Below are 57,671 nucleotides of genomic sequence, written 5' to 3' on the forward strand. Positions count from 1 at the left end.
CTCGGCGGAGTGCTGGCTCACCGCCGGCGGACCACACCACACGGTCATGACCCACGCCGTGGGATCCGAGACGCTGCGGGACTTCGCCACCATGGCGGCCACCGAACTGGTGCTGATCGACGCCGACACCACGCCGGCGTCCTTCCTCGACCGGTTGCGCTGGAATTCGGCGTACCACCGCCTGGCAAACGGAATCAACTGACTCGAATTAGGACGCAGCAGTCCACTCCGAACGGTCGATTCCACAGGCCGCCTGAACCCCTATTGTCGTTCAAGATTCAACGACAATAGGGGTTAGTGGTGTCACGCAGGCAGTTGCTCGTGGTTGTGGTCCTGCTCACCGGAGCGTGTACCGGAGGACCGCCGGAATCGGCACCGTCCACCCGCATGCCCGTGAAGCAGCCTTCGCTCATCGCCGAGGACACACGGCCCGAGAACGTCCTCCACTTCGTGCGTGACGTGCTCGACGCACGGACCGTTGAGCTCGCCGACGGCACCACGGTGCGTGTGGCTCAGCTCGCGGCGCCGCCGGACTGCTGGTCGGCCGGTGCGCTCGCGTTCGCCAGGACGACCCTGCTGGCCCGCGCCGTCCGGATCAACCGGTTCCTGTCCGGCGAAGTGAACCTGACGCTGGAGGACGGCACCGACTACGCGTTGCTCGCGGTGCAACGAGGTGTGCTGCGTGCGGAAGGCGCCGACGGCGGACCGCTGATCAGCGCGGAGACGGAGGCGGCCGCCGCCAACAGGGGACTGTGGGGCCCGCCCTGCAACGGGCTCGACGCCTCCCCGCCCCTCGCGGCTCCGCCGAACCCCAACGCACCGGGAACGCCGGGAACACCAGGGACGACCACGAGGGCGGCGCTCCCGCCCCAGTCGCCGACCACGACGGAGCCCCGTCCCACCACGACACAGCCCCGCCCGACGACTACGACGCAGGCGCGCCCGCCCGCACGCGTCTGCGCCGTCGCGTACCGCGTCACCAACCAGTGGCCCGGCGGCTTCCAGGCCAACGTGACCGTGCGCAACACCGGCACGTCGACGATCAACGGCTGGACCCTGCGGTGGAGCTTCGCCGACGGCCAGACCGTCGACGGCATGTGGAACGCCACGGCGCGCCAGTCCGGTGCGACCGTCAACGCCGTGAACGCGAACTACAACCCGCAGATCCCGCCCGGCGGCTCGGTGCAGATCGGGTTCAACGGCTCGATGCGCGGCAGGAACTCCGCACCCGGCGTGTTCGCGCTCAACGGCGAGGCCTGCACGGTGGAGTGATCAGGCGCTGTCCCGGACGACGAGCCGGGACGGGAAGAACGTGGCTCGGCCGGTGTTGTGCCGGTCGAGCACGGCCTGCGCCGCCGCGGTGGCGATCTCCTCCACCGGGTGCGTGCTCGTGGTGAGCGCCGGGCGGCTGAGGCCGGCGAACGCGATGTCGTCGAACCCGGCCACCGCCACGTCGCCCGGCACCTGGGCGCCGAGCGCGTGCAGTCCGTCCAGGACCCCGAGCGCGGTGAGGTCGCTCAACGCGAACACCGCGTCGGTGTCCGGCCACCGCGCCATGATCTCGGCCGCCGCGCGGGCACCGCGGGCGGCGGTGAAGTCACCGGACACGACCCTGGGTTCGCCGCCGCAGTCGTGCAGCACCTGCTGGTAGGCCTCGACGGCACGGTCCCCGCACGGCAGCCAGGCAGGACCCGTGACCATGGCGATCCTGCGCCGGCCGGTGCGCACCAGGTGCCGCACCACCCCCTCGGTCCCCGCCCGGTTGTCGACGTCGAACGACGGCACGTCACGTGCGCCGACGCCGATCGCGACCACCCGGCCACGCAGGTCCCGCGGCACGGTCTCGAGCGCCGGCCGTGTCGGGTTGACGACCACCAGGCCGCCGAGCCCGCGGCCGTCGGCGAGCCTCGCGAGTGAGCCGGGGTCGTTCAGGGGCAACCAGTGCAGCGAGACTCCGACCTCGCGCTCGGCTGCGACGTGCGCGGCCGTGGTCAGCACGCGGCCGACGTACGGATCGTCGAGCACCGCGGCGGTGTGGCCGATGACCGCGATGGCGAGGCGAGTACCCGTGCGGGTGACCAGAGCGCGGGCGGCGGCGTCCGGCACGTAGCCGAGCGCGGCCACGGCTGCGGCGACGCGGTCGCGTGCGTGTTGTGATGCCGGGCCCTGGCCGGTGACCACACGTGAGGCGGTCGCCCGTGACACGCCTGCGGCCCTTGCCACGTCGTCCAGCGTGGCGGTGCGTTCTGCCGTCATCTCCGCAGTATTGCGGTGGAAGCGCTCTCATGTGTGGGGTATGTACTTTGTGTATCGAGAAAGGGGTACCGGAATGGCCGTCACCGCGTCACGCGATCAGGTCCGAGCCGCCGCCGCGGGCGTCGCGGTGACCTTCGGGCTCAACGGCGTGGCCGTGGCGACCTGGTTCGCCCGCGTGCCCGCCGCCCGCGACGCGCTCGGGCTGACGCCGGGTGCGCTGGGGTTGCTGCTGCTGTCCATGTCCGCGGGCGCGTTCCTGGCGATGCTCACCGCCGGAGAGGTCACGCACCGGCTCGGACCCAAGCGCACGGTGTACGTGTCGGCGGTGATCGTCTCCGCGGGGCTCGCCACAGCGGGCGTCGGGATCGGGGCGTTCCCGTCGGTGCTGCTGACGGGGATCGGGATCTTCGTGCTCGGGTACGGCTCGGGCACGTGCGACGTGGCGATGAACGTGGAAGCGGCGGAGGTGGAACGCGCTCTCGGTCGTACGGTCATGCCGCGGTTCCACGCCATGTGGAGCCTCGGCACCGTGGCCGCAGCCGGTCTCGCTTCCCTTGCCGCGTGGGCGCTCCTGCCGGTGACCACGCACCTGGCCGTGGTGGCGGCGATCGTCGCGGCCGGCACGCTGCTCGCGGCACGCGCTTACAAGCTGGCCGGTGAGGCGGAACAGGGGCAGAGCAGTGGGGTCATGGCCGCCTGGCGGGAGCCGCGCACGCTGCTGATCGGGTTGCTCGTGCTGGTGCTCGCGTTCACCGAGGGCACCGCGAACGACTGGGTGGCGGTGGCGTTCATCGACGGCTACCAGGTCGATCCCGCGACGGGCGCGATCGTGTTCGGTGTGTTCGTCACGACGATGACGTTCGGCCGGATCTTCGGCACGATCGCGCTGGACCGCTGGGGTCGCGTGCCGGTGCTCGTCACGACGATGCTGCTGGCCGCGTCCGGGGTGGCGCTGGCGGTGTTCGGCGGATCTCCGCTCGTGGCGGTGGCCGGTGTGGCCGTGTGGGGGCTCGGCACCGCGCTGGGCTTCCCGGTCGGAATGAGCGCCGCCGCGGACGAGCCCGAACGCGCGGCCGCCCGCGTGAGCGTCGTCGCGGTCATCGGCTACACGGCATTTCTGGCGGGACCGCCGCTCGTCGGCCTGCTCGGCGACCACGTCGGCGTCCTGCGCGGCCTGCTGGTGGTGCCGTTGCTCCTGCTGCCCGCACTGGCGCTCGTGCCGGCGATGCGCAGGCCTGCCAAGTCCTGAACTCGGCAATTCGACGGCATTCGACTCGATGATTCATCGAATGCCGTGCTGAATTGTCGAATGAATTCGCTCCGTTGACGCACGGCGGACACATTCGTAATATCCGTTTCACGATCGTGGACGGTGTTCAAGAATGTGAATCCTTTCTGAAGGGTATTCCGTCATGCGGCTTTTCGTTGGCGCGCTGGTTTTGGCGTGCGCAGGTGCAGCGGTGGTGAGCCTCCCCGCGCACGCCGGCCACGACCCGGCCAGGGAGGTGTTGCCCGCGGGGGACGGGTGGGCCTCCAGCGGGCCGGGCACGACCGGCGGTGCGGCCGCCCCCGCGAGCAACGTGCACGAGGTGCGCACGCGCGCCGAACTGGTCGCGGCACTGGCCTCCCCGGCCCCGCGGATCGTCAAGGTCAGAGCAGTGATCGACGCGAACACCGACGACACCGGGAAACCGTTGTCGTGCAAGGACTACGCGACCGACGGCTACACCCTGCCCGGCTATCTCGCCGCGTACGACCCCGCGGTCTGGGGCTGGGAGCGAGAACCCGAGGGGCCGCTGGAGGACGCCAGGGCCGCGTCGGCGAAGCGGCAGGAGGCGACCATCGCGCTGAACGTCGGCTCGGACACCACGATCATCGGGGCAGGGCCCGGCGCCGGGATCACCGGCGGCAGCCTGCGGATCCACGGGGTGCGCAACGTGATCGTGCGCAACCTGACGTTCCGCGACACCCGCGACTGCTTCCCGCAGTGGGATCCCACGGACAACAGCCCCGGTTCGCCGCCCGGCAACTGGAACTCGCTCTACGACTCGGTGTCCGTGCAGAAGTCCGAGCACGTGTGGGTCGACCACAACACGTTCACCGACGAACCGAACGTCGACAGCACCCAGCCGCTGCACTTCGGGCGGCCGTACCAGGTGCACGACGGCCAGCTCGACATCACCTCGGCCGCAGACCTGGTCACGGTGTCCCGCAACATCTTCAGCGAGCACGGCAAGACGATGTTGATCGGTTCGTCGAACAGCTCCACGACCGACCCCGGCAAGCTGCGCGTCTCAGTGCACCACAACGTGTTCCGCAACGTCCAGGAACGCGCGCCCCGAGTGCGGTTCGGACAGGTGCACGTCTACAACAACCTGTACGAGGGCTCGCAGGTGTACAGCTGGGGCGTCGGCGTGAAGTCCCAGATCCACGCGCAGAACAACCTCATCCGCGGCATCGCGCCCGAGAAGATCGTCTACAACTGGGGCGGCACGGCGATCACCGACACCGGCAACCTGGTCGACGGCAGGCCCACGAGCCTGGTGGACGCGTTCAACACCGCGAACCCGGAGAAGAAGCTCGGCACGGACGCGGGCTGGACGCCGGTGCTCCACCGCGGGCTCGAACCCGCGCACCGGATCAGGAGCCTGAAGGCCGGCGCGCAACCGGCAGGCCGGCATCTGGTGGTGGGCAAGGGTTTCGCCAGCGTCCAGGCCGCGATCGACGCCGCACCGGCCGGTGCCGTGATCACGATTCCGAAGGGCGTGTACCGCGAGGTCGTCAAGATCCCGGCGAGCAAGCGCGGCCTGACCCTGCGCGGTGCCACCGGACGCGCGCAGGACGTCGTGATCGACTACGACAACGCGAACGGCACCAGGAAACCCGACGGCACCACGTACGGCACGTCCGGCAGCGCCACCGCGACCATCGCCGCGGACGACTTCAAAGCGCGCGACCTCACGTTCCGGAACTCCTTCGACCGCAAGCGGCACCCGGAGATCACGAACACCCAGGCCGTCGCCGTGAAGGCCACCGGTGACCGGATGTTCTTCGACCGCGTGCACTTCGAGGGCCACCAGGACACGCTGTACGCCGACAGCCCGGACGTGACCACGAGGTCCCGCCAGTACTACCGGGACTGTGCGATCACCGGTGACGTCGACTTCATCTTCGGCCGTGCCACCGCAGTCTTCGACCGGGCGACGATCACCGCGCTCACCCGCGGCAGCGACCCGAACGGGTACGTGACCGCGGCCAGCACCCAGCGGGCCAACTCCCACGGCTTCCTGATCGTCAACTCGAAGATCCGCAGCGAGGCCCCCGCCGGCACGTACTTCCTCGGCAGGCCGTGGCACCCCGGCGGCGACCCGGAGGCGATCGCCCAGGTCGTCGTCCGCAACACCGAACTGCCCGCCGCGATCAAGCCCGTGCCGTGGACGGACATGTCCGGATTCCCCTGGCGTGGAGCCAGGTTCGCGGAGTACCGCAACACCGGACCCGGCGCGGGTACGGGCACGGACCGGCCGCAGCTCACCGACGAGCAGGCGAAGCAGTACACGAAGAGCGCCTATCTGAGTGGGTGGAACCCCGCGTGAGGACTCGCACCTGGGCGCCGTACGCGCTCATCGCTCCCACCCTGGTGCTGATGGCGGTGTTCCTGGTCTACCCGATCGCGAGCGTCGGGTGGTTCAGCCTCCGCCAGCACACCGTCACGCAGCCGTGGAAGAACGGCTTCATCGGCTTCGAGAACTTCCGCCGCATGCTGTTCGAGGACCAGCTCTTCTGGCAGAGCCTCGCGTTCAGCGCCAAGTGGGTCGTCGTCGAGGTGGGCCTGCAACTGGTGCTGGGCCTGGTCCTCGCGTTGATCGTCAACGAGACGTTCGTCGGCCGTGCGCTGGCGCGGTCGCTGGTGTTCTCGCCGTGGGCGGTGTCCGGTGTGCTCACCACGGGCATCTGGATCCTGCTCTACAACCCGTCGACAGGCATCTTCCAGCAGCTCGCGCAGTGGGGCATCGGCGATCCCGGCACCTCGGTGCTCGGCGACCCGGCCACGGTGTTCCCGGCGACCGTCGTCACCGAACTGTGGCGCGGCGTGCCGTTCTTCGCGATCCTGCTGCTCGCCGACCTGCAGACCATCCCGAACGACCTGTACGAGGCGGCGTCGGTCGACGGCGCCGGGCGGTGGCGCCGGTTCGTCAGCGTCACCCTGCCGCACCTGCGCGACGCGATCGTGCTGTCGACGTTGCTGCGCGCGGTGTGGGAGTTCAACAACGTCGACCTGATCTACACGCTCACCGGCGGCGGCCCGGCGAACCAGACCACCACGCTGCCGCTCTACGTGGCGCGCAAGGCCGTCGACTCGCACGACTTCGGCTACGGCTCGGCGCTCACGATGGCGGGCTTCGTGATCCTGCTGTTCTTCTCGATCCTCTACCTGAGGCTGTCCAAGTTCGGGAGCCGAGCGTGACCCAGACCCTCACCCGTCCGGCGACCGTCTCGCCGCCACCACCGGTGCCGCCGCGGCGCAAGAAGCACCGCGATCCCGGCCGGTACCTCCGCCTGCACCTTCCGTTGCTGCTCTACTTGCTGTTCACGCTCATCCCGTTCTACTGGATGCTCGTCTTCGCGCTGCGGCCGGCGGGGGAGACCGCGCTCGTGCCGTGGCCGATCACGTTCGAGCACTTCGACACCGTGTGGAACGGCATCGGGTTCGGGTTGTTCTTCCAGAACAGCCTGATCATCGCGCTCGGCACGCTCGTCGTGGTCACCGTGTTCGCTCTGATGGGCGGCTATGCCCTGGCTCGCTTCAGGTTCCGCGGCCAGCGGGTGTTCCTGCTCGCGTTGCTGTGCACGCAGTTCATCCCCGGCGCGATGCTGCTGATCCCGTTGTTCGTGATCTTCAAGTCCGCCGGGCTGCTGAACAGCCTCACCGGGCTCGTCATCGCGGACACCGCGTTCCAGCTGCCGCTCGCGCTGATCCTGATGAGCGGGTTCGTCCGCAACGTGCCGGTCGAGCTCGAAGAAGCGGCGATGGTCGACGGCTGTTCACGGCTGCGCGCGTTCTTCGCGGTGACGCTGCCGCAGCTGCGACCCGCGCTCGTGGCCGTCGGGTCGTTCGCGTTCATCGGTGCCTGGAACAACTTCCTGTTCGCGCTGATGTTCGCGAGCAAGCAGGACAAGTTCACTCTGCCCGTCGGCCTCAGCTACGCGCTGGGGGAGTTCAACACCGACTTCGGGGCGCTCGCGGCCGGCGGTGTCGTCGCCGCGGTGCCGGTCGTGCTGGTTTTCGCCGTGGTGCAGAGGTTCCTGGTCCAGGGACTGAGCGCCGGTGCGGTCAAGGGATAGGGGAGAAGCATGAGAAGAATGCTGGTCGCACTGGCGCTCGTGCTGAGCGCGTGTTCCGCCGGAGGACAGGACGGGCCCACGACGATCACGTTCTGGGACAACAACGGTGGCCCCGGCCGCACGCCCATCTACGAAGAACTGATCAAGCGGTTCGAGGCGGCGAACCCGAACATCGAGGTGGAGTACGTCGGCATTCCGAGCTCGTCCGTGCAGCAGAAGTACGACACGGCCATCGCGGGCGGATCGACGCCGGACGTCGGCGGCGTCACGACGTCGTACCTGGCGCACCTGGTGGGGCAGGAGGCGCTGGAGCCGCTGGACGAGCGGGTGGAGTCGGGCCCGCTGAAGGGGAAGCTGCTGCCCGGTCTGCTGGAGACGGTGCGGCAGACCTCGATGGACGGCAAGCTCTACGCCGCGCCCGCGTCGGGCAACCTCGACGTCGTCTGGTACCGCTCGGACCTGTTCGCCGAGCAGAAGATCGCCGCGCCGGAGACCTGGGACCAGTTGGTCGACGCGGCCGCGAAGCTCACCAAACCCGCCGACAACAAGTACGGGTTCACCATCCGCGGTGGTGCCGGCTCGATCTTCCAGCTGCTCGCCGAGGCATACTCCTACTCGGGCGTCGACAAGTTCTACGACGGCGGCAAGAGCACGGTCTCGGACCCGCGCAACGCCGAGCTGGTCGGCAAGATCGCGGGAATCTACAAGAAGTCCACGCCGGAAGCGGACGTCAACAACAACTACACGCAGATGGTCGCCCAGTTCACCGGCGGCACGGTGGCGATGATGCACCACAACCTGGGCTCCACCGCCGACGTCATGAAGGCGCTCGGCCCGCAGAAGGTCGCCGCCGTGCCGTTGCCGAAGGGGCCGTCCGGCAAGCGGACCGTCGTGCCGAACCCGACCGACGGCTTCGCGGTGTTCAAAGGCAGCAAGAACACCGACGCGGCCTGGAAGTTCGTCGAGTTCCTGACCTCCGCGGAGAGCAACGGGTACTGGAACGAGAAGGTCGGCCAGATCCCGGCCAACACCGACGTGCGCGGTGCCGAGTGGATCCAGAAGAACCCGGCCGTGAAGATGGCGCTCGGCGTGCTGGAGGACCCGGCGACCGTGCTCGTGCCCGCGCCGGTCTACCTGCCGGAGTACTCGTCGATCACCAAGACCGACACCGAACCGCTGTACCAGAAGGTGCTGCTGGGCCAGATGCCCGCGCAGGAGTTCCTGAACCAGCTCGCGGCCAAGCTCACGACCGCCCAGCAGGAGTGGGAGAAGCGGAAGTGATCGAACGGGTGGCCGTGCGCACGTTCACCACGACCGCGTGCACGGCGGTCGACCCCGAGGGCCACCGGCATCCGGCGCCCGAGCACGAGGTCACCGAGGCGCTGCTGGAGATCACCGACGCCGACGGCGCCACCGGGTACTGCCCGATCCAGCCGGACCACCTCCGGCCGTCCGTGCTCGACAAGCACGTGCGGCCGGTGCTGACCGGGCAGGACCCGTGGGACCGCGAACGCCTGTGGCGGCTCATGGCCCGGCGGCAACGGGGTTCGGGCGGCGGGTTCACGGACCGTGCGCTCGGGTTCGTCGACACGGCGTTGTGGGACCTCGTCGCGCGCAAGGCCGGGCTGCCCGCGTGGAAGCTCGCCGGCGGTGCCCGCGACCGGATCCCCGCCTACGCCAGCACCATGTGCGGCGACACCGACGGGCTCGGGACGCCGGGCGACTACGCCGACTTCGCCAAGCACCTGGTCTCGGTGGGCTACCGGGCGATCAAGCTGCACACGTGGATGCCGCCGGTGCCGGGTGCGCCCAGCGTCACCCGTGACGTCGAGGCGTGCCGGGCAGTGCGGGAGGCGGTCGGGCCGGACGTCGCGCTGATGCTCGACGCGAGCCACTGGTACTCGCGGACCGAGGCGCTGCGGCTCGGGAAAGCGTTGCAGGAGCTGGACTTCTACTGGTTCGAGGAACCGATGGAGGAGGCGTCGATCAGCTCCTACCGGTGGCTCGCGGACCAGCTCGACATCCCGGTGATCGGCCCGGAGGTGGCGTGGGGAAAGCACCACACGCGCGCCGAGTGGATCACCGCGGGAGCGTGCGACGTCCTGCGGGTCGGGCCGGTCGGTGCCGGTGGCATCACGCCGGTGCTCAAAACCGTGCACCTCGCGGAGGCGTTCAACGTGGACTGCGAGATCCACGGCAACGGCTCGGCCAGCCTCACCGTACTGGGCGCGACCGACGCCGGCCGGTGGTACGAACGGGGCCTGCTGCACCCGCACGTCGACTTCGACAGGGTTCCGCCGCACCGCCTGAGCATCGCCGATCCGCTCGACGAGAACGGGAACGTGACACTGTCTTCTCGTCCCGGAATCGGTGACGACTGGAATTTCGAGCACATCGGAGTTCACACACTTGAAGTGTGGTGAGAGATGAACGGCGCTTTTGTTCACCTCAGGTGGACAAAAGCGCCGTTCATCGTGGGCTAGCGGTAGGTGATGTCTGAGGACTTGTAAAGGCAGTTGGTGTTGTCGGGGCCGGTGCCGATTTTCTTCGGTTCACCGCTGGTGACGCCCTGGTACTTGTCGCAGATCGCAATCTTCTTGCTGCTGTCACCGACGACCGTGATCCGCGAGAACCGCGCGGTGTCGCCGTAGTTGGTGTTGATGCCCACCAGCGCCTTGCCGGGGGAGAACGCGGTGATGTTCTCCAGCACGACGTTCCGCTTGTGCTGCGTCTTGCAGTTGCCGCAGGACCGGTAGAGCTTGCCGAAGTCGTCCACCTGGAAGTTGCGGACGACCATCGTGCCGGGCCCGTTGTGCTGGAACACCTTGTCGGCGGCCTTGCGCGCGCCACCACCGTTGATGGTCATGGTCTGCGACGACGACGTGCCCTTGAACGTGGCCGCGTCCTCGCCGACGTCCTCCCACCACACGTTGGTGAGCGTGCAGGTGCCGAGACAGTGGACGCCGTCCGCAGCCGGTGCGCCGAGCACGACGTTCTTGAGCGACGCGCCGTCGGCCAGCTGGAAGATCGGGTCCTGGTTCTCGTTCTGGCCTCCGGAACCCAGGCTCCCGGTGCCGTAGAACCGTTTCATGCCACCGTCGTAGGTGCCCGACGGCACCTTGACGGTGGCGCTGACCGGCTTCGGGCCGGTCGGGGTGGGAAAGGTGCTGCCCGCTGCCTGTGCCGGTGGTGCGAGAAACAGGGCCAAGGCCGCTGCCAACACCGTTGTTGCCAGTTTCTTCATGTGCGCTCCGCATGCAGGGGATGCGCGGCGGTAAATCGATGGTAGGCCTTTGCTGTTTCTTGTCAACCATTGTCGATGTGTTCGACTCGAATACCTTCGAAATGGTTGACCGGAATGTTGCGAGCTGCTTCCGTGGATGCACCGCCGCTCACTCACAGGAGCGTGGAATGATTCCAAAACGCGCAGCAATTGTTTCGGTGGCCGCTCTGGTCGCCGGTGTGATCTCCGCCCCGCAGGCCTGGGCCGCACCGTTCGGTCTGGTCGGCTGGGCCACTCAGGGCGGTGGCACGACCGGTGGTGGCAGCGCCTCCCCGGTCACCGTCACCACCGCGGCGGCGTTCGTTGCGGCCGTCGGGTCGTCGAGCCCGGCGGTGGTGCGGGTGTCCGGCACCATCTCGCTGTCGAGCATGACGAAGATCGCCTCGAACAAGACGGTCGAGGGTGTCGGTTCTGGCGCGACGATCACCGGTCAGGGCCTCAACATCAGCAACGCGTCGAACGTGATCGTGCGCAACCTCAACTTCCGCAACTGGGGTGACGACGCGATCAACGTGCAGTACTCCACCCGCGTGTGGGTCGACCACAACAGCTTCTCCGACGGCTACGACGGCGCGGTCGACGTCAAGCGGGCGTCCGACTACGTCACCGTGTCCTGGAACAAGTTCTCCAGTCACAACAAGACGATGCTGCTCGGTCACAGCGACGGCAACGGCTCGGAGGACAGGGGCAAGCTGCGGGTGACCTACCACCACAACTGGTTCGCCGGCACGCAGCAACGGCACCCGCGGGTGCGCTTCGGCAACCCGGTGCACGTCTACAACAACTATTACGGCGGTGTGACCGACTACGGCGTCGCGTCGACCGTCGAGGCCGGTGTACTCGTCGAAAGCAACTACTTCGAGAACACGAAGGATCCGTTCCACCGCGGTGAGGGCAGCTCGCCCGGTGGCGCGCTCGTCGCGCGCAACAACCACTTCGTCAACTCGGGCGCGGGCGACCAGGGCGGCTCGGTGAAGAGCCTTCCCTATTCGTACCCGCTCGACGGCGCGAGCAGCGTGAAGAGCGTGGTCACGGCCGGGGCGGGAGCCGGTCGCGGCTGATGAGACCAGGGGGCGCCCTTCGTGGTGAGGGCGCCCCCACCCTCCTCTGGGACCGCTCCCAGAATTCCACTCGAAGAGAGCAGTAAGAGGATCTCGCAGACGAACCGGTGTTGCGCTGAAAGGCGTACCGGACAGGGCTTTTCGGGGCAGATTCGGCTGCACCGGGGGCCAGTTGGCCGATGTGGCCCACGTTACAGTGCCGTGAACTCTGGGAGCGCTCCCAGTTGTCGAGAGGGCGGCGGCATGACTCGACGAACAGTGGCGTTGGCGGTTGCGGCGGTGGTGCTGACCGGCGGGGTACCCGCCGTGGCGGCACCGGCCGCAGTGGCCTGCAGCGTCACCTACCAAGTCACCAACGAGTGGAACAACGGATTCGGCGCCGCGGTGTCGATCCGCAACGACGGCGACGCGTTGAACGGCTGGAACCTGACGTGGACGTTCCCCGACGGGCAACGCGTCACGCAGGGCTGGAACGGCAACTTCACGCAGAACGGCGCGGTCGTGACCGTGACCAACCCGGACTGGGCACGCACGATCCCGTCCGGCGGCACGGCGCAGGTCGGCTTCAACGGCAGCAAGGGTGCGACCAACCGGCCACCCACGGACTTCGCGGTCAACGGTGTGTCCTGCACCGGTCCGAACAAGGCTCCCGCGGTCGCGCTGACCGCGCCCGCGTCGGGCAGCACCTACACCCTGCCCGCGCAGATCCCGCTGGCGGCGACCGCGACGGACGACGGCGCGGTGGCGAAGGTCGACTTCTACGCGGGCGACCAGCTGATCGCGACGGACACCAGCTCGCCGTACACCGGCACCTGGACCTCGCCGACGGCGGGCGACCACGTCATCACCGCGCGGGCCACCGACGACAAGGGCCTGGCGAGCACGTCCGCGCCGGCCTCCGTCAAGGTGCTGGCCGGACCCGCGGTGCTGGCGACGCCCAGCACGGTCTCGGTCAAGCAGGGGCAGTCGGCGACGTTCGACGTCTCCCTGGCCACGGCACCGAGCCAGCCGGTCACCGTCACCATCGCCCGCAGCGGCAGCACGGACCTGACGGCGACCCCGGCGACGCTCACGTTCTCCAGCACCGCCAAGCAGACGGTGACGGTGACCTCGGCGAACAACGGTGGTGAGCTCGCGACCGCCACGTTCACGGCGTCGGCACCGGGCCACAGCCCGGCGAGCGTCACGGCCAAGGAGATCGATCCGTCCACCTCGGACTTCAGCAAGGCCTTCCTGGATCAGTACAACAAGATCAAGGACCCGGCCAGCGGCTACTTCCGCAAGTTCGGCGACCTGCTCGTGCCGTACCACTCGATCGAGACGCTGATGGTGGAAGCGCCGGACCACGGTCACCAGACGACGTCCGAGGCCTACAGCTACTACCTGTGGCTGGAAGCGAGCTACGGCCGCGTCACCGGTGACTGGGCGCCGTTCAAGTCCGCGTTCGCCTCGATGGAGAAGTTCATCATCCCGGCGAAGGCCGACCAGCCGACGAACGACTCGTACAACGCCTCGAAGCCCGCGACCTACGCGCCGGAGCACCCGAGGATGGACCGGTACCCGGCGGTGCTCGACAGCAGCGTCCCGGTGGGAGCCGACCCGATCGCGGGAGAACTGAAGTCCGCGTACGGCACGTCGGACATCTACGGCATGCACTGGCTGATCGACGTCGACAACACCTACGGCTTCGGCCGGTGCGGCGACGGCACCACGGCACCGTCGTACATCAACACCTACCAGCGCGGCTCGTCGGAGTCGGTGTGGGAGACCATCCCGCAGCCCTCCTGCGACACGTTCAAGCACGGCGGCCCCAACGGCTTCCTGGACCTGTTCACCAAGGACGCCTCCTACGCCAAGCAGTGGAAGTACACCAACGCTCCCGACGCGGACGCCCGCGTGGTGCAGGTGGCGCTGCTCGCCCAGCAGTGGGCCACGGCGCAGGGCAAGGCCGGTGACATCGCGAACGAGATCGGCAAGTCGGCCAAGATGGGCGACTACCTGCGGTACGCGATGTTCGACAAGTACTTCAAGAAGATCGGCAACTGCTCCAGCCCGTCCTGCCCTGCCGGGACCGGGAAGAACAGTGCGCACTACCTGATGTCCTGGTACTACGCCTGGGGCGGCGCGTACGACACGTCGGCCGGCTGGTCGTGGCGCATCGGTGACGGCGCCTCGCACCAGGGCTACCAGAACCCGTTGGCAGCGCACGCTCTCGCGAACGTGCCGGCGCTCAAGCCGAAGTCGGCCACCGGGCAGCAGGACTGGGCGACGAGCCTGAGCAGGCAGCTCGAGATGCTGCAGTGGCTGCAGTCCGCGGACGGCGGCATCGCCGGCGGTGTCACGAACAGCTGGGAGGGCCAGTACGCCTCGCCTCCCCCCGGCACCCCGACGTTCTACGGCATGTACTACGACGCCCACCCGGTGTGGCGCGACCCGCCGTCGAACCGGTGGTTCGGCTTCCAGGTGTGGGGGATCGAGCGCACGGCCGCGCTGTACCGGCTGACCGGTGACGCGCGGGCCAAGAAGATCCTCGACAAGTGGGTGCCGTGGGCGATCGCGAACACCACGACCGGCACGAACTTCCAGATCCCCGCGGACCTGGAGTGGACCGGCTCGCCGGACACGTGGAACGCCACCAACCCCGGCGCGAACGCGAACCTGCGGGTCCGCGTCCTCAACCGCAACCAGGACGTCGGCACGGCCGCGTCGCTGGCCAAGGTGCTGCTGAACTACGCGGCGAAGTCGGGCGACGCGGCGGCCAAGACGACGGGTGAGGGACTGCTGACCTCGTTGCTGGCGCACCAGGACAGCCTCGGCATCGCGACGCCGGAGGTCCGCGAGGACTACAAGCGGTTCGACGACACGTACAACGCCACCACCGGTGAGGGACCGTACGTGCCGCCGGGCTGGACCGGGAAGATGCCGAACGGCGACCAGATCGGGCAGAACTCGTCGTTCCTGTCGATGAGGTCCATGTTCCGCAACGACCCGCAGTGGCCGAAGGTCCAGTCCTATCTGGACGGTGGACCGGCGCCGACGTTCACCTACCACCGCTTCTGGGCGCAGACCGAGATCGCCACCGCGTTCTCCCTGCACGCAGAGATCTACGGGTGAGGAGGATCGACATGAGAAAACCAATCGCACTCCTGGCGATCGCTGCCGCGGTCGGCGCTCTCCTCGTGCAGACCAGCGCTCCCGCGCTCGCACACGGTTCGATGGTCTGGCCGGGCAGCCGCACGTACCTCTGCTACCAGGACGGTCGCGCCGGCAGTGGTGGCGGTGACCTGCAGCCCACCAACCCGGCGTGTGTCGCCGCGGTGGCCCAGGGCGGGAAGCAGCCGTTGTGGGACTGGTACGGCAACCTGATCAGCAACGCCGCCGGGCGGCACCGCGAGATCATCCCCGACGGCGACCTGTGCGGGCCCACCACGAAGTACGACGCCTACAACCTGGCGCGGGCGGACTGGCCTGTCACCCAGGTGACGGCGAACGCCTCGGTGACGTTCAAGTACAACGCCTGGGCGCCGCACCCCGGCACGTGGGAGCAGTACGTCACGAAGGACGGCTTCGACGTGACGAAGCCGCTCAAGTGGTCGGACCTGGAACCCGTGCCGTTCGACAAGATCACCAACCCGCCACTGGGCAACGGCGAGTACAGCTGGCCGGCCAAGCTCCCCAACAAGTCCGGCCGGCACATCATCTACTCGCTCTGGCAGCGCTCCGACAGCCCGGAGGCGTTCTACAGCTGCTCGGACGTGGTGTTCGGGGGCGGCGTGCCGGACACGCAGCCGCCGACCGCTCCCGGTACGCCGGTGGCGTCGTCGATCACCGGCAGCTCCGCGCGGCTGGACTGGGCGGCGTCGTCGGACAACTTCGGTGTGTCCGAGTACCGCGTCTACCGCGGTGACCAGGTCGTGGCCACCTCGACCACGAACTCCGCCACCGTCAGGGGCCTGACCGCGAACACCGACTACACCTTCCGCGTGGTCGCGGTCGACTCGGCGGGCAACGCCTCGCCGTCGTCGGCGGGTGTCGCGGTGCGCACCGGCACCGGATCCGGCGCGTGCACGGTCACCTACACCAAGCCGAGCACCTGGAACGGCGGCTTCACGGCGAACGTGAAGATCGCCAACGGCAGCTCGGAAGCCGTGCGCGCGTGGCAGCTCGAATGGGACTTCCCCAGCGGGCAGCAGCTCTCGTCGTCCTGGTCGTCCACGGTCACCGTGGCGAGCGGGAAGGCGACGGCCAAGGGCGCGTCGTGGAACCCGGACATCGCGGCCGGTGGCACGACGGAGTTCGGGTTCAACGCGACGACGACAGGTGCTGTGACGGATCCCGTGAACTTCACGCTCAACGGCGTGAGTTGCGCCATCCCGTGATGAGGGTCCTCCTCGCCCTCTTCGTGGCCGGTTCGGTCGTGTGCGCCGTCTTGGTCGCACGCGCCGGACCGGCCCCGGACCTGGGCAAGGGCGTCGACGGCATCGCCGCGTGGCTCAACGACGTCACCGGCGAATGCACCGACGTGCGCAAGGGCGAGGACTTCGCCGCGTTCGCGGGTTCGGTGCGGGCGAAGGTCTACGGGCCGTACATCGCGGAGTGGGGCACCTGCGTGAAGCCGCCCTACGAACGCCTGGGGCTGCTCGTTCTCCGTCCTGGGCTGGAGGAGGCGTGGCGTGCCGCGCTGGTGCGGGGCGAGGTGCGGGGTGACCCGGACCTCGTGTTCGGCGAGGGGTTCGCGATCACCGGGTCGACCGGCATGGAGCACCTCGGCCTGAAAAGACTCGAGTGCACGCCCACCGCGTGCTCGCTCATCGCGATCAAACACCATTGAGAGAGACAGGAGATCCTGAGCAATGAGGCTCAACGGACAGAGGCGGTGGGCCGCGGCGGGTGTCGTGGTCGCCTGCGCCGTGGCGACGTTCGGGGTGGCGCTCAGCGCACCCGCGGGCGCGGCACCGGGTTGCCGTGTGGACTACACGGCGAACAACTGGGGCGGCGGCGGGTTCGGCGGCAAGGTGAAGATCACCAACCTGGGTGACGCGCTGTCGAACTGGACCCTGAAGTTCAGCTTCCCCGGCAGCCAGCGCGTGACGCAGGGCTGGAGCGCGAACTGGACGCAGTCGGGCGCGGACGTGACCGCGACCAGCATGTCGTGGAACGGCAGCCTGGGCACCGGAGCGGCGACCGAGATCGGGTTCAACGGCAGCTACAGCGGCACGAACACCGACCCGGCGACGTTCACCCTGAACGGAACGACGTGCACGGGCGTGGTGCCGACGAGCACGACCACCACCACCACGACCACGAGCGGGAACCCGAACCCCGGCAACCGGGTCGACAACCCGTACGTCGGTGCGAAGCAGTACGTGAACCCGGACTGGGCGGCCAAGGCGAACGCCGAGCCCGGTGGCAGCCGGGTCGCGAACCAGCCGACCGGTGTGTGGATCGACCGCATCGCGGCGATCACCGGCACGGTCGACGGCCGTGGCATCGAAGGGCACCTGGACGAGGCGGTGCGCCAGGCGGCGGGCTCACCACTCGTGATCCAGTTCGTGATCTACAACCTGCCCGGACGCGACTGCTCGGCGCTCGCGTCCAACGGTGAGCTCAAGCCCACCGAGATCGACCGCTACAAGACCGAGTACATCGACCCGATCGCCGCGATCCTCGCGAAGCCCGCGTACAAGGACCTGCGGATCGTGACCACGGTCGAGATCGACTCGCTGCCGAACCTGATCACCAACGTGACGCCGCGCCCGACCGCTGTGGCCGCGTGCGACGTCATGAAGTCGAACGGCAACTACGTCACCGGTGTCGGTTACGCACTCGCGAAGCTGGGCGCGATCCCGAACGTCTACAACTACCTCGACATCGGCCACCACGGCTGGATCGGCTGGGACGACAACTTCGGCCCGACCGCCGAGCTGCTGTTCCAGGCGGCCAACGCGTCCGGTAGCACGAAGGCGAACGTGCACGGGTTCATCGCCAACACCGCGAACTACGGTGCGCTGAAGGAGCCGTACTTCACGATCGACGACTCCGTGAACGGCACGTCCGTGCGTCAGTCGAAGTGGGTGGACTGGAACCGCTACGTCGACGAGCTGTCCTACGCGCAGGCGTTCCGGCAGCGGGCCGTGCAGGCGGGCTTCGACGCGAACGTCGGCATGCTGATCGACACCAGCCGCAACGGCTGGGGCGGCGCCGCGCGGCCGACTGGCCCCGGACCGAAGACGACCGTGGACACCTACGTCAACGGCGGCAAGCTGGACCGGCGGATCCACCTGGGCAACTGGTGCAACCAGTCCGGTGCCGGACTGGGCGAGCGGCCGAAGGCGGCACCCGCGAGCGGCATCGACGCGTACGTGTGGATGAAGCCGCCGGGTGAGTCGGACGGTGCCAGCAAGGAGATCCCGAACAACGAGGGCAAGGGCGCCGACAAGATGTGCGACCCGACCTACACCGGGAACATCCGCAACGGCAACAACATGTCGGGTGCGCTGGCGGACGCCCCGCTGTCCGGCAAGTGGTTCTCCGCTCAATTCCAGGAGCTCATGCGCAACGCCTACCCGGCGCTGTGACGACCGAGCTGCCCTGAAGACGGCTCCTGCGCGGCTTCCGCCCGCGCAGGAGCCCGCTCGGGACGCAGGTCGGAGGTTGTGAGCGTGCTCACGACCATCGATTCAGCGTTCTGTCCGGCAAGTTTCCAGACAGTACGGAATTCGTCTGGACCAAAGGGGACGAGAAATGTTAACGCGAACACGTCTCTTGATGTCATCTGAACGTGCTCCCTATGGTGACGGAACGCTCTGTGAGTGAATGCGTGAAAGGAGGCGGTGTGGTCACCATCGCGGACGTCGCGCGGCATGCCGGGGTCGCTCCGAGCACTGTCTCCTACGTCCTCACGGGCAAGCGGTCGATCTCCGCCGGCACGAAGTCCCGCGTCCGGGAGAGCATCAGGGCGCTGGGCTACCAGCCGCACGCCGCCGACCGGGCCCTCGCCGGCAGTCGTGCGAACGTGATCGGGCTGGTCCTGCCGCTGCGCGCGGGCGTGCACCTGCCCGCCGTGACGCGGTTCGTCAGCGCGGCCGTGACGACCGCGCGCCGGTACGACATGGACCTGCTGCTGATGACCGCGGACGACGGCGCGGCAGGACTGCGCAGGGCGGCGAACAGCTCCCAGGTCGACGGCTTCCTGGTGATGGACGTGGAGATGGACGACGACAGGGTGCCGCTGCTGCGTCAGCTGTCGAAGCCGTCCGTCCTCATCGGACATCCGACGGCGGCACGAGGCCTCACCTGCGTGGACCTCGACTTCGAGGCGGCCGGCGCGAAGTGCGTCGACCACCTCGCCGACCTCGGGCACCGCTCGATCGGGTTCCTGGGCGCGCCGAGTGCGGTCTACCGCCGCAACGCGGGCTTCGCGCACCGGACGATGAACGGCTTCAGCGCGGCCGCGATGCGCAGGGGAGTGGCGGCGACGGCGTTGTCCGTCGAGGACGACCACGACTCGGTGCTCCGCGCGGTGAAAGCGCTGATCCGCGCCCACCCGTCGATGACGGCCCTGGTCGTGCACAACGAGGCGGCGCTCGGCTGGATCAGCGCGTGCCTGCGCGCGGCCGGACGACAGGTGCCCGGCGACGTGGCCGTGGTGGCGATCTGCCCGGACGACCTCGCCGAGCAGATGTCACCGCCGCTCACGTCGGTGCGGCTGCCCGCGGAGGAGCTCGGGCGGCACGCGGTGGACCTGCTCGTCGCCAAGCTCGACGGGAAGCAGCCGCCACCGCTGATGCTGTTGCCGCCGCGGTTGTCGCGGCGGGCGAGCACCCCGGATCCGGCTGCTGCTCGGGGTGCGGCCGGCTGAGGCCGGGGTCGGCTGAGGTCGGGTCGGCTGTGCGAGTCGGCTGAGGTTGGCGCGGGTGTGGCGGCGCGGCTGAGAGCCGGCCGTGAAGAGGCGGGCCAGCTGAGATGTGGGATCGGTGAGGAGAGGCGGGCGGTCACGGGAACGGCGTCACGGCTGTGTGGAAATGCGGCCCGCACAGCCCTTGCCGCGGCTCGATGATCGCCTTGGAGGAGTGCGTGTCGCCCGGCGGCGGAGCGGCGGCGCGCACTCCTCTCTTCTTGTCCGTTGTGGACGGAGGCGCTGGCGACTCCGTGCGGCGCCAGTTGAGACGCTACCCCCTGTCCCCGAATCTGCCGGACCTCTCCGTGGTTGACCAGCTCGGGCGCTGTCGACCTCGCGTTCGGATCCGCTGTGGACAGACCCCGACCTCGGCGCCACTCATCTGATCATTGAGATTTCAACCACTCCCCGGCGCATTTGGTTAGCCTTGCCTCATAGGGTGACGTGACCGATCCCTTGCCCGACAGGACTTCCATGCGCTCCCTCACCGGCCTCTGCGCCCTGCTCACCCTCACCCCGTTGCTGACCGGCTGTTTCGTGTCCAGCGGCTCGGGTACGAGTGACGGCTCGGCACGGTTGCGGGTCGCGCTCGCGGTGCCGCCGGTGCAGGCGCTGTCGCCGTTCAGCAACGACGCCACGGTGCTGAGCAAGCTCTCCGTGGCCGAGGGGCTCACCGCGCTGAACGCCGAGGGGGCCGCCGCGCCCGCGTTGGCCACCTCCTGGAGTCGCAAGGACGCGACCACCTGGTCGTTCGAGTTGCGCAAGGCCACCTTCCACGACGGCACCGAGGTCACCGCGAAGTCCGTTGTCGCCGCGCTCGGGCACGCCGCCGCGGCCAAGGTCAAGCCGCGGGTGCTCAGCGACGTGACGCTGACCGCCAAGGCCGAGGACGCCGACACCGTCACGATCAGCACGAACAACCCCGATCCCGTGCTGCCGCTGCGGCTGGCCAGTCCGGCGCTCGGGATCCTCGCGGCGAAGGCCTACGCCCAGGACGGCACGGTGAGTCCCGTGAACGCGGGAACGGGACCGTTCAAGATCACCAAGCTCAACGGGAAGAGCTCGGTGACGCTGGACCGCTTCGACGGGTACTGGGGTGGCAGGGCCAAGGCCCAAGGCGTCGACGTGACCTGGGTGGCCGACGGCACCGCGCGGGCCAACGCGCTGCGGTCCGGTGAGGTCGACGTCGCCGAGTGGATTCCCACCTCCCAGGCCAAGTTGCTGGCTGAAGACACGCGGCACGACGTGCCGTCGGTGCGGACCGACAGCCTGGTGCTCAACACCGGGGACGGGATCTTCGCCGACGCGAGGCTCCGGGCGGCCGCTCGTGCCGCGGTGGACGGGTCCGCTGTCGTCGGGCCGGTCTTCGGCGGGTACGCCGATGCCGCGCAAGGGTTGTTCGGGCCGGCTGTGGGCTGGGCCGCGGACAAGCGGGTCGCGGTGACCGGGCGGGCGGAAGCCGCTACCGACGTGAAGGCCAAGACCGCGGGCAAGACGCTGAGGCTCGCGACCTACACCAACCGGGCTGAACTGCCCGAGGTCGCGACCGTTCTCCAGCAGCAGCTCGAGAAGGCCGGGTTCACGGTGCAGCAGGACGTGCGCGAGTACACGCAGATGGAGGCCGACCTGCTCGCCGGCAGGTACGACGCGTTGGTGTTCTCGCGCGTGACGCTGCTCGACACCGGTGACGCGGTCGCGTTCCTCGCCAGCGACTTCACCAGCACGGGTGTCTACAACATCGCCCGCCTCAAGGACGCGAAGGTCGACCAGGCCATCGCGGCCGCCGCCCAGGAGAGCGACACCGCGCTGCGGCAGCAGAAGATCATGCAGGCGGAGGCGGAGATCCTGCGCACGGACGCCGTGGTGCCGCTGGTCCACGAGAAGGCCGTGCAGGGCATCAGCACGCGCGTCGAGAACGTGGCGCTGGATCCGCGTGAACGGACGCTGATCACCGCCGCGACGCACCTCAGGTGAGCGCCGTCGGCCGGGTCGCGGCCGGGGCCGGCCTGCTCGCGGCGGTCGCCCTGCTGCCGTGGCTGTCCGGCTCCGATCCCGCTCTGGCCGTGCTGCGCGCCCGGTCGGCCGACCAGGACCCCACTCCTGAGCAGCTCGCGGCGGTGCGCGAGGAGCTCGGTCTGGACCAGGGGCCGTTGCCGCACCTCGTGCACTGGCTGGGTGGGCTGCTGAGAGGCGACGCGGGGGTGTCGTGGGTGTCGGGCGCGCCGGTGCTGCCCGAGGTGATGACGGCGTTCGCGGTCTCGGTCACGCTGATGCTCGGCGCCCTGGTGGTCACGGTCGTGGTGGCGGCACTGGTCTGCGCCCGCACGGTGCGGCTGGGCGGACGGTTGCGGCTGCGCCAGGAGAGGGCGGGCGCGGTGGCCGCGTTCCTCGCCGCGCTGCCCAAGTTCCTGCTCGCCTCGCTGCTCGCGACGGTGTTCGCGGTGTGGCTGGGCTGGTTCCCGTCGGGCGGCTGGGAGGGACCGGCCTCGATGGTGCTGCCCGCGCTCGCGCTGGGAGTGCCGTCCGGCGCGGTGATCGGCGGCCTGCTCGACCAGTCGCTGCCCGCCGTGTTCACCGAGCAGTGGGTGCGGTTCTGGCACGCCTGCGGGTTTCCGCCGTCCCACATCGCCCGGCACGGGCTGAGGACCGCGGTGGCGGGCGTGCTGCCGCAGCTGCTGCCGACCGTCGTCGCGTTGGTCGGTGGCGCGGTCGCGGTGGAGAAGATCTTCAACATCCCCGGTCTCGGCAGGCTCGCGCTGGACGCGGCCGTGGCGAGGGACCTGCCGCCGTTGCAGACCGCGACCCTGGTCCTCGTGCTGCTCGGCGTCGTCGCGGGCGTGGTCGTCGGTGCCGTGCGCCGTCGCCTGCTCGGTCCCGCCCTGCGCGACGGCGCCCTGCCCGCGCTGAACCCGCCGGCACTGCGGCCGCACCGCTTCGTCCGCCGGATCGGTGGAACCTGCGCGCTGGTGTTGCTGGCGCTGGTCGTGGCGGGGCTCGCCCGCGACCCGCTGCACGTCGACACGGCGGCCAGGCTCGCGGCACCGTCGATCGCGCACCCTCTCGGCACGGACGCGCTCGGCCGCGATCTGCTGGCCCGGCTGGGACACGGCGCGCTGCGCACGACCGCGCTCGCACTGGCGGTGACGGCGGTGAGTGTCCTCATCGGACTGCTGCTCGGCATGACCGGCCGGGCGGGTGCGGGTCTCACCGAGGTGACCTCGACGCTGCCGGCGGTCCTCGCGGGGCTGCTGACGACCGCGGTCACCGGGCCGTCGGTGTGGGGTGCGGCGTGCGCGGTGTGCCTCGTCGCCTGGACCCCGTACGCCGTCCAGGCCGCCGCGCTGTTCGAGCAGGAACGGGCCACCGAACACGTGTGGGTGTCGAAGTCGATGGGTGCGGGCCCGGTGCACCTGATGCGGCGCAGCCTGTTGCCCGCCGTGCTGCCCGCTGTGGTGCGCAACGCGGTGCTGCGCCTGCCCACCACGGTTCTCGTGCTGGCCTCGCTGGGCTTCCTGGGCCTGGGCGAGCAGCCGCCGACGCCCGAGTGGGGCCGGCTGCTGTCGGAGAACCAGCCGTACCTCGAACTGGCGCCGTGGACCGTTCTCGCTCCGGCCGCGGCGCTGGTGCTGCTCTCCGTCGTCGCCGTCTCGGGAACGACCGGCACAGAGCGAAGGCGGCCACCGCGCTCGGTGGCCGCCTTCACCTCAACCCCTTGAGGGTGGTTCGATGAACGGCGCATTCGTTCACCTGAGGTGGACAAATGCGCCGTTCATGAAAAAAACTAGGCCTTGGCCCAGCGCTGGTTGGTGCCGCCCTGGCAGGTCGCCACGGTGACGGCGGCGCCGTTACCAGTTCCACCGGACGTCAGGCAGAGTCCTGTTTGGACGCTGGTGATCGTGCCGGTGGTGGTGATGGTCCACCCCTGGTTGGCGCCGCCGTTGCAGTCCCAGATCTGGACCCTGGCGCCGGAGGCGGCGTTGTTGGGCGCGTCGAGGCACTTGCCGGTGACCTGGAGGGTCTGGCCGTTCTGGGTGAACTGCTGGTTGGCGTTGGTGTGGCAGTCCCAGGTGATCATCTGCGTGCCGTTGGCCGTGCCCGCTCCGTTGACGTCGAGGCACCGTGAGGACGCCTCGCCGCGCAGCCGGAACGTGGTCGGGACAGGAGGTGTTTCGCCGGTGAAGAACTTCCACACCTCGGTCTTGACCCAGCTGCGCGCTCCGCTTTCGCACCCTGCGCAGCCGTCCACCGGTCCTTGCTGGTGGCCACCGTCGAACGGTGCCCAGACCACCGGATAGCCGGTCTTGCACCCCGAGTAGTAGGTGGTGATGTGCGTGTTGCTGCCCCGCGCTGGTTCGGGGGCGTTCTGCGGCGTGCAGCCGTTGTTGCGGACCCACCTGTCCCGCAGGGCACGCCCACCGGCGATGTTGTCGCCGAGGCCGTGGATGCCCATGAACGCCACGGGTGCGGTGCCGCCCGCGCACCCGCTGATCTCCCCGCCCGCGATGGAGACGATGGCGCGGAAGACCGTCGGGCGGGCGCAGGCGAGCGCGACGCTCATCCCGGCGCCGTAGCTGAAGCCCAGCGCGAAGACCTGGGCCGTGTCGACGCAGAGGTCACCGCCGATGCGGCTGATCATGTCGTCGACGAACCGGACGTCCTCACCGCCGGAGTTCGCCCAGCCGTTGTTGAGACCCTGCGGTGCGACGAAGATCGTCGAGTTGTTGGCCAGCCGCCGCAGGCCGTAGTGGGCGTAGACGTCGCCGTCGCTGCCACCACCCGCCACCTGCTCGGCCGTGCCGCCGTACCAGTGGAAACCGAAGACCAGCCGGTACTGGCGGGTGTTGTCGTAGTTGTCGGGGACGCTGAGGATGAACGACCGGCTCTTGCCGCCGCTCTGGATCGTCAGCTTGCCGTTGCGCAGGGTGGGAGCCTTGCCGCAGCCGGGAGTGGCTGCCTGCGTGGCCTGGCCCGCGGTGACCGGTGGCGCACTGGCGTTGGCGGCGCTGACACCCGAGAACACGAGTGCCGCGGTGGCCGCCGCGACCAGCCACGCCGTCCTGCGAGGTGTGCCGTTCAGTCGCGTGGTCACGCCTTCACCCAGCGCTGGTTGGCGCCGCCCTGGCAGGTCGCCACCGTCACGGACGCGTTGTTGGCCGTGCCGGTGGAGGTGAGGCAGAGTCCTGTTTGGACGCTCGTGATCGTGCCGCTGGTCGTGACGTTCCAGCTCTGGTTGGCGCCGCCGTGGCAGTCCCAGATCTGGACCCTGGTGCCGGAGCCGGCGTTGTTGGGTGCGTCCAGGCACTTGCCGAGGACCTGGAGGGCCTGGCCGTTCTGCGTGAACTGCTGGTTGGCGTTGGTGTGGCAGTCCCAGGTGATCAGCTGGGTGCCGTTGGCGCCGGCGGCTCCGGTGACGTCGAGGCAACGGCCGGACGCCTCGCCGCGCAGCCGGAACGTCGTCGGGTTCGGAGGTGTCGTGGTGGTGGTCGTGGTGGTGGTGGTCGTCGGGCCGCCGCCGGGAGCGAACTGGGTGATGAACTTCCACGCCTCGCCGGACGTCCAGGTGCGCCAGCCGTCTCCACCGGAGTCGATCGGGCCGGGGGTGTGCCCGCCGTCGAAGGCCGCCCAGACGACCGGGTAGCCGGAGCGGCAGCCGCTGTAGTTGGTGATGATGTGCGTACGGCTGCCCGGGCCCGGTTCGGGTGCGTTCTGGGCTGTGCAGCCGTTGTTGCGGACGAACCGGTCGCGCAGCCCGCGCCCGAGCCCGATGCCGAGCACGTTGTCGCTGATGCCGTGGATGCCCATGTAGCCGATGGGCTGGGTGCCGCCGCTGCAGCCGCTGAGCTCGGCACCGGAGTACACGACGACGGCGCGGAACACGTTGGCGCGGGAACAGGCGATGGAGTACGACATGCCGCCGCCGTAGCTGAAGCCGCCGGCGAAGCGTTGCGTGGTGTCGATGCACAGGCTGTTGTCGAGCAGGCGGGTGAGGTCGTCGATGAACGTCAGGTCCTGCCCACCGGGGTTGGCCCAGCCGTTGCCGTTGCCCTGGGGAGCGACGAAGATCGTGCTGTTGTTCGCGGCGTCGGACAGCCTCCGGAGCCCGTAGTACGACCAGTTGTAGCCGTCGGTTCCGCCGGAGTCGACGTCGTTGGCGGTGCCGCCGCGCCAGTGCAGTCCGATGAACAACCGGTACTGGCGGTTGTTGTCGTAGCTCGGGGGCAGCCTCAGGATGTAGGAGCGGTTCTGCCCACCGCTGTTGATGGTGTGCTGGCCGCTGTTCAGTGCGGGTGCCTTGCCGCAGCCCGGCGTGGCCGCGCTGGTGCCGACGTGACCGTCGGGTGTGGTGCCGCCGAGCGCGATTCCGGCCGCGCCGAGGAAGACCACGGCACTGGCCGCGGCCAGGGCGATCACGATCCTATGCCGGGACATGGCAGGGCTCCTTGTGCTGGTGGAACATCGTTGTCCCCTTCGTTCATCACACTGGCGGCGGAGTGGTGAGGGCGGCCCCCGCTGCTGGAGACCGCCCTCACCCGTCTTCGAGCTAGGCCTTCGCCCAGCGCTGGTTGGTGCCGCCCTGGCAGGTCGCCACCGTCACGGCAGCGCCGTTGGCGGTACCGCCCGAGGTGAGGCACAGTCCTGTTTGGACGCTGGTGATCGTGCCGGTGGTGGTGATGGTCCACCCCTGGTTGGCGCCGCCGTTGCAGTCCCAGATCTGGACCCTGGCGCCGGAGGCGGCGTTGTTGGGCGCGTCCAGGCACTTGCCGGTGACCTGGAGGGTCTGGCCGTTCTGGGTGAACTGCTGGTTGGCGTTGGTGTGGCAGTCCCAGGTGATCATCTGCGTGCCGTTGGCCGTGCCCGCTCCGTTGACGTCGAGGCACCGTGAAGACGCCTCGCCGCGCAGCCGGAACGTCGTCGGCGCCGGCGGCGTGTCACCGGTGAAGAACTTCCACACCTCGGTCTTCACCCAGCTGCGCGCACCGCTCTCGCAGCCCGCACAGCCGTCCACCGGTCCCTGCTGGTGGCCACCGTCGAACGGTGCCCAGACCACCGGATAGCCGGTCCTGCAGCCTGAGTAGTAGGTGGTGATGTGGGTGCGGCTGTTCGGTCCCGGTTCGGGGGCGTTCTGGGGCGTGCAGCCGTTGTTGCGCACCCACCGGTCGCGCTGGCCGCGGCCCGAGCCGATGTTGTCGTTGATGCCGTGGATGCCCATGTAGGCCACGGGCGCGGTGCCGCCGGCGCAACCGCTGATCTCGCCCGGTGACGCGATGGCCGCGATGGCGCGGAACACGGTCGGGCGGGAACACGCGAGCGAGATGCTCATGGCACCGCCGTAGCTGAAGCCGAGCGAGAACCGTTGCGCGGTGTCCACGCAGAGGTCGTTCTCGATCCGGCGGAGCATGTCGTCGACGAACGTGACGTCCTCACCGCCGGAGTTCGCCCAGCCGTTGCCGATGCCCTGCGGCGCCACGAAGATCGCCGAGTTGTTCGACAGCTGCTTCAGGCCGTAGTGGGCGTAGACGGCGCCGTCGCTGCCGCCGCCCGCCACCTGGTCCGCGGTGCCGCCCCACCAGTGGAAGCCGAAGACCAGCCGGTACTGGCGGGTGTTGTCGTAGTTGTCGGGGATGCTGAGGATGAACGAGCGGTTCTTGCCGTTGCTCTGGATGGTCTGGTTGCCGTTGCGCAGTGTCGGTGCCTTGCCGCAGCCCGCGGTCCCGGCGAGGACCGCGGGCGATTCGGCCGCGGGTGTTTCGGCCGCGGCGACGCTGACGCCGGCGAAGGCCAGCGTGACGGCCGCGACCAGCGACCACGCTCGTTGAATGGTGTTCCGTTGCATGGGTTTGTTCGCACTCCCTGTGGTCGTGGTCAGGCGACTGCGCACGTCTTGCCGTTGAGGGCGAACGACGTTGGTGCCGCGGCGTTGCCGGTGTGGGTGGCCTGGAAGCCGATGCTGATCGAGGCGTTGGGCGCGATGTCGGGGTTGTAGTTGACGTTCTTCGCCGTCACCTGACCCGACGTGGGGGAGTAGGTGGCGCTCCAGCCGCCCGTGATGGTCTGCCCGCCGGGCAGGGTGAAGACCAGCGACCACCCGTTGATCGGTGCGGTGCCGGTGTTCGTGATGGTGATCTCCGACGTCAGCCCGGTGTTCCAGGCGTTGATCTTGTCGCTGACCCGGCACTCCGCATCACCGGGCGGGTTCGTCGTCGTGGTGGTGGTGGTGGTGGTCGTCGTTGTGGAGGTCGGGTCGGTGCCACCCGTGAACTGGGTGATGAACTTCCACGCCTCGCCGGACGTCCAGGTCCGCCACCCGTCGCCGCCGCCGTCGACGGGTGCCGGAGTGTGACCGCCGTCGAACGCCGCCCACACCACGGGATAGCCGTCCCGGCAACCGCTGTAGGCCGTGACGACGTGGGTCCGGCTGCCCGCGCTCGGTTCGCGCGGGTTCTGGGCTGTGCAGCCGTTGTTGCGCACGAACCGGTCGCGCAGGCTGCGGCCCTGGCTGATGTTGAGCACGTTGTCGCTGATGCCGTGGATGCCCATGTACGCGATGGGCTGGGTACCGCCGCTGCACCCGCTGAGCTGTGCGCCGGAGTAGACCACGACCGCGCGGAACACGTTGGCCCGTGCGCAGGCGATCGCGTTGGACATGCCGCCGCCGTAGCTGAAGCCGCCGGCGAAACGTTGGGCCGTGTCGACGCACAGGCTGTTGTCGAGCAGCCGGACCAGGTCGTCGATGAACGTGAGGTCCTGGCCGTTGGGGTTGGCCCAGCCGTTGCTGTTGCCCTGGGGCGCGACGAAGATCGTGCTGTTGTTGGCGGCGTCGGAGAGCCTGCGCAGTCCGTAGTACGACCAGTTGTAGCCGTCTGCGCCGCCGGAGTCGACGTCGTTCATCGTGCCGCCGAGCCAGTGCAGGCCGACGAACAACCGGTACTGCCGGTTGTTGTCGTAGCTCGGGGGCAGCCGCAGGATGTACGAGCGGTTCTGCCCACCGCTGTTGATGGTGTGCTGGCCGCTGTTCAGCGCGGGTGCCTTGCCGCACCCCGCCGTTCCCGCCGCCGCGGTGACGTGGCCGGGGGTGGTGCCGCCGAGTGCGATGCCCGCCGCGCCGAGGAAGACCACGGCGCTGGCGGCGGCGAGAGCGATCACGATTCTATGCCGGGACATGGCAGGGTCCCTCGTGCTGGTGGAACATCGTTGTCCCTTCGGTGGTCAGACTGGTTGGACTTGGAAGCGCTGGTTCTCGGCTCCGCTCTGGGTCCACTGGGAGACGCGGGCACCGTCGGCGGCCGAGGCCTGCCAGACGTCCATGGCCAGGCCGCTCTGCCGGTTGAGCAGGCTGATCACGCCGCCGCCCTGGTCGACCACGCGCCACTGCTGGTTCGTCGCGCCGGTGTCGGCCTGCTGGGTGATGTCGGCGCCGGTGCTCGAGCTCGCGACCTGGAGCACGAGACCGCTGTGCCTGGCCCGGATCCGGTAGAAGCCGCCACCGGAGTCGAGGAAGTCGAACTGCTGGTTGAGCCCGGTGGTCTGGGACCACTGCTGAAGCACCGCGCCCGGTGCGGTGGACACGCCGCTGATGTCGGCGTACTTCCCGCTGTGCCGCGCGACGAGCCGGTAGTACACGCCCGGCCGCACGATCGGCTCGGATCCGGTTCCCTTGCCGGACGCGCGGTAGACGTGTCCACTTTGGACCGCGAACGTCACGACGTCGGGCTCGGGCTTCGTCGGCTGGACCGCGGTGCCGGTCGTCGTGTCCTGCAGCTCGAACGTGCCGGTGAAGATCCGGTTCCTGATGCGGACGGTGCCGTCGCGGTCGGGCGTGACCGACAGCGTGACCGCACCGTCGGCACCCCAGGTCGCGCCGACGGTGTGGCCGCCGCGTCCGCGCAGACCGGTGACACTGCCCGCGGGCCAGGCCGGTGGCAGCGCCGGCAGCACGTGGAGCTCGCCGTTGTGGCTGTGCAGCAGCATTTCCGTGATGCCGGACGTCGCGCCGAAGTTGCCGTCGATCTGGAACGGCGGGTGCAGGTCGAACATGTTGGGCGCGAGGCGCTGGGTCGTCACCAGCGACCGCAGCAGGTCGTGCGCCCTGGCACCCTCCTCCAGCCGGGCCCAGAAGTTGATTTTCCAGGCCAGCGACCACCCCGTGCCCGCGTCACCGCGCAGCTCGAGCGTCCTGCGGGCCGCGGCGTGCAGCTGGGGAGTGCCGCGTTTGGTGATCTGGTTGCTCGGGTGCAGGCCGTAGAGGTGCGACACGTGCCGGTGCTCGCGTTCGGTCTCCACCCAGTCGTACAGCCACTCCATCACGTTGCCCCGCGAGCCGACCTTCGTCGGGGCGAGCCGTTGCCGGGCCGCCCGCACCTGGGTGCGGAAGTCGGCGTCGACACCGAGGACCTCCGACGCGGAGGCGCAGCCGTCGAACAGGTCGCGGAGGATCTGCATGTCCATCGTCGGCCCGGCGCACACGCTGGCGTTCGCGTGGTGGTTGAGCTCCGGCGAGTTCGACGGGTTGGTGACGAGGAAACCGAGGCTCGGCTCCGTGACGAGGGTGTCGAGGAAGAACTGCACGCACCCCTTCAGCGCCGGGTAGTACGTGCGCAGGAAGGCCACGTCGCCGGTGAACAGGTAGTGGTCCCAGATCAGCGTCGAGAGCCACGCGCCACCGGTCTGCCACATGCCGGCCGCCGCGAAGTCCACGACCGAGGAACCGCGCCAGGCGTCGGTGTTGTGGTGGGTGACCCAGCCGCGCGCGTTGTACTGCACCTGGGCCGTGCGGGCGCCGGTGACCGTGAGGTCGTTGACCATGCGGAACACCGGCTGGAAGCACTCGCCGAGGTTGGTGGTGTCCGCGGGCCAGTAGTTCATCGGCAGGTTGGCGTTGATGGTGAACTTCGAGTCCCACGACGGGCTCATCTGGTCGTTCCAGATGCCCTGCAGGTTCGCCGGTTGCGAACCCGGCCGGGACGAGGAGATCAGCAGGTACCTGCCGTACTGGAACAGCAGCACGGAGAACTGCGGGTCGTTCGTGCTCGCGTGCCGGGTGATCCGGACGTCGGTCGGCTGGTCGGCCGCCGCCGTCCGGCCGAGGTCGAGCGTGACCCTGCCGAACAAGGCCTGGTAGTCGGCGACGTGACGGCCGCGCAGGGTGTCGTAGGGGACACCCTGCGCGGCATTGAGGCGACCGCGGGCGATGCCCAGGTGGTCGCCGTTGACCGTGCGGAAGTCGACGTAGCTCGTGGCGATGGAGATCAGCAGCGTCACCGCGTTGGCGTTCGCGACGCGCAGGGTTCCGCCCGAGCTCGTGGTGGTGCCGCCTTCCGTCACGGCTTTGGCCAGTGCGGCGAACCGGACCGCGCCCGCGACGCCGCGGTGGGTGCCGGAAACGCCGTCGAGCTGGATGGTCGTGCCGTCCACAGTGGACGCGGACGCTCGCTGCGGAGTGCTGAACGACGCCGTGAACGAGATCGAGCCCGGCGTTTCCGCGGTCAGCCGCATCACGATCACCTGGTCCGGCGCGCTCGCGAAGACCTCGCGCCGGTACCGCACGTTGTTCGCCGTGTAGGTCACGACCGCGGTCGCCGTCGTGAGGTCGAGCGACCGCTGGTATCCCGAGACGGTGGCGGACGGCAGAGCCAGCCGGAGATCGCCGACGGGCTGGTAGGCCATCTGCCCGGCCGGGCTGCCGAGCATCGTCTGGTCGATCAGCGTCTGCGCCTGCGTCCACTGGTTCGAGAACACGAGCTGCCTGATCTGGGCCAGGGCGCCCGCACCGCGCGGGTTGCTGTAGTCGTGCGGGCCGCCCGCCCAGAGCGTGTCCTCGTTGAGCTGGAGGCGTTCGGTGTCGGTGTTGCCGAACACCATCGCGCCCAGCCTGCCGTTGCCGACAGGCAGCGCGCGCAACCAGTCGGACCCCGCCGGACCGGTGTACCACAGCGAGAGGTCGTTGGCCGCTCGCACGTCCGCCGCGTTCGCGCTGGGCATCGCGGTCCAGCCCGCCTGCGTGAGCACGACGCCCGCGCCGAGCTTCATGAGCTGCCGCCGGTTCAGTTCTGACATGACAGTCCGTTCAGCGTGAACTCGCCGGCGGCTGCGGTGTCGCCGGTGTGGGTGGCCTGGAAACCGATCGACACCGAACCGTTCGGCGGGATCTGGGCGTTGTAGTCGACGTTGCGCGCCGTCACCTGGCCGGTGGCGGGGGAGTAGGTGGCGCTCCAGCCGCCCGTGATGGCCTGTCCGCCGGGCAGCGTGAACTGCAGCTGCCACCCGTTCACCGCGGTGCTCGACGTGTTGGTGATGGTGATCGTCTCGGTCAGGCCCGTGTTCCAGGGGTTGACCGAAGCGGCGACCTTGCACCCGTCAGACGGCACCGGCGTGGTTGTGGTGGTGGTGGTCGTCGTCGTGGTGGTCGTGGTTGTTGTCGTTGTGGTGGGCGGGTTGCTGTCCAGGCCGAGGAACGCGATCGAGTAGGCGAGCATGCCCGCCATCGGCAGGTCGTGGCCGACGCCCTGGATGCTGACGCCCTCGACGCCCGTGCCGTACCGGGTGCGCGTCCAGTTCTGCTTCGGCTGGTCGGTGGACGACGGCGTCCTGCTCACCCCGTGCAGGTTGGTCCACTGGTCGAGCTCCTCACCGAAGTTCGGGTACGCCAGCGTGGTGTCGTTCGTGCCGTGCCACAGCTGCATCCGCGGGTAGCGGCCGGTGTAGCCGGGGTACATCGCCCTGGCCTGGTCACCCCACTGCTGCGGGGTCTTCAGCAGGTTCCCGCCCGAGCACTGGCTGTTCCACAACGACCCGTTCGTCGTCGCGAAGCAGCCCGCCGGGACACCGGAGAACGCCGCACCCGCGCTGAACACGTCCGGGTACTCGGCGGCCAGGACGTTGGTCATCATCGCGCCGGACGAGAAACCCGAGACGACGATGCGTGCCGGGTCCACGTTGTAGCGCTGACGCGCGTACGACACCATCGACATGATCCCGGTGGAGTCGCTGCCGCCGTTGCGGCGCAACGCGTTCGCGGTGGACACGTCGAAGCAGCGACCGTCCCGCGTCGCCTCCGGGTAGACGATCACGTACCCGTACCGGTCCGCCGCGGTCACGTAGTCGCGTCCGTTGCCGTTGTGGACGGCGCTCGCGGAACCCGTGCAGTAGTGCACCATCACCAGCAGCGCCGGTCGCGGTGCGACCCTGTCGGGCACGTAGACGTACATGTTCAGGTTGGTGGGGTTGGTGCCGAAGTTCGTGACCCGCGCCAGCGACGCGGCCACCGCGGGCTGCGGCACCAGCGAGAGTGCGACCGCGGCGATCAGCAGCAGCGCGGCCGCGACGAGCGCGGCGATGCGCAGACCGTCCTGGTCGGCCCTGGCGGTCATCGCGCACCGCCGAACTGCCACCAGTTCATGTTGAGCAGATAACCGCTGCCACCGCTGAACCTCAGGTAGAGGTCCTGGGTTCCGGTCAGACCGCTCACCGCGCACGACACCGTGGTCCAGTTCTGCCAGCCGCCGGTGTTGGGCACCGTGCAGCGGCCGGCGAGAGCACCGTTGGGGCCGCCGGTGCGGACCTCGACGGAGCTTCCCGCGACGGTGGACGCCACCCGTGCGGAGAAGGTCGTTGCCCCGCCGCCGAAAGCAACGTTCTTCACCTTGATGTGGTCACCGTTGTTGATGAAGCCGACGTTCATGCCGCCTTCGCTGGCCGCCTCGGTCTCGATACCGCTGCCCCAGGCGATGGTCTCGGCCTCCTGCCGGACGTAGGGGTTGAGCGTGTCGGCCGCCGGCGGTCCCGCCGTGGTCATGTTGATCGTGGGGATGGTGCCGTCGGCGTTGTAGCTGAACTTCTCCACCGCGACGGAGCGGGTGAAGCCGCCACCGCCCTGCAACGCACCGTTGTGGTAGAAGAAGTACGAGCTGCCCTTGAAGTCGATGATGCCGGCGTGGTTCGTGAAGCTGCTGCCCTGCGTGGGCATCACGGTGCCGCGGTAGGTCCACGGTCCGGTGGGGCCGGGCGAGGTGGAGTAGGCGATGAACTCCGAGCAGCACTTCGCCGCGAAGACGTTGTAGTACAGGCCGTTGCGCTTGTAGACCCAGGGACCCTCCTCGTAGAGGGTCGGGCGGTTCGGGTCACCGGTGCGCGTGCCGAACCCGGCAGTGGTCAGCGGGATCCGGGTGATGCCGCCCGAATACGAGATCATGTCGGTGTTGAGCCGGACGTACGAGAGGTTGGGGTTGCCCCAGTACAGGTACGCCTGACCGTTGTCGTCGATCATGACCGTCGGGTCGATCTCGCCGTTCTCCACCAGAGGCCGGCCGAGGGCGTCGCGGAACGGGCCGGTGGGGCTGTCGGACACGCCGACACCGATGGCCGGGCGCCCCGTGGCCTTCGTGACGACCGGGACGTACCAGTAGAACTTGCCGTTGCGCTCGATGGCCTGACCCGCCCACGCGTCCTGCTTCGCCCAGCTGAACGTGGACAGGTTCATGGGGGAGCCGTGGTCGGTCCAGTTGACCATGTCGGCCGACGACCAGACCCGCCACTCCTTCATGGTGAACCAGGTGGAGCCGTCCTCGTCGTGCCCGGTGTAGAGGTAGACCCGTCCGTTGTGGACCAACGGCGCCGGGTCGGCGGTGTAGATGTGTTGCACGATCGGGTTGTCGGCGTGCGCCGGGGCGGCCAGCGTGAGCACCACGCCCACCGCGAGTGCGACTCTCGTCCAGAACCTGCGTTTCTCGGCCATCATCGTCTCCAGGTGGGAGCAGGGCTGCTCCGCGGCGCCCGTCCTTCCCGCGGAGCAGCCCTGCGGTCTGTGGTGCGGTGGAGTCAGTTCGCGGTGCAGGAGGGGTTGAGGTTCGCCCCGCTACCCGTGCCCTGGAAGCCGAACTCGGTGGACTGACCGGCCTGCACGGAACCGTTGTAGTCCACGTTGGACCAGGTGATCGCTCCGCTGTTGCCGCTGCGGTTCGCGCTCCACGAGTTGGTGACCGTGCCGGACGACAGGGTCGTCGCGACCTGCCAGCCGCGCAGCGCGGACGAGCCGGCCGTGACCTTGACCGTGGCGACGAACCCCTCGCCCCACTGGTTCAGCGACACCGACGCGGTGCAGCCGCCGGGGCCAGGACCGTTGGTGGTGGTCGTCGTGGTCGTCGTCGTGGTGGTGGTCGTGGTCGTGGTGGTGGTCGTCGGACCGGGGCCGCCCGCGTTCAGCGCGTTCAGCACGGACGTGTAGGCGGCCTTCTTGTTGCCGCCGCCGTCGAACAGCAACGGGGTGCCGGAAGAGCGCCACGAGTCGGTGTCGCGGATGCCCCACGTCGTGATGCCGGTACACCGCGTCACGGCGAGGCAGGCCCGCGTCACGCGGTCGTAGTTCGACGCCTGGGCGCTGCCGGAGCCCTCGATGTCCAGCTCGGTGATCTGCACGTCGACGCCGAGGTTGGCGAAGTTCTGCAGGGTCGTCTGGTAGTTCGAGGGAACCGGGCTCTGCGGGTTGAAGTGCGACTGGAGACCGACGCAGTCGATCGGGACGCCGCGGGACTTGAAGTCCTGCACCATCCGGTAGACGGCCTGGGTCTTGGCGTGCGACCAGTCGTCGGTGTTGTAGTCGTTGTAGCAGAGCTTCGCCTCGGGGTCGGCCGCACGGGCCGCGCGGAACGCGGCCTCGATCCAGTCGTTGCCGGTGCGCTGGAGGTTCGAGTCGCGACGCGCGCCGCTGCTGCCGTCCGCGAAGGCCTCGTTCACCACGTCCCAGGCGTAGATCTTGCCGCGGTAGTAGGTCGCCACCTTGGTGACGTGGTTGAGCATCGCGTTGCGCAGCGCGGTGCCGGACATGTTCTGCATCCAGCCGGGCTGCTGCGAGTGCCAGGCGAGGGTGTGCCCGCGCACCCGCTTGCCCTGGTTGCGCGCCTGGTTCACGATCCGGTCCGCGTTGCCGTAGCTGAACTGGTTCTGGTTCGGCTCGGTCGCGTCGATCTTCATCTCGTTCTCGGCCGTGACCATGTTGAACTCGCGGTTCAGGATCCCGACGTACGTCGAGTCGCCCAGCTTGTTCGCGGACACCGCGGTGCCGAAATAGCGGCCGCTCTGCTCCGCGGCAGCGCCGAGAGTGGTTGCCGCGTTCGCGTTGGTGGTCAGGATCAACGATGCGGTGATGGTCGCCGCCGCCACTGTCGAAGCAATCGGGACAAGTGACACTGACCTCGATGTCAGTTTCATCTTCCACACTTTCGAAACACGCCCGGGAATGCCGGGAGGGATGGCTGGGATGATCGGATTCACACGTGGACTCCGGTGCGGCGGTGCCGCTTCTCGGTGTGTGCGTTGAAGGTGCCGCCTCGCTGTCACCCGAGGTGTGGTGCCCTGCGGGTGTAGCCACCGGAATCTCGCGTGCGCCCGGGAATGTTCACTGCCGTCTCCTTCACCCACGTGCGCCGTCTCGGAGTGTGACAGCTCCGTGTTCACGCTCACAAGGACTCGGCGGCGCTTTTGCGGAAAGATTGAGCTGAACGGAGTACAAATCTTCCGGGAGCGCTCCCAGGAGCGCAGGAACACACGATCGAATCGCATTCGTCGAATCGTCGAATCGACACCTGCTAAAGTTCTAGCTAACAGCTTTAGCATTGACCGTGCCGGGGGTCGTGGTTACATTTGCCCGAGCCTGAATTCGCTTTCCCCAGGTCGCGGAGCTGCCGCGGCCCGTGCGTGAGAGCGCTCTCATAAGTGTTAGTTCCGCATCAGCAACGACGCTGCGAGGACCTGAATGAGTGCAACTGATCTGGCCTGCGCCGGCGCACCTGAGCCGACTCGTGGTTCCCCGCCGGATTCCTCTCACCCCCACAGCACCACGTCACGGTGGAAGCGGGCGACCGGCGCGTGCGCGGGCGCCGGTGTTCTTGTGGCCGGTGTCGTCGTCCTGGCCGTGGGAGGCGGCACGACCGTCCACGCCGCGGAGTCGGCGTTCTACGTCGACCCGTCGAGCTCCAGCGCGAAGTGGGTGGCCGCCAACCCCGGTGACTCGCGGGCGGCGGTCATCCGCGACCGGATCGCCTCGGTGCCGCAGGCGCGGTGGTACACGACCACCAACACCTCGTCGGTCCGCTCGGAGGTCAGCTCGTTCGTCGGCGCGGCGGCGTCGGCGGGCAAGATCCCGATCCTGGTGGTCTACAACATCCCCAACCGCGACTGCGGGGGTGCGAGCGGTGGAGGGGCGCCGTCCCACCAGGCGTACCGGGCCTGGGTGGACGAGGTGGCGGCGGGCCTCGCCGGTCGTCCCGCGACGATCGTGCTCGAGCCCGACGTGCTGCCGTTGATGACGAACTGCCAGAGCGCGGACCAGCAGAACCAGACGAAGGCGTCCATCGCCTACGCGGGCAAGAAGCTCAAGTCCGGTTCCGGGCAGGCGAAGGTGTACTTCGACATCGGGCACTCCGCCTGGCTCGCTCCGGCGGAGGCCGCGAACCGGTTGCGCGGCGCGGACATCTCCAACAGCGCCGACGGCATCTCGACGAACGTGTCGAACTACCAGCGCACGGCCAACGAGGTGAACTTCGCCAAGTCCGTGCTGAGTGCCGTGGGCGACGGACGCCTCCAGGCGGTCGTGGACACGAGCCGCAACGGCAACGGCCCGCAGGGCAGCGAGTGGTGCGACCCGCCCGGACGCGCGATCGGCACGCCCAGCACGACGAACACCGGTGACTCGAAGATCGCCGCCTTCCTGTGGGTGAAGCTGCCCGGCGAGTCGGACGGCTGCATCGCACCGGCCGGCCAGTTCGTGCCGCAACGCGCCTACGAGCTGGCGATGGCGGCGGGCCCGACCACCACCACGACCACGACCACGACGACCACGACGAACAACAACCCCGGCGGCGGCTGCCGGGTGACCCACCGCGTGCTCAGCCGGTGGCAGGGCGGCTACAACGCGGAGATCGTGATCGAGAACCGCGGCGCGGCGATCAACGGCTGGGCCCTCGCCTTCTCGGCTCCTGGCGTCACCGTCACGAACGGCTGGAGCGGGACGTGGAACGACACCGGTGACGTCGTCAGGGTCACCAACGTGGACTACAACGGCTCGATCCCGTCCGGCGGCCAGACCACGATCGGCTACAACGCGAACTACAACGGCTCCACGCCACCGTTCGCCTCACCGACCCTGAACAACACCGCCTGCTCCTGACCAGGCACTCGATGAACGGCGCTTTTGTCCACTTCAGGTGGACAAAAGCGCCGTTCATCGTTGGTTTCAGGCGCGCAGGGTCCACTTCTGGTTGGTGCCGCCGTGGCACGTCCAGAGCTGGATCAGCGTGCCGTTCGCGGTCCCGTTGCCGCTCGCGTCGAGGCACAACCCGGACTGCGCGCCGGTGATGCTGCCGTCGGCGTTGACGTTCCACTGCTGGTTCAGGCCGCCGTGGCAGTCCCACAGGATCGCCGCGGTGCCGTTCGCCGTTCCGTTGCCGCTGGCGTCGAGGCACTTGCCCCCGACCGTGAGCTGCTTGCTGGACGTGTGGTTCCAGCGCTGGTTCGCACCGCCGTTGCAGTCCCAGAGCCGTGCCTGGGTGTTGTTGTTGGTGTTGGCGACGTCGAGGCAACGGCTTGACTGGGTCCCGACGACCGTGACGTTCTCCCTGCCGCCGCCACCGGTGCCACCGGGTCCGGCGTTCGCCATCACGGCCTGGGCGCCGGCCGGCCAGTTGTTGTTGGAGACCACGGTGTTGTTGTTCACGACGTTGCCGCGGTCGCCGTTGGTGATGTTGGTGCTGTTGTTGGTGGACCAGTTGCCGCTGACGGTCCAGTTGCCCATGTTCTCGCCGCCCCAGTAGTTGGCGGTCGCCCACGTGCCGGTGGCGTTGAAGACGTTGCCGGTGGCGCGGTAGTACTTGGAGCCTTCGTCGAAGTAGAGCCCGAACCAGCCGTTGGTGCGCTGGCAGTGGTTGCCGCTGATCTCCGCGTTCGGGTTCCAGGCGAGGGTGTAGATGCAGCCGCCGTCGGTCATCTGCTGCATGACGTCGTGGACGTAGTTGTTGATGAGCTTGTTGTTGGACGCGGTGGTGGGCGTCGAGTAACGAGGCTGGTAGTTGTACAGCCCTCGGTTGGCGTAGTGGTTGCTGCCGCCCGCGTCGTTGGCGCCCCAGCCGTAGCCGAGGGACAGGCCGGAGTACGGCATGTTGTAGACCTCGTTGTGCGCCACGGTCGCGGTGCTGACGTAGGTGTTGAGCACTGAGACGTTGCCCCGGTACTCGACGGCGATGTCGTGGATGCGGTTCTGGCTGACCGTGATGTCGCGGTTGACCATCCGCTGGTCGCTCGGGTGGTGAGCGTCGGCGCGCACGCCGCCGACCACGATGCCGCCCGCCGAGCTGCGGGCGATCTCCGACTTCGTGACGGTGATGCCGGACGCGCCCAGTCCCACGCCGCTGGCGTGCGCGTTGGCGTCGTTGCCGATGCCGATCGCGGTCTGGCCCAGGTTGAAGAACTTGGAGTCGGTGAAGGTGATGCCGCTCGCCGCCGAGACCTGGATCGCTGCGGGCATCTGCGACCAGTGCGGGCGCACGGCCTCGAACTGCGCGCAACCCTGCTGGCACGAGTTGATCCGGTCGGCCGGCCAGTTCCAGTTGCCCGCCATGTAGGCGCCGGTCTGCTGGTCCGCGAACCCCTGGTTGCTGCTGGGGCCGAGCCACGACGTCCCGGTGAAGGTGATGCCGGCGAACGTGATGTTGCGCGCGGGCGCGTCGTAGGTGCCGCCGACGTTGACCAGCGACTGCAGCACCGGCAGCTCCACGCTGACGTTGCTCATGTTCTGCCCGGCCAGCGGGATGTAGTAGACCGCGCCCTGGCCGGGGTTGATGTACCACTCTCCCTGTGCGTCGAGGAACTCGTACGCGTTCGCCAGGTAGAGCGGGCCGGCGCGGTGCGGCTTGCTCAACGTGTCGTAGCCGAACGTGTTGTTGTTCCACGCGGGCTGCTGCATGGTGAGGAAGTTGCCGCTGATGCTCTGCACCGGCGAGTAGCGGTCGGTGAACGAGTTGACGCTCTCGACCTCGACGCGGTTCTGGTTCGCGACGTTGTTGAGGTAGTTCAGCGCGCTGTTCGAGAAGCGCATGCCGGTGTCGGTGAACGTGAAGTCGGAGCGGTTGACCTGCGTCCGCGCACGGGTGGCGATCGCCCCGTTCACGTACAGCTGGCGGCTGTCGACGCCGGTGCCGACGTTCGCCCGCCAGATGTTCTTCCCGGCGTCGGCGACCGACCACCCGGTGACCGCTCTGGCACCGCTGATGACCGGGCTCGCCGACGCGGCGGCCTGCCACAGCACGCGGTAGCCGTTGGTGCCGGAGTCCGCGGCCGTCAGCCGCAGCGGCTGGCTCAGCCGGTACACCCCGTCGGCGAGCTCCACGACGATGTCACCGGACATCGAGCCGGTGAGCGACCGCACCGCCGCCTGCGCCGCCGGCAACGAGCACGGGTCCGCGGTGGTGCAGGTGGTTCCGGTGCCGGTGGGGGAGGCGTGCAGCGTCGTGGTGGCCGCGGAGGCGGGAGGGGCGGTGGCGAGCGCGGCGATCACCACCGCTGTGGCGGTGAGTGCGATCCTCCCGCGCACAGCGGAGAACGAGGACGTGGACAAGGGACCTCCTGGTGTGGCTGGATCACCCTCCCGTGGCGGCGGACTCGGGCAGCTCGGTGTCCTTTGTGGACTGTCGGGGAGTTGTTGTGGTGTCAGAAATTCACCACTGCGGCACCACGCGGCAGCGCGGCCGGACGTCCCGCGCCGTTCTGCCGTTCAGGTCAACCGGAACGTAACTCGTATGACGTGTGACGTCAATGGTGTTACGTATACTGTCGAGTCCGGTACAACAGGGCTGTGCAGCGCAACGGAGGCGACATGGCAGCGACGCGGTCAGAGCCCGTCGGCCCTGGATGGACCAGGAGACCGGCGAACCTCGCGGCGGCGGTCACCGCGGAGCTCGTCGAGCGGGTCGTGCGCGGCACCTACCCACCCGGCGCCACCCTGCCGCCCGAGCCGGTGCTCTGCGAGACGTTCTCGGTGAGCAGGACCGTGATCCGCGAGGCGGTGAAGGTCCTGCAGGAGAAAGGCCTGGTCCGGGTCCGTCAGGGTGCGGGCACGACGGTCACCCCGCGGTCGCAGTGGAACATGCTCGACGAGCTCGTGCTCGGCGCCACGATCGCGCAGGACGAGACCCTCGCGATCCTCGACGACGTCGTCGTGACCAGGCGTTTGCTGGAGTCGGACATGGCCAGGGTGGCCGCGCGCACGGCCGATCAGGAGACCCTGGACCGGCTGGGCGCGCTGGTGGACCGGATGGACGAGCTCGTCGACGACACCCCGAGCTACGAGGAGCACGACCGCCTGTTCCACGACGCGATCATGCAGGCGTCGGGCAACCACATCGCCCGCGGCGTGATCAAGTCGCTCGAGAGCCAGGTGATCAACGCGGCCGGCTACCAGGGCCGCAGCGACCGCGACCTGTGCACGGCGTCCAACAAGGGGCACCGGCGCATCTGCGAACGCATCGCGGCCAGAGACCCGGCCGGCGCGGCCGAGGCCATGTTCACCCACATCACCGAGGCGTGGCTGGTGCGCCGCGGTGAGGCGGGCGATCCGGGCCGCCTGGAACGGTAGCCCGCGCACGCCGGACGATCCCTTCCGCCGGGACCGTTCGGCCGGACGTGTGACCGCAGGTGTTTCGTGGAACCTCCGGCCTGGAGACCTGAGCCGGGGCCCGTACGGCAGCGGGAGGCGGATGTGCGATGGGACGAACGCGCGTGACACTGGCCGACGTCGCAGCGGCGAGCGGCGTCTCCGTCACGACGGCGTCGCTCGTCATGACCGGGCGTGCGCGGGAGCTGCGCATCTCCGAGGCGGCCGAGCGGAGGGTGCTCTCCACGGCGCAGGAGCTGGGCTACCGGCGCGGGACCGTGACGCAGAGCCCGCCGGAGGGGCTGTCGCGGACGATCGGGTTCGTGTCCGACACCGTCGCCTCGTCCGGTCTGGCGGGCGACATGGTCAAGGGTGCTGTCGACGCCGCCTACGCGCGCGGGTTCATGCTGTTCGTGGGGGAGTCCGGTGGCGACCCCGTGGTCGAGCGGGACCTCGTCGAGGCGATGCGGGACAGGCGGGCCGACGGCATCGTCTTCGCCGCCATGTACACGCGTGCGGTCGCGGTGCCGGACTGCCTGCACCACGGGCCCGCCGTGCTGCTCAACGCCGCGGCCGCGACGAGACGCGACACCCCGTCGGTCGTGTCCGACGAGGTGCGGGGTGGCCGGTCGGCGGCGCACGTCCTCGTCGACGCCGGGCACGACAGCGGTGTGCACCTGATCGGCGCGGGGCCGGGCCCGTACGACGTTCCTCCGAACAGCATCGCGGCCGTGGAGCGCCTGCTCGGCCTGCACGAGGTGTTCGGGTCGGCGGGCGTCGAGGTGGTCAGTGCCCACCGGTGTCCGAAGTGGACTCCGGAGTGCGGGTACGACGCCACCAGGGAACTGTTGCGCCACCACCTGCCCAAGGCGCTGGTCTGCTTCAACGACCGCCTGGCGTTCGGGGCGTACCAGGCGCTGGGCGAGGCGGGCCTGTCGGTGCCCGGTGACGTGTCGGTGATCGGGTTCGACGACCACCCGATCGCGTCGTGGATGCGCCCGCGGCTCACCACCGTCGCCCTGCCGCACTACGAGCTCGGCGCGCGTGCGGTCGCGGTGCTGGTGGAGATGGTGGAACGGCGTGAGCGCCGTGCTCGAACGCCGATGATCCACCGCGTGCCGATGCCGGTGCGGGAGGGTGGGTCGGTGGCCCCGCCGCGCTGATGTTTGCGTTAACAGATCTTGTTGGCATCGAACGGAATTCGACAGTGTCGAACGCTGTTTGCTAAACGTTAACGCTCACAAGTTTAGCTTTGACCGAGTGTGACGGCCTCGTTACATTGCTGAGGAGACCACGTGTCCGGTCCCTCCCGGGAAGGCTCCGTCATGCCGAACCCGCTCAAGGCTCTGTGCGCCGCGCTGATCACCACCCTGCTGGCGGTCTCTCCCGCCGTCGCCGATCAGTCCACTGTGGAGGCGGCGGCCGATCCGGTGCGGGTGATGCCGCTGGGCGACTCGATCACCCAGGGCGGCTCGATCGGCGGCTACCGGCTCGACCTCGGCACGAAGCTGCGGGCCGCCGGGCGCAACGTCGACTTCGTCGGCTCGCTGGCGGACGGTCCCGGCTCGATGCCCGACCGCAACCACGAGGGCCACCCCGGCTGGACCATCGCGCAGATCGACGCGAACGTCGTCAACTGGCTGCGCACCTACACCCCGCGCACGATCCTGCTGCACATCGGCACCAACGACATGTACGGCAGCGACCCGGCCGGCGCACCGCGACGGTTGTCCGCGCTGGTGGACAAGATCACGAACCAGGCCCCGTCCGCCGAGGTGTTCGTCGCGACGATCATCCCGATCCGGTTCGCCGACGCCACCGTGCGCAACTTCAACGCCGCCATCGTGCCGCTGCTGCGGGCGAAAGCGGCGGCGGGCAAGCGGGTGCACGTGGTCGACATGTACCCGGCGGTACCGATCTCCGACCTGCCCGACGGCATCCACCCCAACGCCGCGGGCTACAGCAAGATGGCCACGGTCTGGTACAACGCCCTCGCCTCGGTGCCCGGCAGCATCGGCGACCCGCAGCAGCCCGGCGGCACGTGCACGGCGACGTCGAAGATCGTCAGCACCTGGAGCGGCGGCTTCCAGGCCGAGGTCACCGTCGCCAACCCCACCGCGTCCGCGCTCAACGGCTGGACGGTCCGGTTCACGCTGCCGGGAGGCCACGCGATCGGCCAGATCTGGGGCGGCACCGCCAGCGGGTCGGTCACGGTCACGAACGTCGCCTACAACGGCACGGTCGACCCCGGCGCCACCGCCACGTTCGGTTTCCTCGCCTCCGGTTCCGGTGCGCCGGCCGTGGGCGCCGCCACCTGCGCCAGTCCGTGACCCCTGCCTCCCTCCGACGACGAAGGGTGATCATGTTCCTCGCACGACTGTTCCGCTCCCGCCGTGCCCGGCTCACGGCCTTGGCGGCCGTGCCGATCGTCGCGGTGTCCGCGCTCGCGGCCGTGACGGTGCCTCCCGCGGCGGCCGCACCGGGATGCTCGGTGACCTACTCCGCACCGTCGCAATGGGACGGTGGGTTCACCGCCAACGTCGTCGTCACCAACCTCGGTGACGCTGTCAACGGCTGGACGCTGACCTGGAGCTTCGGCGCGGGCCAGCAGGTGAAGCAGGCCTGGAACGCCGAGGTGTCCCAGTCGGGCAGCGAGGTCACCGCCCGCAACGTCTCGTACAACCCGGCGATCCCGACGGGCGGCCGGGTCGAGTTCGGGTTCAACGGTTCCTCCACCGGCACCAACAACCCGAACCCCACGGCGTTCACCCTCAACGGCACGCTGTGCACCGGTGACGTCGGCCCGACCACCACGACCACGACCACCACGACGACGGGCAACCCGCCGGTGGGCAACCTGCCGTCGAGCTTCCGCTGGTCGTCGAGCGGTGCGTTGATCAGCCCGAAGCCGGACAGCGCGCATCCGACCGTGTACTCGGTCAAGGACCCGAGCATCGTGTACCACAACGGCAAGTACCACGTGTTCGCCTCGGTGTACACCAACGGCTACAACCTGATGTACACGAGCTTCAGCGACTGGTCGCAGGCCGCCTCGGCGCCGCACCACTACCTCGACCGCACGCCCGTCGGCAGTGGCTACAAGGCCGCACCGCACGTGTTCTACTTCGCGCCCCAACGCCTCTGGTACCTCGTCTACCAGACGGGATCGAACGCGTCGTACTCCACGACCACCGACATCTCGAACCCGTCGTCGTGGTCGGCACCGAAGAACTTCTACGCCAACGGCATGCCGCAGATCATCCGCGACAACATCGGCAACGGCTACTGGGTCGACTTCTGGGTCGTGTGCGACAACGCCAAGTGCTACCTGTTCTCGTCCGACGACAACGGTCACCTCTACCGCTCCGAGACGACGATGGCCCAGTACCCCAACGGATTCACCAACACCGTCATCGCGATGCAGGACTCCAACAAGAACAGGTTGTTCGAGGCCGCCAACGTCTACAAGGTGGCGGGCAAGAACCAGTGGCTGCTGGTGCACGAGGCCATCGGGTCCGACGGCAGGCGCTGGTTCCGCACGTGGACCGCGCCCGCGATCACCGGCCCGTGGACCCCATTGGCCGCGGAGGAGTCCAACCCGTTCGCGCGGCACAACAACGTGACGTTCCCGAGTGGACAGTGGACGCGCGACATCAGCCACGGCGAGATGATCCGCGCCGGCGTGGACCAGACGATGGAGATCAACCCCTGCCAGCTCAAGTTCCTCTACCAGGGCATGGATCCCAACGCGGGCGGTGAGTACAACCACCTGCCCTGGCGTCTGGGCCTGCTGACGCAGACCAACTCGACCTGCTGACACCCCAGGACCGACGCCGCCGGAAACCCGCACCGGCGGCGTCTCCCTGCTCCGAGAAAGGGGCGATGATGCCCAGGAGACTGCCTCACCTCGTTGCCGCCGCGCTGACAGCACTCGCAACGGTCACCACACCCGTCGCGTCCGCCACCGCCGCCGGGCACGTCACCCCGGCCGCGCCCGGCAGCCCCGCGCTGACCCCGCCCCTCGGCTGGAACAGCTGGAACAGCTTCGGCTGCGGCATCACCGAGGCCCAGGTCCGCCAGGCCGCCGACACGATGGTGTCGTCGGGCATGCGCGACGCCGGCTACCAGTACGTGGTCGTCGACGACTGCTGGTTCGACCCGCAGCGCGACGCCCAGGGCAACCTGCGCTCCCACCCGACCAAGTTCCCCAGCGGGATGAAGGCGCTCGGCGACTACATCCACGCGCGCGGGCTGAAGTTCGGCATCTACCAGGCGCCGAACGAGAAGACGTGCGCGCAGGGCGTCGGCACGCACCCCGGCTCCACCGGCAGCAAGGGCCACGAGGTCCAGGACGCCCGGTCGTTCGCCTCGTGGGGCGTGGACTACCTCAAGTACGACTGGTGCTCCGGCAGCGGCACCCGTGACGAGCAGATCGCGCGGTTCACGATCATGCGCGACGCCCTGCGCGCCACCGGCCGTCCGATCGTCTACAGCATCAACTCGAACAGCTTCCACGCACCGACCGGCGACAAGTACAACTGGGGCGAGGTCGCCGACCTGTGGCGCACCACCGAGGACCTGCTCGACATCTGGCAGAACAACAACGTCAACAGCTACCCGATGGGAGTGGGCAACGTCGTCGACATCACGGCCCCGCTCGCCGTCCAGGCAGGCCCCGGCCACTGGAACGACCCGGACATGCTGGTCGTCGGACGCCCAGGACTCTCCCTCACCGAGTCCCGCTCGCACTTCACGCTGTGGTCGCTGATGGCCGCGCCCCTGATGGCGGGCAACGACATCCGCACCATGTCGGCCGACGTGAGCGCGATCCTGCGCAACTCGAGGCTGATCGCGGTGAACCAGGACGCTCTCGGCGCCGGCGGGCGGCGCGTGCGTGACGACGGCGCCACCGAGGTGTTCGCCAAGCCGCTGTCGGACGGCACGGTCGCCGTCGGCCTGTTCAACCGGGGCAGCGGCACGACGACGATCAGCACCACGGCCGCCCAGATCGGCGTGTCCGGCACGAACCTGACGCTGACCGACCTGTGGACCGGCGGCACGTCGGCGAGCTCGGGTGCGATCTCCGCCTCGGTGCCCGCACACGGTGTCGTCGCCTTCAAGGTCACCGGAGGCAGCCCGATCCAGACCACCACCTCCCGGCTGCGCGGAGCGGGTTCGAACCGCTGCCTCGACGTCGAGAACTCCTCCACCGCCGCCGGGGCGAACACCGTGATCCAGGACTGCCTCACCCCCGCGAGCCAGCAGTGGACCAGCTGGCCGAACGGTGAGGTCCGCGTGTTCGGCGACAAGTGTCTCGACGCCTACAACCAGGGCACCGCCAACGGCACGCGCGTGATCATCTGGTCGTGCAACGGCCAGGCGAACCAGCGCTGGACGCTGGGATCCGACGGATCACTGCGCAACGCCAACGCGGGCCTGTGCCTGGACGTCGAACGGTCGGGCACGACGAACGGTTCGCGGCTCGTGCTGTGGACCTGCAACGGTCAGACCAACCAGAGGTGGTCACGATCATGAGGCGCGCTCCTGTCGCGGCGACGCTCGCCGCACTCACCCTCGTAGCAGGAGGACTGGCCGCGAGCACGGCCGCGCAGGCCGCTCCCGGCTGCTCGGTCACCTACACCAAGACCTCCGAGTGGCAGGGCGGCTTCGGCGCGTCCGTGTCCATCACGAACACCGGTGACGCGCTCAACGGCTGGACCCTCGAGTGGACCTACGCCGGGGGCCAGCAGGTCGGGCAGCACTGGAACGCCGAGATCGCGCAGAGCGGCGGCGAGGTGAAAGCACGCAACGTCTCCCACAACGCGGCGATCCCGACCAGCGGCAAGGTCGAGTTCGGGTTCAACGGCACGTGGGCCTCGGCCAACCCCGATCCGACGTCGTTCCGGCTCAACGGTGTCACCTGCAACGACACCGGAACTCCCACGACGACGACCACCACCACTACCACCACGACCACGCCGCCACAGGCCACCACGTTCAAGAACCCGGTGATGTGGCAGGATTTCGCGGACGGCGACATCATCCGCGTGGGCGACACGTACTACTACTCGGCCTCGACCATGCACTACTCGCCGGGCGCGCCGGTTCTGCGTTCGTACGACCTGGTGAACTGGGAGTACGCCGGACACTCGGTGCCACGGCTGGACTTCGGCGCCAAGTACGACCTCAACGGCGGCAGGGGCTACGTGCGCGGCATCTGGGCGTCGTTCCTCAACCACCGCAAGAGCAACAACACGTACTACTGGGGCGGCTGCATCGACTTCGCCCAGACCCACATCTACACGGCCGCCGCCGTCGACGGGCAGTGGTCGAAGCTGTCCACCATCAACAAGTGCTACTTCGACGCCGGCATGCTGGTCGACGACAACGACACGATGTACGTCGCCTACGGCAACACCCAGATCAGCGTCGCGCAGCTCTCGCCGGACGGGAAGTCCGAGGTGCGGTCGCAGCAGGTGTTCCAGACGCCCTCCAACATCGGAACCCTGGAAGGCGCCCGGTTCTACAAGCGCAACGGCAGCTACTACATCTGGCTGACCAGGCCCGCGAACGGCCAGTACGTGCTCAAGGCGTCGAGCCCGTTCGGCCCCTACACCGTCCAGCAGGTGCTGCTGAACATGCCGTCACCGGTGCAGGGCGCGGGAGTGCCGCACCAGGGCGGCCTGGTGCAGACGCAGAACGGCGACTGGTACTACATGGCGTTCATCGACGCCTACCCGGGCGGCCGCATGCCGGTGCTCGCACCGATCACCTGGACCGCCGACGGCTGGCCGCGCATCACCACCGTCAACGGAGGCTGGGGCGCGACCTACCCGATGCCGAACCTGCCGGCCCCACCACGCCAGGTGAAACCGATGACCGGGGTGGACACGTTCCAGGGCACGCAGCTGGGGCCGCAGTGGGAGTGGAACCACAACCCGGACACCACGAAGTACAGCGTCAACAACGGCCTGCGGTTGTCCACCGCCACCGTGACCAACGACCTGTACAACGCCCGCAACACGTTGACCCACCGGATCCAGGGACCGTCGTCCACCGGCACCGTCACCCTCGACCTCACGTCGATGCGCGACGGCGACCGCACGGGCCTCGCGATGCTGCGCGACTCGTCGGCGTGGATCGGGATCAAGCGGGACAACGGCCGCAACCGTGTCGTCATGGTCAACGGGCTGACCATGGACGGCAACTGGAACACCACCGGCACCGGCACGGAGATCGCGAGCGCGAACTTCACCGGCAACCGGATCTGGTTGCGCGCCAACGCGGACATCCGTCCGGGGAGCGGCAGGCAGGCCCGGTTCTCCTACAGCACGGACGGGGTGACGTTCACGCCGCTCGGGACAGCGTTCACGTTGAAGAGCGAGTGGCAGTTCTTCATGGGGTACCGGTTCGGCATCTTCAACCACGCCACGCAGGCGCTGGGTGGGGCTGTGACGGTGCAGCGGTTCGAGCTGTCGACGCCGTAGTTGTAGAAGGCCTGCAGGTCAGGCGCCGTGGGTCCCGCACCAGCGGCCGGTGCGGGACCCACGACAAGCGCGATCAGCTGTAGAACATCCGGCAGTTCTGCCGCCGGATCTTCTGCGGCGCCACGCTCTCCAGGGTCGGCACCACCGGCGCGATCGTGCCGTCGCGGTTGAACCTCATCCGGTCGATCGTGGTCTCGCGGTGCGTCCCGTCCCCGCCGGGGATGGCGAAGCGGTGGTACACCAGGTACCAGTCGTCGGTGCCGGGCACGCGCAGCATCGAGCTGTGACCGGTGCCGAGAATGCCCAGCTTCGGGTCCTTCTGAAGGATCAGGCCGCGGTTGGTGAACGGGCCGAGCGGGCTCGTGGCCGTCGCGTACCCGACGCGGTAGTTCTCGCTGCGGGTGTCGTCGATCGACCAGCTCAGGTAGTAGGTGCCCTGGCGCTCCACCATGAACAGGCCCTCGCGGAACTCGTCCAGGCCGTTCAGCCGCGTGATCTTCGTGGCGTCGTACGAGACCATGTCCGCGTTCAACGGCACGACGTAGGCCTCGCCGTTGCCCCAGTACAGGTACGCCTGACCGGACTTGTCGACGAACACCGCCGGGTCGATCGCCTGGCCGCCACCGGGGTTGCGGGCGATCAGCGGCTTGCCCGAGTCGACGAACGGGCCGGTCGGCTTGTCCGACACCGCGACACCGATCTTCGCGTCGGCGCAGAAGTAGAAGTAGTACTTGCCGCCCCGTTCGACGATCGTGGGCGCCCAGGCCCGGCTGTCCGCCCAGCTGACGTCCGGGCCGAGGTCGAGGATGACGCCCTCGTCCTTCCAGTCGACGAGGTTCTTCGACGACCAGACGGAGAACTTGGTGCCGCTCCAGCCGTCGAACCCGTCGGTGGTGGCGTAGATGTAGTACGTGTTGCCGAACGCGATGATGTTCGGGTCCGCGTTCAGGCCCGGCAGCACGGGGCTGCGCATCTCGTGGGCCTCGACCGTCCACTCACGACGGTCGCCGGACGCGTTGGTGACCGTGAACTTCTTCGGCTTGCGCAGGTCGACGGTTCCGGACGGGGTGATCTTCGCACCGGGGGCGAGACCGAACTGCGGGGCGAGCCGGCGCAGGTCCGTGCCGGGCTTGACCGGCAGCACCACGGTGTTCGCCGCGGAGTCGATGATCGCCGGCACCTTCAGGGACGCGAGCGTGACCGAGGTGATCACCGTGCTGTTCGACGGCAGGCCGGCGACCTCCGCACCCGACAGGGCGCGGTTGTAGAGCCGGACGTCCTTCATCTTGCCGAGGAGGTTCCTGTCCGCGGCGTAGACCGAGCGGCCCAGGTAGTTCGCCGCCGTCACGCCGCCGCCGATGTCCGACGGCTTGGTCGTCACGTTCGCGTTGCGCGCGACCTCGACGCCGTCCAGGTACAGCACCTCGACGCCGTTGCCGACGGTCAGGGTGACGTTCTTCCAGACACCGCGCGGCAACGCCTTGCCCGAGTTCACGCCCTGCTCGGTGCTCCAGTTCCCGGTCGCGATCGCGCCGCGGTACGTGTCACCGGTGCTGAACAGGTAGCCCTTGCCGGCCCCGTCGGACGCGGTGTTGCCGAACCCGTAGAGGAAGTACGGCGTCTGCTGGCCGGGATCGATCCACACGTCGGCGGACACCGTGGCCGCCGCGGCGCCCGTCAGCATGTTGTTCGGCAGCTGGACGTGCCCGCCGTTCAGCGACAACGCCCCACCGGACCAGGAGGTCCTGCCCGCCAGCACGCCGTCGTAGCCGTGCCCGGTGGCGTCGGCCGCGACCGACCCGGAGGTGGCGTTGAGCGGCCAGTGCGCGACGAGGCCCTTGGCGTCGGCCCTGACCGGCGCCGGGGGAGCGGTGAGACGGGTGAGCTCGGCCTGCGTCACCGGGAGAACCGTGCCGTGCCGCGGAGAGGCGGGCAGCTTGGCGCCGGTCGACATCGTCCACTTGCCGGACGCGAGGTCGGTGGTCTCGAACGGCACGTAGCCGCGGCCGCCGAACTCGTCGATGAACAGGTACCACTTGTTCTCGGTGTTGGACTTGAACCCGGTCGGGCCCTCACCGGCGGAGAGGCCGGGGCTGGTCGCGGTGGCCTTGCCGATGCACTCCGCGACGAAGTCGTACTTCGGGTTGAGCAGGTCGGTCGACTTCTCCGCGGTGATGAACTTGCTGCACGGCGTGGTCGACGTGTTGTTCCGCTCGTCCTTGGTGTACCGGTAGAACGTGCCGTTGTCCTCGATGATCGTCGAGTCGATCACGGAGTAACCCGGGTCGATCCACACCTTCGCCGGGCTGAACGTGACGAAGTCGCGCGTGGTCGAGTACATCATCCGGTTGTAGGAGTCGCCCGTGTGGCCGGGATCGTTCTCCGCGAACAGCTTCGAGGCCCAGTAGACGACGTAGGTGCCGCGCTTGGCGTCCCAGTGCGCCTCGGGGGCCCACGTGTTGCCCGCGGTCGGCGGGGACACCTCGACGCTGCGCTGACGCGACCAGTTCCGCAGGTCCGTCGACTCCCACACCATGATCGACCGGCTGCCGTGGCGCTGCGCCGCGTCCCAGCCGTTGCCGCCGTTGATCTTCAGATCCGTGGCCAGCAGGTAGAACTTGTCGCCCTCGGGGGATCGCAGGATGAACGGGTCGCGCACGCCCAGCTCACCGAGGCTCGACTTGAGGATCGGCTGGCCGTTGTTGAGCTCGGTGAACTGCAACGGGTTGTTGCCGTTGCTGGCGGCGGCGTAGATCTGCTCGCCGTTCGGGCTGCCCTCACCGGTGAAGTAGAAGAAGCCGTAGCCGGCCAGTGGTTCCTTGGCGGGCAGCGGGAGCACGGTCGCGGTGAGCGAGCGGGAGGTGCTCTGCCTCCCGCTGCTGACCTTCGCCGTGAGCACGACCTTGGTGGGCTTGCTGCCCGCGGGCGGACGGCTCACCTCTCCGGTCGGGGTGATCACCTTGCGGTTGGACGAGGTCCACGTGACGGTCGTGCCGTTCTCGCCGGCAGTCGGCAGGGTCAGGTTCCCGCGGACTTCGTCGAGGTTCGGCACGGACAACGCGTTCGCCGCGATGCGCAGCGGTGACTCGGCCGCGGTGGCCGCGTTGGTGGCAGGGATGGTCACCAACGCGGCCGTCACGGCCACAACGACGCCGAAATGGCGCAGGGATAACAACATCGTTGTTGTTGCCTTCCGGATTTTGTTGTGTGGAGCAGAACTGTCAGGCGCGCCGCTTGGTCCAGACGTCGTAAGCGACGGCCGCGAGCAGGACGAGTCCCTTGACGAGCATCACGCGTTCGCTGGGAGCGCCGATGAGGGACATGCCGTTGTTGATCACGCCCATCATCAGGCCGCCGGTGATGGCGCCGACGACCTTGCCGACACCACCCTGCACGGCGGCACCGCCGATGAACGCCGCGGCGATGGCGTCGAGCTCGAACGCCGTACCCGCGGTCGGGCCGGCCTGGTTGAGCCGTCCCGCGAAGATGACACCGGCGAGCGCGGCCAGCGCGCCCATGTTGACGAACACCCAGAACGTGACGGCCTTGACCTTCACGCCGGACAGCGTGGCGGCCTGCAGGTTGCCGCCGATCGAGTAGATGTGCCGTCCGAACACGGAGTTGTTCGCCATCAACGAGTAGCCGAGCGCGAGCGCCGCGAGCAGCACCAGCACCCACGGCAGGTTGCGGAACCGGGCGAGCTGCACCACGACCGCCATCACGACGACCGCGACACCCACGAGCTTGAGCACGAACACCGGCATCGGGTCGACGGTCTGGCCGTAGCCGAGCCGGGCCGCGCGCTTGCGCCACTGCGACAACGCGAACCCGGCCACGCAGGCGAGACCGGCGAGCAGGCTCACCAGGTCGGCGCCGCCGAGCGGGCCGAGGGCGACGTTGCCGAGGTAGCCACCCGTGAAGCCGTTGGCCAGCGAGCGGATCTCGTCGGGGAACGGGCCGATGCCCTGGTTGCCGAGCGTGGTCAGGGTCAGCGCGCGGAACACGAGCATGCCGGCCAGGGTGACGATGAACGCCGGAATGCCGAAGTAGGCGATCCAGTAGCCCTGCGCCGCACCGATGAGCGCACCCGAGAGCAGCGTCAGCAGCACCGCCACCGGCCACGGGAGTCCCCATTGGACGGTCAGCACCGCGCAGATCGCACCCGTGAGCGCCACGGTCGAGCCGACCGAGAGGTCGATGTGCCCGCCGATGATCACCAGGATCATGCCGATCGCCAGGATCAGCACGTAGGAGTTCTGCACGATGATGTTCGAGATGTTCTGCGGCTGCAGCAGAGCACCGTCGGTCAGCACCGTGAACAGCACGATGATCAGCGCGAACGCGACGTAGATGCCCGACTGCCGCAGGTTGATCGAGAGGCGGCTGGACGGCGCAGCCGGTGCGGTGACCGTCTGCGGCGCGGTCTTCGTGGTCATGAGTTCTGTCCTCGTGTCATGTACTGCATCAGGCGTTCCTGCGTGGCCTCTTCGCGGCTGACCTCGCCGGTGATGCGGCCTTCCGACAGCGCGTAGACGCGGTCGCACAGGCCCAGCAGCTCCGGCAGCTCCGACGAGATCACCAGCACGGCCCTGCCCTGTGCGGCGAGGTCGTTGATGATCGAGTAGATCTCGTACTTCGCACCGACGTCGATGCCGCGCGTGGGCTCGTCGAGGATCAGCACGTCCGGGTCGGTGAACATCCACTTCGCCAGCACGACCTTCTGCTGGTTGCCACCGGACAGCGTGCCGGTCGGCGTCGACACGGCGGCCGTCCTGATGCCCATGGACTTCCGGAACCGTTCCGCGACCGTGTACTCCTCGTTCTCGTTCACCCACCCCCGCGTCGCGAGCTTCTCCAGCGCGGCCGCGGAGACGTTGCGCTGCACGCCCTCGATCAGGTTGAGCCCGTACCGCTTGCGGTCCTCGCTGACGTACGCGAGCCCGTTGCGGATCGCCGCCTGCACGGTGCGGGTGTCGATCTCCTGGCCGTCCTTGACGACCCGGCCGGAGATGCCGACGCCGTAGGTGCGGCCGAACACGCTCATCGCGAGCTCGGTGCGACCGGCGCCCATCAGTCCGGCGAGACCGACGATCTCACCGCGCCGCACCGACAACGTGGCGTTGTCGACGACCACCCGATCCGGCTGGGCGGGGCTGTGCACCGTCCAGTCCTCGATGCGCAGCACCTCCTCGCCGATGTCGGGCGTGCGGGGCGGGAACCGGTGCTCGAGGTCGCGGCCGACCATGCCGGCGATGATCCGGTCTTCGCTGAGGCCTTTGGCCGGCAGGGTCTCGATGGTCCTGCCGTCGCGCAGCACCGTGACGGTGTCGGCGATTCTGGTGACCTCGTTGAGCTTGTGCGAGATGATCACCGAGGTGATGCCCTCGTCGCGCAGGCCCTCCAGCAGGTCCAGCAGGTGCTGCGAGTCGTCGTCGTTCAACGCCGCCGTCGGCTCGTCCAGGATCAGCAGCTTGACCTCTTTGGACAGTGCCTTGGCGATCTCGACCAGCTGCTGCTTGCCGACACCGAGGTCGTTGACCGGGGTCGTCGGGTTCTCCCGGAGGCCGACGCGGTCGAGCAGCGCCTGCGCCTCGTGGTTGGTGCGGTTCCAGTCGATGAACCCGCGGCGCGCTCTTTCGTTGCCCAGGAACAGGTTCTCCGCGACGGAGAGCTGACCGCACAGCGCCAGCTCCTGGTGGATGATCACGATGCCGCGGCGCTCGCTGTCCCGCACACCGTTGAACGCGCACGGCTCGCCCTCGAAGAGGATCTCGCCGTCGTACGAGCCGTGCGGGTGCACGCCCGACAGCACCTTCATCAGCGTGGACTTGCCGGCACCGTTCTCTCCGCAGATCGCGTGGATCTCACCGCGCTGCACGCTCAACGAGACGTCGTGCAGCGCGGTGACCCCTGCGAACCTCTTGGTGATGCCGCGCATCACCAGGATTTCGTCAGACACGATGGTTACCTGAGCTGGTCGGCGGTGTAGTAGCCGCTTTCGATCAGTTCCTTCTGGTAGTTCGCCTTGTCGACGGTGACCGGCTGCAGCAGGTACGACGGCACGACCTTGTTGCCGTTGTCGTAGTCCTTGGTGTTGTTGACCTCGGGCTTGCCGCCCTTGAGCACCGCGTCCGCCATGGTCACGGTGACCTCGGCGAGCTTGCGGGTGTCCTTGTGGATCGTGGAGTACTGCTCACCCGCGATGATCGACTTCACCGAGGCGACCTCGGCGTCCTGGCCGGTCACGATCGGGTACGCCTGGGCGGGCGTGCCGTAGCCGCTGCTCTTGAGCGCGGACAGGATGCCGATCGACAGACCGTCGTAGGGGGAGAGGACGCCGTCGACCTTGGCACCGCCGTAGGTCGAGGTGAGGAGGTCCTCCATGCGCTTCTGCGCGGTCGCCGGCTCCCAGCGCAGGATCGCGACGGTCTTGAAGTCCTTCTGGCCCGACTTCACGACGAGCTTGCCCTGGTCGATCAGCGGCTGCAGCACGGACATGGCGCCGTTGAAGAAGAACGTGGCGTTGTTGTCGTCCGGCGAGCCCGCGAACAGCTCGACGTTGAACGGGCCCTCACCGCGCGTCTTCAGACCGGCGAGCAGCGAGTTGGCCTGCTCCACACCGACCTTGTAGTTGTCAAAGGTGGCGTAGTAGTCCACGTTCGGGCTCTTGCGGATCAACCGGTCGTACGCGATCACCGGGATCTTGGCGTCGGCGGCCTGCTGGAGCTGCGAGGTGATCGCGGTGCCGTCGATCGAGGCGACGATCAGGAGCTTGGCGCCCTTGGTGATCTGGTTCTCGATCTGGTTGGCCTGGGTCGGGATGTCGTTCTCCGCGTACTGGAGGTCGACCTTGTAACCCTTGCCTTCCAACGCCTTCTTGATGTTGTCGCCGTCGTGGATCCAACGTTCCGACGACCGGGTGGGCATGGTCACGCCGACCAGTGCGCCCTCGGTCGACCCGCCCTTCTGGTCGACCGTCTTCTCCGCGGAACCACACGCGGAGAGGGTCACGGCGAGCGCGGTGGCGGCCGCGATCTGGACAAGCCTCATCGGTTCTCCTTGATGTCACCGGCAGGCAACAGTGCTGTAGGCGGCGAGTGTTATCGCTAACAATGGACCAGTCAAGTGACATCTAGATAACGCCAGGCCAGACCTGTTAGCGCTCACAGAATTTACGAAACAGAGATGTCGGCGCGACGAGATCAGCCGTGAGGTCGTGTGCCACGCGGGTGAACCGCGAGACCCCGAGCCACGACCTGCCCCGCCTGGCAGCGGGACTGGAGCACCTGCGGGACCTCGTGCAGGTGGCAGCCGCGGCACGTTCCCGCGCCGCCGCGCTGAAAGGACGCGGCAACCTTTCCGCGAGCGGCGGCAACTCACGGGCAGATCTGCAGACGATCAAGGAGTGCTGCCATGAGCAAGACCAGGTCCGTCCAGGGCCGGCGCGGTGGTGTCGGGCCGCGTGCACGCGGGCGCAGGACGGCGATCGCCGCCGCGCTGGGGGTGTCGGCGATCGCCGGCTCCTACCTCGGGGTGGTGTGGAGCGACTCCGATCCCGTGACGGTCGACGCCGCCGCCTACTACCAGTTCCTCTCGGTGCGCAGCGGCAACGCGCTGGACGTGGCCGGGGCGGACGCGGCGGACGGTGTCCGGATCCAGCAGGAGAAGCGCAGCCCCGACTCCGCGAGCCAGCAGTGGCGGCTCAAGCCCGTGGACGGCGGCTACTACCAGCTCGTCAACAACAACAGCAGGAAGGTACTGGGTGTCCGCACCGGTTCGACGGCGCAGGCAGGCGTCGAACAGCAGTCGGACACCGGAGCCGAGCACCAGCAGTGGAAGCTCACCGACGTCGGCGGCGGGGCGGTGAAGATCGTCTCGCGCAGCAGCGGCAAGGTGCTGTGCGCGAACGACGGCGACGGTCAGGCGGTCGTCCAGGCCGACGACCGCGGCGGTGACGACCAGCAGTGGAAGGTCGCGAAGGCGGACAAACCGGCCGCACCGTCCGCTCCCGTCGTGGCAGCCGCCGCGCCCAGGCCGTCCGCCACCACGTCCACGCCGCCGCCGTCCACCCCGGCGACCGGTTCCGGCGGCTACACCTGGCGCAACGTGCAGATCGCGGGCGGCGGCTTCGTCACCGGGTTCGTCTTCAACCCCAGCCGCAAGGGCCTGCTGTACGCGCGGACCGACATGGGCGGCGCGTACCGCTGGGACGCCCATGCCGGCCAGTGGGTGCCGCTGACCGACTGGGCCGCGGACTGGAACCTGCTCGGCATCGAGAGCGTCGCGACCGACCCGGTCGACCCCGACCGCCTGTACCTCGCGACCGGCACCTACACCAACGAGTGGGCCGGCAACGGCGCGATCCTGCGCTCCACCGACCAGGGCAAAACGTTCCAGCGCACCGACCTGCCGTTCAAGCTCGGCGCCAACGAGGACGGCCGGTCGATGGGCGAGCGGCTCGCGATCGACCCCTCCGACAACCGCACGCTCTACCTGGGCACCCGCAAGAACGGGCTGTGGCGCAGCACCGACCAGGGCGCGACCTGGAACCAGGTGTCGTCCTTCCCGGTGAAGGACGGTGCCAGCAGCGGAGTCGGCTTGTCCTTCGTGACGTTCGGACCGGCCGGCAGCAGGACGATCTACGTGGGTGTCGCCGACCGGACGACCTCGCTGTACCGCTCCACCGACGGCGGCGCCACCT

At 68.8% G+C, this 57,671-nt stretch carries 38 protein-coding genes and 1 pseudogene (1 of these 39 running past the window's edge); 24 read left to right on the plus strand and 15 right to left on the minus strand.

The window, feature by feature from the left end; translation table 11 throughout:
- Both ACFOWZ_RS40800 and ACFOWZ_RS40805 read left to right on the plus strand, forming a co-directional pair.
- Positions 1–202, plus strand: a pseudogene (locus ACFOWZ_RS40800) (L-arabinose isomerase); the annotation flags it as partial.
- 185 nt (positions 203–387) lie between these two features.
- Complete coding sequence (locus tag ACFOWZ_RS40805) at positions 388–1,272, plus strand: cellulose binding domain-containing protein (RefSeq protein WP_382379340.1); 885 nt, start codon at positions 388–390, stop codon at positions 1,270–1,272.
- Here the strand turns inward: ACFOWZ_RS40805 and ACFOWZ_RS40810 are convergent, their stop codons facing one another.
- Positions 1,273–2,256 carry a LacI family DNA-binding transcriptional regulator gene (locus tag ACFOWZ_RS40810; RefSeq protein WP_382379341.1) on the minus strand — a complete coding sequence of 328 codons (984 nt, stop codon included), beginning with the start codon at positions 2,254–2,256 and terminating at the stop codon, positions 1,273–1,275.
- Positions 2,257–2,329: 73 nt separating this feature from the next.
- Here ACFOWZ_RS40810 and ACFOWZ_RS40815 point away from each other — a divergent pair, with 73 nt between their 5' ends.
- The 6 genes from ACFOWZ_RS40815 (at position 2,330) to ACFOWZ_RS40840 (ending at position 10,025) form a co-directional block, all read left to right on the plus strand.
- Positions 2,330–3,505 (plus strand): MFS transporter, encoded by a 1,176-nt coding sequence (locus ACFOWZ_RS40815; RefSeq protein WP_382379343.1) that lies wholly within the window; start codon positions 2,330–2,332, stop codon positions 3,503–3,505.
- Between the two features lie 211 nt (positions 3,506–3,716).
- The gene (locus tag ACFOWZ_RS40820) at positions 3,717–5,852 is read left to right on the plus strand and encodes a pectinesterase family protein (protein WP_382379344.1); all 2,136 of its coding nucleotides are present in this window, start codon (positions 3,717–3,719) and stop codon (positions 5,850–5,852) included.
- Positions 5,849–6,724 carry a carbohydrate ABC transporter permease gene (locus ACFOWZ_RS40825; RefSeq protein ID WP_035910749.1) on the plus strand — a complete coding sequence of 292 codons (876 nt, stop codon included), beginning with the start codon at positions 5,849–5,851 and terminating at the stop codon, positions 6,722–6,724. The genes ACFOWZ_RS40820 and ACFOWZ_RS40825 overlap by 4 nt, the downstream gene beginning before the upstream one ends.
- On the plus strand, positions 6,721–7,602 hold the full coding sequence (locus ACFOWZ_RS40830) for a carbohydrate ABC transporter permease (RefSeq protein ID WP_030468564.1): 882 nt from the start codon (positions 6,721–6,723) through the stop codon (positions 7,600–7,602). Before ACFOWZ_RS40825 ends, ACFOWZ_RS40830 begins: the two co-directional genes overlap by 4 nt.
- A 9-nt stretch (positions 7,603–7,611) precedes the next feature.
- Positions 7,612–8,883: an ABC transporter substrate-binding protein gene (locus ACFOWZ_RS40835; protein WP_382379345.1), complete on the plus strand. Its 1,272-nt coding sequence runs from the start codon at positions 7,612–7,614 to the stop codon at positions 8,881–8,883.
- On the plus strand, positions 8,880–10,025 hold the full coding sequence (locus ACFOWZ_RS40840) for an enolase C-terminal domain-like protein (protein WP_382379346.1): 1,146 nt from the start codon (positions 8,880–8,882) through the stop codon (positions 10,023–10,025). The genes ACFOWZ_RS40835 and ACFOWZ_RS40840 overlap by 4 nt, the downstream gene beginning before the upstream one ends.
- A 56-nt stretch (positions 10,026–10,081) precedes the next feature.
- Here ACFOWZ_RS40840 and ACFOWZ_RS40845 read toward each other — a convergent pair whose 3' ends face one another.
- The gene (locus ACFOWZ_RS40845) at positions 10,082–10,846 is read right to left on the minus strand and encodes a pectate lyase (protein ID WP_382379347.1); all 765 of its coding nucleotides are present in this window, start codon (positions 10,844–10,846) and stop codon (positions 10,082–10,084) included.
- 167 nt (positions 10,847–11,013) lie between these two features.
- Between ACFOWZ_RS40845 and ACFOWZ_RS40850 the strand changes: the two genes are divergently transcribed.
- The 8 genes from ACFOWZ_RS40850 (at position 11,014) to ACFOWZ_RS40885 (ending at position 23,562) form a co-directional block, all read left to right on the plus strand.
- The gene (locus ACFOWZ_RS40850; protein ID WP_382379348.1) at positions 11,014–11,946 is read left to right on the plus strand and encodes a pectate lyase family protein; all 933 of its coding nucleotides are present in this window, start codon (positions 11,014–11,016) and stop codon (positions 11,944–11,946) included.
- Between the two features lie 243 nt (positions 11,947–12,189).
- A complete protein-coding gene (locus ACFOWZ_RS40855) occupies positions 12,190–15,060 on the plus strand; it encodes a glycoside hydrolase family 48 protein (RefSeq protein WP_382379349.1) in 2,871 nt (956 codons plus the stop codon).
- Between the two features lie 11 nt (positions 15,061–15,071).
- A complete protein-coding gene (locus tag ACFOWZ_RS40860) occupies positions 15,072–16,325 on the plus strand; it encodes a lytic polysaccharide monooxygenase (protein WP_382379350.1) in 1,254 nt (417 codons plus the stop codon).
- A complete protein-coding gene (locus ACFOWZ_RS40865; RefSeq protein ID WP_382379351.1) occupies positions 16,325–16,777 on the plus strand; it encodes a hypothetical protein in 453 nt (150 codons plus the stop codon). The genes ACFOWZ_RS40860 and ACFOWZ_RS40865 overlap by 1 nt, the downstream gene beginning before the upstream one ends.
- Before the next feature lie 22 nt (positions 16,778–16,799).
- Positions 16,800–18,524 carry a glycoside hydrolase family 6 protein gene (locus tag ACFOWZ_RS40870; protein ID WP_382379352.1) on the plus strand — a complete coding sequence of 575 codons (1,725 nt, stop codon included), beginning with the start codon at positions 16,800–16,802 and terminating at the stop codon, positions 18,522–18,524.
- A gap of 257 nt (positions 18,525–18,781) precedes the next feature.
- The gene (locus tag ACFOWZ_RS40875; protein ID WP_030468573.1) at positions 18,782–19,807 is read left to right on the plus strand and encodes a LacI family DNA-binding transcriptional regulator; all 1,026 of its coding nucleotides are present in this window, start codon (positions 18,782–18,784) and stop codon (positions 19,805–19,807) included.
- Positions 19,808–20,290: 483 nt separating this feature from the next.
- Positions 20,291–21,820, plus strand: a complete 1,530-nt coding sequence (locus tag ACFOWZ_RS40880; protein WP_382379353.1) for an ABC transporter substrate-binding protein — start codon at positions 20,291–20,293, stop codon at positions 21,818–21,820.
- Positions 21,817–23,562 carry an ABC transporter permease subunit gene (locus ACFOWZ_RS40885; RefSeq protein ID WP_382379355.1) on the plus strand — a complete coding sequence of 582 codons (1,746 nt, stop codon included), beginning with the start codon at positions 21,817–21,819 and terminating at the stop codon, positions 23,560–23,562. The genes ACFOWZ_RS40880 and ACFOWZ_RS40885 overlap by 4 nt, the downstream gene beginning before the upstream one ends.
- Before the next feature lie 65 nt (positions 23,563–23,627).
- Here ACFOWZ_RS40885 and ACFOWZ_RS40890 read toward each other — a convergent pair whose 3' ends face one another.
- The 8 genes from ACFOWZ_RS40890 to ACFOWZ_RS40925 form a co-directional block, all read right to left on the minus strand.
- Complete coding sequence (locus ACFOWZ_RS40890) at positions 23,628–24,935, minus strand: ricin-type beta-trefoil lectin domain protein (RefSeq protein WP_382379356.1); 1,308 nt, start codon at positions 24,933–24,935, stop codon at positions 23,628–23,630.
- Positions 24,932–26,275 carry a ricin-type beta-trefoil lectin domain protein gene (locus tag ACFOWZ_RS40895; protein ID WP_382379357.1) on the minus strand — a complete coding sequence of 448 codons (1,344 nt, stop codon included), beginning with the start codon at positions 26,273–26,275 and terminating at the stop codon, positions 24,932–24,934. The genes ACFOWZ_RS40890 and ACFOWZ_RS40895 overlap by 4 nt, the downstream gene beginning before the upstream one ends.
- A 112-nt stretch (positions 26,276–26,387) precedes the next feature.
- Complete coding sequence (locus ACFOWZ_RS40900; protein ID WP_382379359.1) at positions 26,388–27,680, minus strand: ricin-type beta-trefoil lectin domain protein; 1,293 nt, start codon at positions 27,678–27,680, stop codon at positions 26,388–26,390.
- Between the two features lie 29 nt (positions 27,681–27,709).
- A complete protein-coding gene (locus ACFOWZ_RS40905) occupies positions 27,710–29,008 on the minus strand; it encodes a cellulose binding domain-containing protein (protein ID WP_382379360.1) in 1,299 nt (432 codons plus the stop codon).
- Between the two features lie 45 nt (positions 29,009–29,053).
- Positions 29,054–31,900 carry a glycosyl hydrolase family 95 catalytic domain-containing protein gene (locus ACFOWZ_RS40910; RefSeq protein ID WP_382379361.1) on the minus strand — a complete coding sequence of 949 codons (2,847 nt, stop codon included), beginning with the start codon at positions 31,898–31,900 and terminating at the stop codon, positions 29,054–29,056.
- Positions 31,888–33,234 carry an extracellular catalytic domain type 1 short-chain-length polyhydroxyalkanoate depolymerase gene (locus ACFOWZ_RS40915; RefSeq protein WP_382379362.1) on the minus strand — a complete coding sequence of 449 codons (1,347 nt, stop codon included), beginning with the start codon at positions 33,232–33,234 and terminating at the stop codon, positions 31,888–31,890. Before ACFOWZ_RS40915 ends, ACFOWZ_RS40910 begins: the two co-directional genes overlap by 13 nt.
- Positions 33,210–34,577, minus strand: coding sequence for a glycoside hydrolase family 43 protein (locus ACFOWZ_RS40920; RefSeq protein WP_382379363.1), 1,368 nt, complete (start codon positions 34,575–34,577; stop codon positions 33,210–33,212). Before ACFOWZ_RS40920 ends, ACFOWZ_RS40915 begins: the two co-directional genes overlap by 25 nt.
- Positions 34,578–34,660: 83 nt before the next feature.
- Entirely contained in the window at positions 34,661–36,049 is a 1,389-nt protein-coding gene (locus tag ACFOWZ_RS40925; protein ID WP_382379364.1) for an endo-1,4-beta-xylanase, read from the minus strand.
- Positions 36,050–36,728: 679 nt separating this feature from the next.
- Between ACFOWZ_RS40925 and ACFOWZ_RS40930 the strand changes: the two genes are divergently transcribed.
- Entirely contained in the window at positions 36,729–38,006 is a 1,278-nt protein-coding gene (locus tag ACFOWZ_RS40930; protein ID WP_382379365.1) for a glycoside hydrolase family 6 protein, read from the plus strand.
- Between the two features lie 66 nt (positions 38,007–38,072).
- On the opposite strand, the gene ACFOWZ_RS40935 is transcribed toward ACFOWZ_RS40930, so the two are convergent.
- The gene (locus ACFOWZ_RS40935) at positions 38,073–40,448 is read right to left on the minus strand and encodes an RICIN domain-containing protein (RefSeq protein WP_382379366.1); all 2,376 of its coding nucleotides are present in this window, start codon (positions 40,446–40,448) and stop codon (positions 38,073–38,075) included.
- A 258-nt stretch (positions 40,449–40,706) separates the two neighbouring features.
- Here ACFOWZ_RS40935 and ACFOWZ_RS40940 point away from each other — a divergent pair, with 258 nt between their 5' ends.
- From ACFOWZ_RS40940 to ACFOWZ_RS40965, 6 genes are all read left to right on the plus strand, one after another.
- Positions 40,707–41,465, plus strand: a complete 759-nt coding sequence (locus ACFOWZ_RS40940) for a FadR/GntR family transcriptional regulator (protein WP_382379367.1) — start codon at positions 40,707–40,709, stop codon at positions 41,463–41,465.
- 128 nt (positions 41,466–41,593) lie between these two features.
- Positions 41,594–42,646 carry a LacI family DNA-binding transcriptional regulator gene (locus ACFOWZ_RS40945; protein ID WP_382379368.1) on the plus strand — a complete coding sequence of 351 codons (1,053 nt, stop codon included), beginning with the start codon at positions 41,594–41,596 and terminating at the stop codon, positions 42,644–42,646.
- A gap of 132 nt (positions 42,647–42,778) precedes the next feature.
- Positions 42,779–43,813: a cellulose binding domain-containing protein gene (locus ACFOWZ_RS40950; RefSeq protein WP_382379369.1), complete on the plus strand. Its 1,035-nt coding sequence runs from the start codon at positions 42,779–42,781 to the stop codon at positions 43,811–43,813.
- Positions 43,814–43,845: 32 nt separating this feature from the next.
- On the plus strand, positions 43,846–45,300 hold the full coding sequence (locus ACFOWZ_RS40955; RefSeq protein ID WP_382379370.1) for a non-reducing end alpha-L-arabinofuranosidase family hydrolase: 1,455 nt from the start codon (positions 43,846–43,848) through the stop codon (positions 45,298–45,300).
- 68 nt (positions 45,301–45,368) lie between these two features.
- On the plus strand, positions 45,369–47,018 hold the full coding sequence (locus tag ACFOWZ_RS40960) for a glycoside hydrolase family 27 protein (protein WP_382379371.1): 1,650 nt from the start codon (positions 45,369–45,371) through the stop codon (positions 47,016–47,018).
- Entirely contained in the window at positions 47,015–48,970 is a 1,956-nt protein-coding gene (locus ACFOWZ_RS40965) for a family 43 glycosylhydrolase (RefSeq protein ID WP_382379372.1), read from the plus strand. The genes ACFOWZ_RS40960 and ACFOWZ_RS40965 overlap by 4 nt, the downstream gene beginning before the upstream one ends.
- A 73-nt stretch (positions 48,971–49,043) precedes the next feature.
- Here the strand turns inward: ACFOWZ_RS40965 and ACFOWZ_RS40970 are convergent, their stop codons facing one another.
- From ACFOWZ_RS40970 to chvE, 4 genes are read right to left on the minus strand one after another with little or no spacing between them, the layout of a single operon-like run.
- Positions 49,044–52,148, minus strand: coding sequence for a family 43 glycosylhydrolase (locus ACFOWZ_RS40970; RefSeq protein ID WP_382379373.1), 3,105 nt, complete (start codon positions 52,146–52,148; stop codon positions 49,044–49,046).
- A 43-nt stretch (positions 52,149–52,191) separates the two neighbouring features.
- The gene (gene mmsB / locus ACFOWZ_RS40975; RefSeq protein ID WP_382379374.1) at positions 52,192–53,406 is read right to left on the minus strand and encodes a multiple monosaccharide ABC transporter permease; all 1,215 of its coding nucleotides are present in this window, start codon (positions 53,404–53,406) and stop codon (positions 52,192–52,194) included.
- The gene (mmsA, locus tag ACFOWZ_RS40980; protein WP_449280290.1) at positions 53,403–54,908 is read right to left on the minus strand and encodes a multiple monosaccharide ABC transporter ATP-binding protein; all 1,506 of its coding nucleotides are present in this window, start codon (positions 54,906–54,908) and stop codon (positions 53,403–53,405) included. Before mmsA ends, mmsB begins: the two co-directional genes overlap by 4 nt.
- A 26-nt stretch (positions 54,909–54,934) precedes the next feature.
- Entirely contained in the window at positions 54,935–56,020 is a 1,086-nt protein-coding gene (gene chvE, locus ACFOWZ_RS40985) for a multiple monosaccharide ABC transporter substrate-binding protein (RefSeq protein WP_382379376.1), read from the minus strand.
- Positions 56,021–56,383: 363 nt separating this feature from the next.
- On the opposite strand from chvE, the gene ACFOWZ_RS40990 reads away from it, so the two are divergent.
- Positions 56,384–57,671: the start of an RICIN domain-containing protein gene (locus tag ACFOWZ_RS40990; protein ID WP_382379377.1), read on the plus strand. 1,406 nt of this gene lie beyond the right edge of the window; 1,288 of the gene's 2,694 nt are visible here — the first part of the coding sequence; the start codon lies at positions 56,384–56,386; its stop codon lies off the right edge, out of view.

The organism is Lentzea rhizosphaerae (assembly GCF_042649515.1).
Taxonomy (GTDB): domain Bacteria; phylum Actinomycetota; class Actinomycetes; order Mycobacteriales; family Pseudonocardiaceae; genus Lentzea; species Lentzea aerocolonigenes.

What these genes read in the sequence shown, in the direction of transcription:
- ACFOWZ_RS40865 (WP_382379351.1), top strand. Translation starts at nt 16,325, where the DNA reads ATGAGGGTCCTCCTCGCCCTCTTCGTGGCCGGTTCGGTCGTGTGCGCC.
- ACFOWZ_RS40860 (WP_382379350.1), top strand. Translation starts at nt 15,072, where the DNA reads ATGAGAAAACCAATCGCACTCCTGGCGATCGCTGCCGCGGTCGGCGCT.
- ACFOWZ_RS40955 (WP_382379370.1), top strand. Translation starts at nt 43,846, where the DNA reads ATGTTCCTCGCACGACTGTTCCGCTCCCGCCGTGCCCGGCTCACGGCC.
- mmsB (WP_382379374.1), bottom strand. Translation starts at nt 53,406, where the DNA reads ATGACCACGAAGACCGCGCCGCAGACGGTCACCGCACCGGCTGCGCCG.
- ACFOWZ_RS40945 (WP_382379368.1), top strand. Translation starts at nt 41,594, where the DNA reads ATGGGACGAACGCGCGTGACACTGGCCGACGTCGCAGCGGCGAGCGGC.
- ACFOWZ_RS40940 (WP_382379367.1), top strand. Translation starts at nt 40,707, where the DNA reads ATGGCAGCGACGCGGTCAGAGCCCGTCGGCCCTGGATGGACCAGGAGA.
- ACFOWZ_RS40895 (WP_382379357.1), bottom strand. Translation starts at nt 26,275, where the DNA reads ATGTCCCGGCATAGGATCGTGATCGCCCTGGCCGCGGCCAGTGCCGTG.
- ACFOWZ_RS40970 (WP_382379373.1), bottom strand. Translation starts at nt 52,148, where the DNA reads ATGTTGTTATCCCTGCGCCATTTCGGCGTCGTTGTGGCCGTGACGGCC.
- ACFOWZ_RS40835 (WP_382379345.1), top strand. Translation starts at nt 7,612, where the DNA reads ATGAGAAGAATGCTGGTCGCACTGGCGCTCGTGCTGAGCGCGTGTTCC.
- ACFOWZ_RS40810 (WP_382379341.1), bottom strand. Translation starts at nt 2,256, where the DNA reads ATGACGGCAGAACGCACCGCCACGCTGGACGACGTGGCAAGGGCCGCA.
- ACFOWZ_RS40920 (WP_382379363.1), bottom strand. Translation starts at nt 34,577, where the DNA reads ATGGCCGAGAAACGCAGGTTCTGGACGAGAGTCGCACTCGCGGTGGGC.
- ACFOWZ_RS40815 (WP_382379343.1), top strand. Translation starts at nt 2,330, where the DNA reads ATGGCCGTCACCGCGTCACGCGATCAGGTCCGAGCCGCCGCCGCGGGC.
- ACFOWZ_RS40905 (WP_382379360.1), bottom strand. Translation starts at nt 29,008, where the DNA reads ATGTCCCGGCATAGAATCGTGATCGCTCTCGCCGCCGCCAGCGCCGTG.
- ACFOWZ_RS40925 (WP_382379364.1), bottom strand. Translation starts at nt 36,049, where the DNA reads ATGAAACTGACATCGAGGTCAGTGTCACTTGTCCCGATTGCTTCGACA.
- ACFOWZ_RS40960 (WP_382379371.1), top strand. Translation starts at nt 45,369, where the DNA reads ATGCCCAGGAGACTGCCTCACCTCGTTGCCGCCGCGCTGACAGCACTC.
- chvE (WP_382379376.1), bottom strand. Translation starts at nt 56,020, where the DNA reads ATGAGGCTTGTCCAGATCGCGGCCGCCACCGCGCTCGCCGTGACCCTC.
- ACFOWZ_RS40910 (WP_382379361.1), bottom strand. Translation starts at nt 31,900, where the DNA reads ATGTCAGAACTGAACCGGCGGCAGCTCATGAAGCTCGGCGCGGGCGTC.
- ACFOWZ_RS40965 (WP_382379372.1), top strand. Translation starts at nt 47,015, where the DNA reads ATGAGGCGCGCTCCTGTCGCGGCGACGCTCGCCGCACTCACCCTCGTA.
- ACFOWZ_RS40845 (WP_382379347.1), bottom strand. Translation starts at nt 10,846, where the DNA reads ATGAAGAAACTGGCAACAACGGTGTTGGCAGCGGCCTTGGCCCTGTTT.
- ACFOWZ_RS40805 (WP_382379340.1), top strand. Translation starts at nt 388, where the DNA reads ATGCCCGTGAAGCAGCCTTCGCTCATCGCCGAGGACACACGGCCCGAG.
- ACFOWZ_RS40855 (WP_382379349.1), top strand. Translation starts at nt 12,190, where the DNA reads ATGACTCGACGAACAGTGGCGTTGGCGGTTGCGGCGGTGGTGCTGACC.
- ACFOWZ_RS40870 (WP_382379352.1), top strand. Translation starts at nt 16,800, where the DNA reads ATGAGGCTCAACGGACAGAGGCGGTGGGCCGCGGCGGGTGTCGTGGTC.
- mmsA (WP_449280290.1), bottom strand. Translation starts at nt 54,908, where the DNA reads ATGCGCGGCATCACCAAGAGGTTCGCAGGGGTCACCGCGCTGCACGAC.
- ACFOWZ_RS40850 (WP_382379348.1), top strand. Translation starts at nt 11,014, where the DNA reads ATGATTCCAAAACGCGCAGCAATTGTTTCGGTGGCCGCTCTGGTCGCC.
- ACFOWZ_RS40900 (WP_382379359.1), bottom strand. Translation starts at nt 27,680, where the DNA reads ATGCAACGGAACACCATTCAACGAGCGTGGTCGCTGGTCGCGGCCGTC.